The organism is Catenulispora subtropica, from assembly GCF_039531675.1.
Classification (GTDB): Bacteria; Actinomycetota; Actinomycetes; order Streptomycetales; family Catenulisporaceae; genus Catenulispora; species Catenulispora subtropica.
Window position 1 is genome coordinate 1 of the sequence record NZ_BAAAQM010000027.1, and the last position, 56,885, is coordinate 56,885.

The window sequence follows — 56,885 nt, forward strand, 5'->3', positions numbered from 1 at the left end:
AGGGCCGCCAGAGGCATCGCGCCCCCTTGGGCGCGAACGCGAAGCCACACCAACAGCAACCACCGCGCCCAACCGCACGCTGAACCGACCCCGAAAGACCGACCCTCCGCCGCACTAGCTCCTTTCCGCCGCCGCTGACGGCCCCAACTCCACCCGCGACCCCCGCACCACGACGTACACCATGGAGAACGCGACGATCGCCTCCGCCCACAGGAACACTGTGTAGTCCAGCAGGCATCCGATCGGCGGTGACCCCGGCGCCGTTCCTCGGTATCCCGCGAGGGCGAACAACGACGCCGCCATCCACCCCAACGCCGGCCACGGCAGCCCCGCCCGCATCCGTCCGATCACCAATGCGCCGGTCAGCACGGACAGGGCCAGCGCCCACATCACGACGTACATCATCCACACCATCGCGAACGTCCCCCGGGTCCGTCGCAGCTGCAGGTCGAAACCCGGGGCTGTCGTGTCGCCCGAGGGGATGGCGCGGGTGACGAAGCCCGGGTCGGAGTCGATCACCTGGAGGATCGTCGGGGCGGGCCTGCCGGCGACGGTGGCGGCGAAGTGCATCGAGGTGGCGTAGCGGTCGAACGGGTAGTCCGCGATCTCGCCGGTGTCGAAGTCGAAGAGCACGTCCTGGACGACCATGCGCTGGCCGGCGGGGAACGTCAGGACCGCCTTGTTCAGGGACGTCGTCTCCACGGTCAGGTCCTGGACCGGGGTGACGCCCGACTCGTCCGTGCCGTAGCGGCCGTGGGCGAAGACCGAGACCCGCACTTCCATGTCGTCGCTGACCGCGTTCACCCGGATGATCGCGGCCTGGACCTCCACGGCGTCCGTGGCGGTGAGCGCTCCGGTGTCGAACGCGCCGTGGCGGCCGCCGCGGTCCAGGCCGGACAGGAGCAGGCCGAGCAGGGTCGCGGCGGTCATGATCAGGAGCGCGGCGCCGAGCGCGATCCAGGTGCGCGGGTGGTCGGGCGGCCACCACCAGCGTGCCCTCGTCGACTGCCCCGTTTTCGCCACGGGACAAGTGAACCGTCAATGCCCGGACATCCCCGGGCGCAACGCCGACAGCGTCAGCTCTCGGCCGCGATCTGGTCCAGCGCGCTCTGCAGGTCGTCCGGGTACCGGCTCTCGAACTGGACCCACTCCCCCGTCCCCGGGTGCTCGAAGCCGAGGCTGACCGCGTGCAGCCACTGCCGGCCCAGGCCCAGGCGCTCGGCGAGCTTCGGGTCGGCCCCGTACTGCAGGTCCCCGACGCAGGGGTGGCGCAGGGCCGCCATGTGCACGCGGATCTGGTGCGTGCGGCCGGTCTCCAGCTTGATCGCGAGCAGGGTCGCGGCGCGGTACGCCTCCAGCGTCTCGTAGTGCGTGACGCTGTCCTTGCCATCCCGGACCACGGCGAACTTGTAGTCGTGGTGGGGGTGGCGGCCGATGGGGGCGTCGACGGTGCCGCGGAGCGGGTCGGGGTGGCCCTGGACCAGGGTGTGGTAGCGCTTGTCGACGGTGCGGTCGCGGAAGGCCTGCTTGAGGAGGGTGTAAGCGCGCTCGGACTTGGCCACGGCCATCAGGCCGCTGGTGCCGACGTCCAGGCGGTGGACGACGCCCTGGCGTTCGGAGGCGCCGGAGGTGGAGATGCGGTACCCGGCCGCGGCCAGGCCGCCGACCACCGTGGGGCCGAGCCAGCCGGGGCTGGGGTGGGCCGCGACGCCCACCGGCTTGTCGATCACCACGATGTCGTCGTCGTCGTGGACGATGCGCATGCCCTCGACGGCCTCGGCCCGCACCGCCACCGGGTCGACGACCGGCGGGAGCTCGATCTCCAGCCAGGATCCGCCGCGTACCCGGTCGGACTTGCCGGCCTCGGCGCCGTCCACCCGGACCAGGCCGGCCGCGGCCAGTTCGGCGGCGCGGGTGCGCGACAGACCGAACATGCGGGCCAGGGCGGCGTCGAGGCGCTCGCCCTCCAGGCCGTCCGGGATGGGGAGGCTGCGGAGATCAGACATGAACACCATTATCCGGCAGCCGGGAGGGGGCTCAGGTCACTCGGCCGGGTCGGAGTCCTCGGGCTCGGACTTCGCCTCGGACTCCGGCTTGGTCCCGTCCCCGTCCCCGTGCCGTGTGCCGTCCGGCTGCATGCCCAGGAACGACAGCAGCACCATCAGGCAGCCGCCGACGACGATCGCCGAGTCGGCGAGGTTGAACACCGGGAAGTCGTAGTGCACGACCGGGAACGTCGGGAACTGCAGGAAGTCCACGACGTGCCCGCGGAAGAGACCGGGCTCGCGGAAGATCCGGTCCGACAGGTTGCCCAGCGCACCGCCGAGCAGCAGCCCGAGCGCGCAGGCCCAGGGCAGGGAGCGCAGGTTGCGCGAGACCCGCAGGATCACGAACACCACGGCGGCCGCGATGATGGTGAACACCCAGGTCTGGCCCTCGCCGATGGAGAAGGCCGCGCCGGAGTTGCGGATGAGGACGAGGTTCAGGAAACCGCCGGGCAGGTGGATCGGGCCGCGGTCGGACAGGTGCTGGACCACCAGGATCTTGCTGATCACGTCGATCGCCAGCGCGAACGCGGCGACGGCGATCAGCACGGGGAGACGACGCGGCTTGCGGGGCGCGGGGGTGGAATCGGAGGGCTCCGAAGCCTGGTCCCGCTCCTGGTCCGCGCTCGTGGCCGAGTCTTCCGAGTCTTCGGTCGGCTCGGCGGCCTCAGGGGTCACGGCAGTCTCCGGGGCATCGGCTTGCGCCGGGGGCGCCCCGGACCCGTCCGGTCCTTCGGCCGATCGGGCCATCCGGCCACCGCCCGCGGCCGAACCCTCGGCCGTCTCCGCATCCGCACGCACATCTGAAGCCACGCGCACACCCTACCTTCGGTAGGAGGGGATGCGGCGGTCACAACCAGGACCGCCCGCCTTCAGTTGCCCCGTCAGCCGCACCTCGGTCACCCCTTCGGTCACAGGGGCACACCTCGGCCGGGCCAGCTCAACCGGCCCGGCCCGCCGCTCAGCGTCGCTCCTGCTTCTGCTTGCAGCTCATGCACAGCGTGGCCCGCGGGAAGGCCTGCAGCCGGTACTTGCCGACCGGCTCGCCGCACGACTCGCAGACGCCGTACGTGCCGGCGGCGAGGCGGGCGAGGGCGCGCTCGGTCTGCTGGAGCATGTCGCGCGCGTTGTTCGCTATCGACATCTCGTGCTCGCGCTCGAAGTTCTTGGTGCCCGCGTCGGCCTGGTCGTCGCCGGCGCCCTCGCCGGAGTCGCGCAGGAGGTCGGCGATGCCGGTCTCGGCGGTGCTGATCTCCCGGTGCAGCCGGGCGGCGTCGCCTTCGAGCTCGGCCTGGAGCTCGGTGACCTCCTCCTCGGACCACGGGTCCTCGCCCGCGCGGTACGGCGGCAGCCCGCCGACGCCGGCCGTGACCGGCTCCGTCACCTCAGCGACCGTCATGGGAGTCTCCTTCTCGGTCCCGGAAACAGAAGCGGCCGGCCCGCTCGCCGACCGCCTCGCCTCGCCGGCGCTGGACCGGCGGGTGGGCGGGGAGGCCGTGGCCCCCGTCGCGGCCCGAGTCGGCGTCGGCACCGCCTTGCCGGCCCCCACGCTCTTCTTCGCTACAGACTTCGCCGCGGTCTTCGCGGCGTGCGTGGCCCCCGTGGCCGTCTCTGATGCCTTCGTCCTACTCGTCGTCACGGCCGTCATCCTCGCTCTCTGACGTGGCGGCGCAGTTCACTCGAACCGAGCTTGGCTGCACATACAACCAACCGTCCGCCCCCTACTCACACGCGTCGTGTAGCGTGCCCGCGCTGGGCCCCCGCTAATCACGCTTCGTGAGGGGAGAAACGTCCCAAGCCGCCCACCAGTTCCCGTCGAACACACGCGCACCGAACATTCACTCATTCGGGCTAACGAGAACCGGAGACGGCCGGTTCGCCGGACGTCTTCGCAGGTCCGCCCGTCAGCCGAGCAGACCCGCCACCACCTCGCGAAGCGCCGCCGGAGTCTCGGTGGAAACCCCTATGACCTTGTCTCGCGAAGTGGCGCCCGTGATCAACACCACTGAGCGTCGCGGTATTCCCAAGGCGTCCGCGACCGCCCGGAGGGCCGCCTCGGTCGCCGCGCCCTCGACCGCCTTGGCGGTCACGGCCACGATCAGGGCCCCCTCGCCATGGCGTCCGCCGACCCGGTTCCGCGAGCTCCCGGGCTTGACGCGAATTGGAATCCGGACCTCTTCCATACCGCTTACAATGACACGAGTACCCGAGCAGGCAGCGACGGGACGAGTAGCGCGGAACGGCGAGCGACGAGCGATCCGGGGACGGTGTGAGCCCGGAGGCGGACCCCGCGTGAAAATCACCCCCGAGCCGCCGGAAGAAAGGACCGCGAGGTCCGAGTAGAACCGGCCGGATACGCAATGAAGTGGACATACCGGTGTCTACGGTGTGTCAAGGAGGGTGGTACCGCGGTACCGGCGCTTCATAGAGAGTGCCAGTGTCGTCCCTTCGTCGGTTTAGGAGAACTACGACGAAGGAAGAAGGCACCGCGCCATGGCCGACAGGCTATATCGCCCCGTAAGCGCCCAGCTCGATCTCCCGGCGATGGACGCCGAGATCATCGACTTCTGGCGCGGCGCCGACATCTTCGGCAAATCACTGTCCGCCACCGAGGGCGCCCCGCGCTGGACCTTCTACGAGGGCCCGCCGACCGCGAACGGCCGTCCCGGCACCCACCATGTCGAGGCCCGCGTCTTCAAGGACGTGTTCCCGCGGTTCAAGACCATGCAGGGCCACCGCGTGGACCGCAAGGCCGGCTGGGACTGCCACGGCCTGCCGGTGGAGCTGGCGGTGGAGGCCGAGCTCGGCTTCACCAACAAGCAGGACATCGAGGCGTACGGCATCGCCGAGTTCAACGCCAAGTGCCGCGAGTCGGTGCGCCGCCACGTGGACGCCTTCGAGAAGCTCACCGAGCGCATGGGCTACTGGGTGAACACCGACGAGGCGTACTGGACGATGAACCCGTCCTACGTCGAGTCGGTCTGGTGGTCGCTGAAGCAGATCTTCGACAAGGGCCTGCTGGTCCAGGACCACCGCGTGGCGCCGTACTGCCCGCGCTGCGGCACCGGGCTGTCGGACCACGAGCTGGCGCAGGGCTACGAGACGGTGGTCGACCCCTCGGTCTACGTCCGCTTCCCCCTGACCTCGGGCCCGCTGGCCGGGAACACCTCGCTGCTGGTCTGGACGACCACGCCCTGGACCCTGGTGTCGAACACCGCGGTCGCCGTGCACCCGGACGTCGCCTACGTCGTGGCCACCGACGGCACCGAGCGCGTCGTCGTCGCCGAGCCGCTGGTCGGCAAGGCTCTCGGCGAGGGCTGGGAGACCACCGGCGAGACGTTCCAGGGCTCCGCCATGGAGCGCTGGACGTATCAGCGCCCGTTCGAGCTGGTCGACATCCCGGACGCGCACTTCGTGGTGCTGGCCGACTACGTCACCACCGAGGACGGCACCGGCCTCGTGCACCAGGCCCCGGCCTTCGGTGCGGACGACCTGGCCACCTGCAAGAAGTACGACCTGCCGGTGGTGAACCCGGTCCGCGGCGACGGCACCTTCGAGGAGTCCGTCCCGATGGTCGGCGGCGCCTTCTTCAAGAAGGCCGACGAGGTCCTGGTCTCCGACCTGCGCGAGCGCGGGGTCCTGTTCAAGCACCTGGAGTACGAGCACAGCTACCCGCACTGCTGGCGGTGCCACACCGCGCTGCTCTACTACGCGCAGCCGGCCTGGTACATCCGCACCACCGCGGTCAAGGACGCGATGATGCGGGAGAACGACGCCACGAACTGGTTCCCGGACAACGTGAAGTACGGCCGCTTCGGCGACTGGCTGAACAACAACATCGACTGGTCGCTGTCCCGCAAGCGCTACTGGGGCACGCCGCTGCCGCTGTGGGTGTGCGAGGACGGCCACGTGACCGCCGTCGGCTCGCTGGCCGAGCTCGGCGAGCTGTCCGGGCGGGACGTGTCGAACCTGGACCCGCACCGGCCGTTCGTCGACGACGTCACAATGCCCTGCCCGCAGTGTGCTGAGTCTGGTCGGACCGCCACCCGGGTGCCCGAGGTCATCGACGGCTGGTACGACTCCGGCTCGATGCCGTTCGCGCAGCACGGCTACCCGTACGTCGAGGGCTCGAAGGAGACGTTCGAGAACGCCTACCCGGCGGACTTCATCGCCGAGGCCATCGACCAGACCCGCGGCTGGTTCTACTCCCTGCTGGCCGTCGGCACGCTGGTGTTCGACAAGTCGTCGTACCAGAACGTGCTCTGCCTGGGCCACATCCTGGCCGAGGACGGCCGCAAGATGTCCAAGCACCTGGGCAACATCCTGGAGCCGATCCCGCTGATGGACCAGCACGGCGCGGACGCGGTGCGCTGGTTCATGCTGGCCGGCGGCTCGCCGTGGTCGGCGCGCCGGGTCGGGCACGCCACCATCCAGGAGGTGGTGCGCAAGACGCTGCTGACGTACTGGAACACGGTGTCGTTCCAGGCGCTGTACGGCCGCACCGGCGGCTGGGCGCCGTCGGAGTCCGACCCGCGCCCGGCCGAGCGCCCGGCGCTGGACCGCTGGGTGCTGTCCGAGGTCAACGTCCTGGTCCGCGACGTCACCGCGGCCATGGAGGAGTTCGACACGCTCAAGGTCGGCAAGCTGCTGTCGGCGTTCGTGGACGACCTGTCCAACTGGTACGTCCGCCGGGCGCGCCGCCGCTTCTGGAACGCCGACCCGGCGGCCCTGGCCACGCTGCACGAGGCGCTGGAGACGGTGACGAAGCTGATGGCGCCGATGGTGCCGTTCATCAGCGAGCGGGTGTGGCAGGACCTGGTCCGCTCGGTGGACCCGGGCGCGCCGGAGTCGGTGCACCTGGCGGCCTGGCCGACGGTCGAGGCGGCGCTGGTGGACCCGGAGCTGGCCGAGCAGATGGCGCTCACCCGCCGCCTGGTCGAGCTGGGCCGGGCCACCCGCGCGGACTCCGGTGTGAAGACCCGGCAGCCGCTGTCCCGGGCGCTGGTCGGCGCGCCGGGCTGGGCCGCCCTGCCGGAGGAGCTGCGGGCGCAGCTGCTGGAGGAGCTGAACGTGGTGACCACGTCGCCGCTGGCCGACGCCGGCGGAGACCTGATCGACTACAGCGCCAAGGGAAACTTCCGAGCACTGGGCGCGCGGTTCGCGAAGCGCACGCCGCTGGTGGCGAACGCCATCGCGGCGGCGGACGCGGCGGCGCTGGCGGCCGCGCTGCGGGCGCGGGGCTCGGCGACGGTCCTGGTCGAGGGCGAGGAGGTGACGGTGTCCCCCGAGGAGGTCATCGTGACCGAGACGCCGCGCGAGGGCTGGGCGGTGGCCACCGCGGGCGGCGAGACCATCGCGCTGGACCTGCACGTGACGCCGGAGCTGCGGCGCGCCGGGCTGGCCCGGGACGTGGTGCGGTTCCTGCAGGAGACGCGGAAGGCGACCGGGCTGGACGTGGCGGACCGCATCACGCTGACGTGGGCCGTGGCGGACGGGTCGGAGGCCGGGGCCGAGACCGCCGAGGCGGTGCGGGAGCACGCGGCGATGATCGCCGACGAGGTGCTGGCGGTGGAGTTCGCCGAGGGTGCGGTGCCGGCGGCGGGCGATCCCGCGGACCTGAAGGAGCTGCGGGCGGCGATCGCGGGCGACGAGGATCTGGGGCTGACGTTCCGGATCGCGCGCGCCGGATGAGCTGATCCAGCGAGAAGGGGACAGCCCCGGTTCCTTGACGGAGCCGGGGCTGTCCGCCGCTCAGCTGACGATCGGGATGTCGCGTATCAAGATGATCCCGCCGATGTCCACGGCCTGGGTCCAGTACAGGTTGAAGGTGTCGCCCGACTTGGGCGCGTCGATCACCATGTCGCCGATCATCGGCTCGTCCTGCTCCAGGTATGGGGAGTTGCCGGGGCTCTTCAGCGTCCAGGCGTTGTCGAAGTCCTCGAAGTTCATGCTCTGGCCGGTGTCGTCGACGGCGGCGGCGCTGCCGAAGGTGCCGGTGAGCAGGGAGACCTTCTGACCGCTGCGGTTGGCGGCGGACAGGTTGGCGATGATCTTGTCCCCGTTGCGCTTGGCCAGGACCTTGATGGTGAGGGCGTGGTCGGCGGGTTGGCCCTTGGGCCACAGGACCGTCACCTTCTTGTCGGGGCCGACGGTCTCGTCGACGGCTTCGGCCTTGGCGAGGTCGCCGGTGGGCTGCCAGTGGCCTGAGGTGTTCGGCGAGCTCGCCGCAGGCGGGCTGCTGGCGGGGGCCGAGGATGATGACGTGCTCTCCGAGCTGTTGTCGGGGCTGCTCGGACTGGTCGGGCCGGTCGGGCTGGTCGGACCGGTCGGACCGGTCGGACCGGTCGGACCACCGGGGCTGCTCGGTGCCGTACTCCCGGTGGGGCTGGACGGGGCGGCTCCGACCGTCCCGGAGCTGTTCGAACATCCTTGCGCGGAGGCCAGTGCCGCCACTGCCGCGCATATAAGTGTCATATTCCGCATTCGCCGGCGAAAACCCGGCCCCCCGCTCGTTTCCATGCCGCAGATTGTGCCGTCAGAGTGCTTACTCGGCAAAGCGTTGTAACAGCCGGTCTGTCGTGTTGCCACGCTCAGCGACCATGTGACACGTTTAGCCAATGGATCGCTGTGCCGTCCTGGTGGACGCCGGATACGTGCTGGCCGCCGCCGCGAACGTGGTGAGCGGCGACCCCGGCCGCCCCGGCGTCGACGTCGACTACCCGGGCCTGGTGGCCGCCCTGACCGAGCGCGCCGCGGCCGAGACCGGGCTGCCGGTGCTGCGCGTCTACTGGTACGACGCCGCCCCGGCCACCGGGCCGACCCGGGAGCAGCGGGCGCTGCGGGTGCTGGACGGGGTGAAGCTGCGCCTGGGCAAGCTGGTGCGGCGCGACGACGGCAAGTTCGAGCAGAAGGGCGTCGACACCTTCCTGCACGCCGACCTCACCGGCCTGGCCCGCAAGCGCGCTGTCGCGGACGTGGTGCTGGTCAGCGGTGACGAGGACCTGCTGCACGCGGTCGAGGAGGCGCAGGAGTACGGCACCCGGATCCACCTGTGGGGCGCGGCTTCGGACTACAACCAGTCGCTGGAGCTGATCGCCGCGGTTGACAAGTCCATGCTGCTCAGCGAGGAGTGGCTGAAGCCCTACGTCTGGGTGAAGCCGCCGCCGCTGTCCTCCGGGGAGGCCGAATGCGGGCCGGCCAAGACCGGGACCGGCGAAGGCCACGGCGGCGACCAGGAGCACGAGCACGCGAAGCCGCACAAGGCGTTCCCGTCACCGCTGGACATGCCGCAGCGGCTGCTGCACCCGACCGAGACGCCGAAGACGCCGCTGGCCAACAGCCGGTTCCCGAAGCTGTGGCAGGTCACCTCCCCGACCCAGCGCTTCCTCGACGCCGAGGAGAACAAGAGCATGGGCCGGGCCGAGCCGATCGACGTCGGCCGCGCCTACGTGAAGCGCTGGATGGCGCGCGCCACCGAGGCCGAGCGGCGGCGGCTGACCGAGTGGACGGCGACCTGGACCTGGGTGCCGCACGACCTGGACCCGGACCTGCTGCGGTTCGCCAACGACCTGGGGATCGACACCTGGGAAGCGGAGCTGGAGCCGATCAAGCACGAGCTGCGGGCCGGGTTCCTGGACGGGTTGAAGAAGTGGCGGGAGCAGCATCCGGAGAAGGCCGCGGGGGTCGCGGCGCCGGCCGAGCCGGAAACGGCGCCGCCGGATGCGTCCCCGCATCCCGCGCAGAACCATGCCCAGAACCACGCCCAGAACCAAGCCCAGAACCAGGTTCACCACTCCACGGCGCACCAGGCTCCGCAGGTCCCCGACCAGCAGGCTCCGGCCACGCCGGCGTCACCGTCGCCGTCGCCCCAGCCGCCCCAGCCGCCGTCGCCCGCTACCGAGGCCGGTCCCCCAGAATCGCAGCCCGCTCCATCACCCGGCGCTGCGGGAAGTAGTCACTGACCGCGTAGTGCTGCACCGCCCGGTTGTCCCAGAACGCGATCGAGCCGGCCGCCCACTTGAAGCGCACCTGGTACTCCGGCACTGCCGCCTGCTTGAACAGATGTTTCAGCAACTCCTCGCTCTCGTCCTCGGGCAGCCCGACGATGTGCGTGGTGAAGATGCCGTTCACGAACAGCGTGCGGCGGCCGGTGCGCGGGTGCGTGCGCACGACCGGGTGCTCCACCGCCGGGTACTGCGCCTGCATCTCCTTCAGCTTCGCCGGGTCCATGCCGATGCCGAACGGGAGGGTGAAGTCGTGCACCGCGACGCGACCCTCGATGCGTTCCTTGACCGACGCCGGCAGGCAGTCGTAGGCGGCGGCCATGTCCGCGAAGCAGGTGTCGCCGCCGGCCGCGGGAACCTCGACGGCGCGCAGCACGGAGCCCAGGGCCGGCCGCTCGCGCCAGGTGACGTCGGCGTGCCATACGTTCTCGACGCCGACGTTGTCCGTGCCCTTCTCGAAGCGCACGATCTCGGGGACGTCGCCCTGCGGGAGGAACGGGTGGACTTCCAACTCCCCCCACAGCCGCGCGAAATCGCGGTGCTGGGCGCCGGTGATGTGCTGGTCGCGGAAAAACAGGACTTTGAATTCCAGCAATGCGCGGTCGAGGTCGGCGAACACTTCCGGGGTCACCGGTTCGCGAAGGTCGAGGCCCGCTATCTCGGCGCCGATGAGGTTGGTGCAGGGCGCCACGGTGAACCGCTCGTAGGGTCGCGGTTCCTCACCTTCGGGCAGGCGCCGCAGACGGCGGCGGGGTCCGGCGTTGAGGTCGCGCCCGGTGAGCAGTTCTTCGAGGGTGGCGTAGACGGCCATGGAACTCACTCCTTGGGGTCGGAGAGCAGCGCCGCCCCGGCGGCGATCAGCGTCTCGGTGCCGACGCCGGTGCCCGGGTGGCGCTCGCGGTCGGCGAGCGTGGTGATGACGAGCAGGGCCAGCAGGCGCAGGCGCTCGACGAAGACGCCCGGCGGCAGGCGCAGCCCGGCGGTGGCGTCCCGGAGCCCGGCTATCAGGGCCCGGATGCTGGAGGCCTCCGGGCGGTCCAGCGCGACGGTGCCGGGATCGTACTCGGGATAGCGCATCGCCTCGGCGAGGAAGCGCAGGTACCAGGACCGGCGCCCGGCCTTCTCGGCGTCGGCGAGGGTCTCGGCCAGCGGTTCGACCAGGGCCCGGACGTAGGTGCGGATGGTGTCGTCGGGGCGTGCCGCCAGCAGTTCCAGGCGGCGCGCGTTGACCGGCGTCATGCGGTGCTCGTAGACGGCGGCGACGAGCGCGGAGCGGGAGCCGAAGTGGTAGGCGACCGCCGAGGTGTTGCGCTGGCCGGACTCGGCGGCGATCTGGCGCAGGGACACCGCTTCGATGCCGTCTTCGGCGAAGCGGCGCTCGGCCGCCTCCAGGATCCTGATTCGCGCGCTCACGCGGCGGAGGTTAACGCGGTTGCGTTAAGGAGGGAAGGGGCTCAGGCGATCCCACGCCGCGTCACGCGGTTTCACGCCATGAGGGTGCGCAGCCACTCCAGGGACGCGGTGCCGAACGCCCGCTGGAACCCCCGGAGGGTGGGAAGCCCCTGCGGGGCCGGCTGGCTGCTGCGTTCCAGAAGCATGCCGGTGAGCCCGGCGGCGAAGGCGGTCACGGCTTCCGGGTCGGCGTCGGCCAGGAGCGGGTGTTCGGTGACGATGCGGGCGCGCTCGGGGCCGCTGTGCATCCAGACGCTAGGGACGAAGAAGCCCAGGTCGATCCAGGGGGCGCCGACGGCCGCCCAGGGCCAGTCCACGACGTAGACGCGGTCGGCGGTCATCAGGAGGTTGTCCGCGCGGACGTCCATGTTGACCAGGGTGGTGCCGTGCGACAGGTCCGCGGACTCCGTCTCCAGGCCGACCAGGGCGCCGAGGCGGTCCCGGGCCCAGGGGTCGAGCCAGGCGAGGTCGTCCCGGCCCTCCTCATACGCCGCCCGCAGCCGGCTCCAGCCGCAGAAGCTCCGCTTCAGCCGCTCCGCGGCCGGCGGCGCGTCGAGCGGCGGCGGGGTCAGGACGGCGGCGAGCTCGGCGAGGGCGGCGACGGCGCGGCGGAGCTCGTCGGGATCCCAGTCCGGGTCGGGGTTGCGGCCGTCGATCTCCTCGAAGACGAGGACCACCCAGCCGTCCTCGTCGAGGGCGCCGAGGAGCTTCGGGACCGGGGCGTGGGGCGGCATCCGGGCGGTGTAGCGGGCTTCGTCCCGGTGCATGTTCGGCGTGTCGGGGTTCATCTCGACGCTGACCGCCTTGACGAAGGCGCGGTGGCCGGTCGAGGTCCGGACCCGGACGGCGGGTCCGGGCGAGAAGCCGCCGGGCTGCGTCACCGCCTCCACCACCTCGCCGCCGCCGGCGAGCTCGGCGACCCGGGCGCGTAAGTGCGGCGGGATCGCGGTCCAGGGCGCGCGGACGCCCTGGGCTGCGGGGACGGGGCTGCTGCCGGTGCGGGCCATCTCCGCATCCTGCCGGGAGGATCACCGCGAAGGCAAAGCCGTTTCCCCTCCCCCGCTGCGAAAGAGCCGGTCACAGCCCCGAGGTTGGTCGGCGGACACGTCCGCGACCGTTACCCTCTTACTCGTGCTGACCGTCTCCACCGTCAACGTCAACGGCATCCGCGCCGCCGCCGCCAAGGGCTTCACCGAATGGCTCGCCACCACCCCCGCCGACGTGGTGTGCCTCCAGGAGGTCCGCGCCGAACCCGACCAGTTCCCGGCCCACCTCCGCGCCCCCGACGGCTGGCACACCCTGGTCGCCCCGGCCAGCACCAAGGGCCGCGCCGGCGTGGCGCTGTTCAGCCGCATCGCCCCCACCGCCACCCGCATCGGCTTCGACGCCCCCGAGTTCGCCGCCTCCGGCCGCTACGCCGAGATCGACTTCCCCAACCTCACCGTCGCCAGCCTCTACCTCCCCGCCGGCGAGGCGGGCACCGACCGCCAGGCCGAGAAGGAACGCTTCATGGCCGCCTTCCACACCCACCTGAGGACCCTCCACCAGCGCGCCGTCGACACCGGCCGCGAAGTCCTCGTCTGCGGCGACTGGAACATCGCCCACCGCGAAGCCGACATCAAGAACTGGAAGGGCAACCTGAAGAACTCCGGCTTCCTCCCCGAAGAACGCCGCTGGCTGACCAGCGTCCTGGGCGAGACCGGCTACGTGGACGTGGTCCGGTCGCTGCACCCTGACATCGCGGGACCGTACTCGTGGTGGTCGTGGCGCGGGAAGGCGTTCGACAACGACTCCGGCTGGCGGATCGACTACCACATGGCGACGCCGCGGCTCGCGGCGCGCGCCACGTCGGCGGTGACGGAGCGGGCGGAGACGTATGCGGAGCGGTGGTCGGATCATGCGCCGGTGACGTGCACGTTCGATTGGGAGCTGGCATCGGTGCCCGTCCCGCGTGGCTCACTCGACGACCGCGGCGTCACCTCGGGGTCGGGCACCGCGGCGGACTCCTGAAGGCACGTCGACCTCGCCCGAGGGGGACGTCGAACTCGTCGACGGAGCCCCCTCGGACCCGGCAGCCTACGAACGGTTCCCCGTGAGCTGTGATCCGGGCTGGGCGTCCGCGGCGATCACGGTCCACCCCTTCGCCGACGGGCCGTCCAACCGCAGGTCGAAGGTGAAGGTGACGGGGCGCCGCTTGTGCGCGTCGCCGAGGAGCACCTTCTCGGTGCGGCGGTCGACCTCGTAGTACACGCCCTCGGCGGCGACCACGACGCGGACGACGATCGGGTCGCGGGAGACCAGGGAGCGCACTTCGATCGAGGCGATGGCGGCGTTGCGCATGACGGTGCGGTTGGCGGTGCGGACGGCGGTGAAGTCGAGGCTGCCGTCGTTCATGGCCCACTCTTCGAGGAACTGCTCGACGGCGACTTCCAGGACCGCCTTGTCGAAGCGGCCGTCGACGAGGCTCAGGTCGCCCGCGGCGGCGTCGGCGTCGGTGCTCCACGAGATGGTGGTGAGCTCCAGGACGTCGCCGGCGCCCGCGACCGACACGTTCTCGGCCACCTCGAGCACGGCGTCCCGGGCGACCGCCTTCTGGTCCCAGAAGTCCGTCTCGATCGCGTCGGTCAGGTGGTGCGCGCCCTCGGCCGCCTGCTCGATCGACGCGACGATGAACGCGCCGGAGGCGTCCTTGCGCAGCGTCCAGTACTCGACCGGGCGGGTCGAGCCGTCCTTGCGGACCGCGTGCGAGCCGTTCGCGCGGCGGACGATGTCGTGCAGCGTCGCGGTGATCCGGAAGGTGACGGTGTCGTTGCCCTCCCCCGCGCGGTTCGCGAGGTTGACCAGTTCGACTGTCGGGCCGGCGACGATCTCCACGACGTTGACCTCGCCTCGCGACTCGTAGTCGCGCAGTTCCTCGTCCCACTTCACGTAGAGCACCGGGGACAGGATCCGCTTCAGGGTGGCGCGGTCGCGGGCGGTCCAGGCGCGCTGGGCGGTCGTGTAGAGCCAGACGGCGCGCTCCTTCAGCGGCTCCAGGGCGAAGGTGGCGTCCGTCTCGGCGAGCGCCTCGACCCGCGCCTCGACCTGGGTGGCGCGCTTGCGGGCCGCCTCGTCCGAGCGGTGGGCCGCCCGGTCCGACCCGGTGTTCAGACCGCTCCCCCCGCCGCCCTTCTTCCAGGCCCGGAAGGCCATCACCAGCGCCAGGATGATCACCGCCAGGATCAGCAGCCCGATGATGGATCCGGCGCCCCCGCCGCCGACGAATCCGACACCGTGGAAGCCGCCGATGCCGCCACCGTGACCACCGCTGTGGCCGCCGCTGTGGCCACCGCCGCCGTGGCCGTGGCTGCCGCCCCCGCCGCGGGCCTGCGCCACCGCCGGAGTGCTCAACAGTGCAGCAAACGCTGCGAGAACGAGTACCCGCCGCCCGATACGCACTTGGTCCCCCTTGAGGATCAGAAACACCTCAAACAAAGGTACGGCAAGAAGACCCGGCGCCATTGATTCGGGCGATCTTCCTGGAAGGAAAACCCCCATTCGCCTGTTCCACCGATCGTGAACGAGCACACGCGGATGACGGACGTCGTGGTGATCGGTGCCGGACAGGCGGGGCTGTCGAGCGCGTACTTCCTGGCCAGGGCCGGTTTCGAGCCCGACGAGGGCTATGTGGTCCTCGACGGCGACCGGGCTCCGGGCGGGGCCTGGCAGCACCGGTGGCCGTCGCTGCGCATGGAGACCGTCAACGGCATCTTCGACCTGCCCGGGATGGCCTTCGACCCGCCTTCCGCGCAGGAGCGGGCCTCGCTCGCCGTGCCCCGGTACTTCGCCGAGTACGAGAAGCACTTCCAGCTGGCCGTGCGCCGGCCGGTGACCGTCCGGGCGGTCCGCTCCGGTCCGGACGAGCGGCTCCTGGTCGAGAGCGACACGGGCACCTGGGCGGCGCGCGCCGTGATCAACGCGACCGGCACCTGGACGCGTCCGTTCTGGCCCTACTACCCCGGCCGCGAGACCTTCGCCGGACGCCAGCTGCACGCCGTCACGTATCCCGGCCCGGAGCAGTTCGCGGGCCGGCGCGTGGTCGTGGTCGGCGGCGGTATCACCGCCCTCCAGCTGCTCACCGAGCTGGCGCGGGCCGGCGCCGCCACGACGTGGGTGACGCGCAGGCCGCCGGTGTTCCGCGACCAGCCGTTCACGCGCGAGTACGGGCGCGAGGTGGTGGCGATGGTGGATCAGAGGGTGCGCGCGGGCCTGGTCCCGCAGAGCGTGGTCGGCGTCACCGGCCTGCCGGTGGACGAGACGGTGCGCGCCGCCCGCCGTGCCGGGACGCTCGACCGGCTGCCGATGTTCGACCGGATCACCCCGGGCGGCGTGGCGTGGGACGCCCCGGCCCCGGGCGCACCCCACGCGGTGGAAGCGGACGTGATCATCTGGTGCACCGGCTGGCGCGCCGCTCTCGACCATCTCGCGCCACTGCACCTGCGCGCCCCCGGCGGCGGCATCGTCATGGACGGCACCCAGGTCGTCCTCGAACCGCGCCTGCACCTGGTCGGCTACGGCCCCTCGGCCAGCACCGTCGGCGCCAACCGCGCGGGGCGCGAAGCCGTGCGCGCCATCGGTCGGCTGCTGGCGACGAACGTGCCCGCGTCGCTCGCGGCATAGGCGAGCGGGCATGCCGGCGCCGGAGCCCCGGCCCCACGACGGCGGCCTGATCGCCGGGACCGCTCCCGACGGCCCCGGCCACGCCTTCGGCTACGGCTACGGCTACGGCTACGGCTACGGCTACGGCTACGGCCTCACCCCGATCGGCTAGTGCTCGCAGAGCGAGAAGGCGCGTTCGTAGACGTCCTCGTTGTGCTCGTCGACGAAGTACTTCCGCTCCCGCATCAGCTGCTCGCGGTACTCCTCGGCCTGCTCCAGCGTCATGGTCGAAGTCGGCGACCACGGCTGCTGGGGCGGCACGTCGGAGGTCGAGACGATCGTCACCGTGGGGTCGACCAGGAAGAAGGCCAGGATCTTGCGGTGGCCCGGGCGGGTGGGGTCCGCCAGGCGGAACGGGTCGACGCGGTGCTGGAGGATGTTCGGGAAGGCCAGCGCGCGGCCGGCGCGGGTCTCGGCCGAGCCGAGGACCTGGTTCAGGGCGTCCTCGTTTTCCAGTCCGTAGACGCCTCGCACGCCCCTGTGGTCGCTCTGTTCGTAGCGCGGGTCGTCGATCGCCGCGCGGAAGTGCAGGCGGCTCTCGGTGATGTTCTCGCTGTCCCAGTAGTAGATGCCGGTCGAGACGATCCGCTCGTTCATCATCCCCTCGACGTGCCAGCTGCCGCCGGGGTACTCGGGCTTGTCCGGGGTCAGGTGGATGGTGGCGAGTTTGACGATGACCTGCAGGCGGCGGCCGCGCAGGTCCACGTGCGCGCCGTCGGCGGGCGGGGCCGGCGGGGTGAAGTCCTCGGGGTCCGGGAGGGTCGGTTCGCGCTCGCTCCACCAGGCGTCGCAGGCTTCGTCGTAGGCGAGCCAGGCCTCGTCGTTGTCGGCGTCGGCGTCGTAGTCGGCGGCTTCGTCGGGGCGGACCGGCTGGTCGTTGTACCAGGAGAAGGGGTCGGCCTCGATCCGCGCCGGGCGCGGATGGAGCAGATCGGTGAGCACCTTCTCGAACAGCGGGCGCATCCGCCCGAAGAGGACCGGCAGGACGGCCTCCAGCTCGCGATGGGCCACCGGGTGGACGTTGTTGACATAGGACCGGAACACGGCATCGCCGCTCTCGTCGACCTCGACATCAGTGGGCAGCCACTGGAACTTGTCCGACAGCGAGTAGCGCGCGTCCTCTCTCTCCAGGCTCGGCCAGTCGGAGCCCTCCGGGCGGCTCACGTCGCGCACCAGGCAGAACAGTGAAGGATGGACCAGGTCCAGGACCTGTCCGTCCGACCCCGGATGCCAGTCCCGCTCGGCCTCGGGGACGTCCTCCAGGACCCGGACCGCGTCGCGCAGCCGGGACCGCAGCGCCTCGTCGATGAGCGTGTCCGACTGCCACACGCCGTCGACTCCGGACACCTCGATGCCGGTCCGCTCGTCGCGGAGCTCGGCGTAGTACGCCAGTTCCGCCAGCACGTACCGGATCTGTGCCTCTGTCAGGCCCTGGTCGGCGGCTTCCCGCGTCCACTCGGCCACGATGGCGGCGTCGTTCATCTTGGCGTGCCACCGGGGCTTCTCCCGGATCAGGGAGCTGAATCGCGTCATCGCCAGTTCCCCCAACGTGCGGACCGGCGCGGCCGACACTCTGTACCCGACCCGGAAGGGCAGCGGAAAGGCAGCAGTCTCAGACATGCCAGCCGAGGGTAGTCCCCTCGTCCCACAACGCGTGGCGGGTCCCGCTGAAAGGCCGGGACCCGCCTCATGCTCGCCGAATACCTGCCGACTACCCGCCGGCTACGCGCCGGCTCTCGACGGTCAGTCGTCCTCGCGGCTCCAGATGCCCTCGATCGCCGGGGCGTAGAAGTCGTTCTTCGTCAGGCTCGGCAGGCCGAGCGCCGCCTCGACGGTCCGCAGCATGCTGTAGAGCGTGTAGCGGCCGTCGCTGGTCGAGCCGGGCTTCACCGTGCCCTGCGAGCCCAGGACCAGGGTGGGGATGTTCTCCAGCTTCTGCTGGCCGTCGGCGGCGTCCTCGTCCCAGGTGATGATCATCAGGGAGCGCTGGGTCTTCCAGGCCGGGGAGTCGAAGACCGGCTGCAGGGTGTTCTTCAGCCAGGTGTCGCCGGCCTTGACGCCGCAGCCTTCCATGTCGTCGCAGTCGTCGGCGCTGAGCCAGGAGAAGGTCGGCGTGGTGGAGGCCGCCTTCAGGTCGGTGGTCATCTGGGTGAGCGGCAGCAGGTGCGCCGCACAGTTGACCGGGTTGTTCTTGACGTCGTTGAAGAAGTAGAACGGCAGGTCGTCGATGGTGTAGGCACCGTGGGCGCCGGTGTCGCAGGGCTGCGCGGCGTTCTCCATGTAGCCGCGCCAGCTGCCGCCGGCGTTGTCGACGAGGTCGCCGATGTGCTGGGCGTTGACGGTGCTGCCGAACGGGTCGTTGCCGGTGACGCCGAACAGGCTGCCGCCGGCCAGGGCGACGTAGTTCGGGTCGGACGGATGCGTCACGCCGAGCGCCCCGGTGAGGTTCGCGCCCTTGGCGAGCAGGCTGTTGATGAACGGGGCCCGCGCGGTGTCGCCGATGACGCCCTTGTAGTCCTGGTTCTCCATCATCACCACGAAGACGTGGTCGTAGCCGGGGACCTCGGCGACCGGCGGCTTGACCGGGGCCGGGGCCTTGACCGGTGCCGAGATGCGCAGCGAGAGGTCGTCGGCGAAGCCCAGGCCGTGGCCGGTGCGGTCGTGGGGCTGGTTGCCGGTGACGGTCAGCACGGTGCGGATGGAGCGGGTCCCGGCCGGGACCGTGCCGAGCGCCTGCTCGGGGATCAGGCCGGTGGCGTTGTTCCGCATCGCCGGGGTGACCGGCGCGAGGGTCGCGGTGCCCAGGGCCTTGCCGTGCGCGTCGAGGAAGGTGCTGACCACGCCCGCGGTGTCCGCGACGGTGCCGGAGCCGCCGAGCCAGGCGGTCAGGTTGTAGGTGACGGTGCCGGTGTCGATCTGCTTCGCCGCGGTCTTGACGTCGGCGACCTGGGTCCCGGTGCTGACGCCGCCGCCCCCGCCGGCGAAGAAGTTCTGGCCGCGGTTCACCGGCCCGGGCGAGGTCAGCTTGGCGAAACCGGTGACGCCCTCGCCGCCGGTGGCGCCGTAGGCGACGGAGTTCAGCAGGCCGTCGGCCTTCCAGCCCGGGACGGTGTTGGTGTCGACGCCGTCCAGCGTGCCCTCGCCCTGCTCGGCGCCGCCGTTGACGATGAGGTTCGGCCCGGTGCCGGTGTCCGGCTGCGGCGGGACGACGATCGGCGGGACCCCGGTCACGGTCAGGGTGACGGGCCCGGCGAGGACGGTGTAGCCGTCGTTGAAGAAGAGGTAGACCTTCCAGTCCCCGGCGGCCAGGGCATGGGTGTCGAAGGTCGCCGTGCCCGAGGCGTCGGGCACGTACTGCCAGCTCGTCGAGCCCTGTGTTCCGGGCGTGTCGGTCGGCTTGTAGATGCCGATCCAGTTCTTGGTGTTCAGGCTGGCGGCCGGGACGCTGTAGGAGAACGAGACCTTGTCGCCCTGCTGGACGGGGTTGCTGGTGGTCTGGGTGAGCGTCGACGTGTCGGCGGCAGCGGCGGCGGCGGCGACCGTGGCGGCGTCGGCGGCCGGCAGGGAGAGCGCGGCATCGGCGCCCGCGCCGAGCACGGCGACGGCCGCGGCGACGACGACGCCGGAGCGAAGGGTTCTGCGGGAGGGGCCCTTGGGCTGCGAAGACATACCCGGAACGGTGTCCGGCCGCCGTGACGGACCGCCGTCACGGCGGCAGCAGATGTGTGACATGGCAGTGAATAGTTGTATGGACAACTTGGAAACCGACGCGACACTCGGCCCACCGATGAGTTTCGGCGGGCCGAGCCGTCTGATGGGGTGACAACCCGCTCACGTGGAGGAAGACATGCGCAAGGTGGTCCTGTCCCAGTTCCTGTCCCTGGACGGCGTCGCCGAGGAGGCGGACAAGTTCCTCTCGGGCTGGGACGACGTGGTGGACGCCTACGGCGAGAACACCATCGCCACCCAGGACGCGGTCATCATGGGCCGTCGCAGCTACGACGAGTTCGTCGATTTCTGGCCGAACAGCGAGATCGAGCCGTTCGCGACCTTCATCAACACGACCCCCAAGTACGTCGCGACTTCCACCCCTCTGGACCGGTCGTGGAACAACGCGACGGTGATCGAGGGCGGCCTGGTCGAGTTCGTGCGGGATCTCAAGAACTCCTCCGGCGGCGACATCGGCGTCCATTTCGGCATCTCGGTCGCCCAAGCGCTGCTCGCGGCGGGCGTCATCGACGAGTTGCGGCTCGTCGTCTGCCCCGTGGTCGCCGGCCGTGGGCGACGGCTCCTGGACGGGTTGCCGACGTTCCGCCTCGAAGCGGTCAAGAGCGTCCTGTCGCCCGCGGGTTACCTGCTGGCCGACTACCGCGTGACGCGGTAGTCGGCTCCGGTCGGGCCGTCGTAGCCGGTCTTGGCAGTGCACAGATAGTCGCCGACGCAGTTCCAGTTCGCGTTGGAGCCCGAGGTGGCGTCGAACAGGCCGGTGGCGTGGGCGTAGCTGTACTGGGCCCTCGGCAGGGCCGCGGAGTCACCCGCCAGAGCGATCATCGCGGCGATGATCGGCGACGACGCGCTGGTCCCGCCGGCGGTGCCCCAGGATCCCCGGACGTGGGCGTCGTGCTGCTTTACTGACGGAACCCGTTCGTGGCGCGCGACCGAGGGCGCGTCGAAGACCTGCGACCCGACCGCGGCCGACCAGTACCGCAGGACCCTGTGCCAGCTTCAGCCAGTAGCGGACAGCGCCAGCAACCGGTCCACGGTCTCCAGCGCTCCGGGCTGTGCACCGCCGGAAACACCCACGAGTTCCCGCGCCGCCCGGAACGCCACGGCGAGCGCCCCCGGCGACCGGGTCGCCTCGGCGAGCTCGATCGCCGTCCGCAGGTGCGGCAGCGCCGCGTCGGCGTCGCCCTCGCCGAGACAGGCGAGGGCGAGGTGGCCGAGCACGACGGCGAGCACCTTGCCGGGCTCATGGCCGGCGGCCGCGGCGGTGAGGGCGGCGCGCGCCTCGGCGTACCGGCCGAGGGCCAGGTGGGCGGCCCCGGACAGGCGCCGGTAGGTCCGGGGCGGGCAGGCGTCCGGCGCCGGATCGTCGGCGTCGATCAGCGCCATCGCGGCGCGGGCCGCGGCCAGTGCGCGGTCGACCTCGCCGACGTGGCCGAGCATCGCGTACCCCTCGGCGGCGTGCAGGCGGGCCAGGGCGAACAGCGCGTGGCTGACCGGCGCGGCCACGACGGAGGCCTGCACGCACCGGCGGATCCCGGCGCGCGGGTCGCCGCCGTAGAGCCCGAGGAACGCCGAGCGCAGGATCGCGGAGGCCTGCAGGACCGAGTCGCCGGCCTGCGCCGCGCGGCGGGCGGCCCGGTCGAAGAGCTCTTCGGCGGCCGACGGATCGCGGCGGCCCGCGGCGTCCCACAGGAGGCGTCCGACGAGCAGGGCGGTCTCGGCTTCGGTGATGTCCAGGTCACGGCGCCAGCGCCACGGCGTGGCCGGGACGGAGGGGGCGACGGCGGTGACGGGGGCGGCGGAGGCGAACCCCGAGCGGTCCGCGACGGCGGACGGCGATGTCGGCGACACAGCGGGTCCCTCGGCGACACCACGGAAGGCGTGTGCAGCCGACAGCGACGAGCCGGATCCGTCAGCCACACCGCGGAACACTTGTGCGCGGTCGGTCGGCACAAGCTTCCCCGATACCGGACGGCCTGTTTGATCAGTCATCTGTGAAACCGCGCCACCGCCGATCCTCAGCGAACCCTCAACGAGCCCCGCGCCGCCGGCCGCCTGCCGGCCCCGCCCCGCCCGGTCCGCGGCCTCCGCACTCCGCAACGCCTCGACCCGCGCCAGCAACCCCGCCGCGCGCACCACCAACCCGGTCGTGGGCCGGGCCTCGTACTCGCCGACCAGCCCGGCGATCTCCTCGCGTACGCCGGTGATGGCCGCCAGCCTGGCGTCGTCCGGCTCCCCCGGACCCGCCGCGCCGGCCGTTCCGCCCGGCCGGGAACCTCCCGGCGACAGCAGCCGTTCCACATCGTGGAGTCCGATCCCGAGCGCGCGTGCGATCCGGGGCCGTTTCCCGGGCAGCGGGGTGGTCGTCCCGCTCTCCCAGCGCACGACCGTGGAGACCTCCACGCCCGCCAGCGCCGCGAACGCCTCCTGGGTGAGACCGGCCGCTTCGCGGGCGCGGGCGAGCCCCACCCGGCGCGGACCGGTCTGCCTGGATTTGGCCATGGATGCCCTACTCTTCCGGGAGTCACCGGACTGCAATCATCAGTATGCGGACAGTCAGATCTCAGGCAGCATACTGATGAGTCAGAGGCCTTGTCGCATGGTTCGTGCATAGTCGGCGCCTTGTCCGTGCGCTTCCCGAACGGCCCGGTTTTCCGCTTGGGTAATCCGCGTTCGGTTCGGGCCCTGACAACAGACTCCACAGAGGCGGTGGCTGCCGTGTGCTCACACAGCGCAACCCGCCTACCCTTCCCGGCGCACGCCCCGGCGGCCGCGGTGACCGGGTGGGCACTCCCGTTACGGGGATGGCTGGAATGATGCCCCGCAGTGAAGCGCCCCGCCCGTGGTGAAGCGGAAAGGACCGGGTGAGGGCCGGCCCAAGCTGGTGTGGGATCCCGCCGGCGACGACCGGCGGCTGGCGACCACCACCCAGGAGCTGCGCACCGGCCGCTACGCGCTGGCCGGGGAGTTGCTGGCCGCCCGCGGCGTGAGCGAGGACGTCCGCGACTACCGCTACCTGATCCTGGCGCAGGTCGCCGCGTCCAGCGGTGTGGACACCGCGTGGCTGGCCGAGGAGCCGGGCAGCCCGGAGGCGGCGCTGCTGCGCATGCGCGCGAACGTGATCAGGGCCCTGCAGGCGCACCGCACGCGGCATCCCAAGGCCGCCGACCTGATCGAGCTGGCCCGGGCGCAGTGCCTGGAGGCCGCCGAGCGGTTCCCGGGCGACCCCCTGCCCTGGGTCGCGCTCCTCCACCTGGCGCCGGCCGCGCCGGAGAAGGTGCCGGGCCCGCGGGAGCTGGCGGTCGACGGGCCGTGGCAGACGATGGGCCAGGTGTGGCAGCGCGATCCGTGGAACCGGGAGGCGCACCACCGGCTGCTGGCCGCGGTCGGCCCGAAGAGCGGCGGCTCGGTGCCGGCGGTGACCGGGGTGGCGCTGTGGATCACCAGCCGGGCACCGGCCGAGTCCGCGCTGTGCGTCCTGCAACTGCTGGCGTTCATCGAGACGTTCCGCGAGCAGGTGGAGCGCAACGAGACGAACAAGATCCTGCTGACGTACCGGAACTGGTCGACGGCGTACGCGCAGCAGGAGACGGAACGCTGCTACACCCGGTGGTTCGCCCCGACCGGTGGGAAGGGCGTCCTGCTGCCGGATCTGCACCTCCTGGCCCACGCGCTGTGGGCCGGGTCGCACTGGGAGCCGGCGAGCGTGGTCTTCGACGCGATCGGCCCCTACGCGCTGACCACGCCCTGGGCGCTGCACGGGGACCCGGAGCAGGTCCTGGTCGCGGCCCGGGAGCGCAGCATGTCCGGACCCTGATTCAGCCCGCGCACGTCCCACGCGGTCCGCTCCGCGCATCTTCTTCCCCCCTTCCCCTGAGAGGAACGGCAGATGGCGACCTCCGCCCCATCGACGAACCGCCGAGGCGGCCCGTCGGCGATGCCCGACGACGACCAGACGCTCCGCGAACTCGGCTATCCGCGCCAGCTGGCGCGGCGGGTCAACGCGTTCGGGAACTTCGCCATCTCGGCGACCATCATCAACTTCATCTCCGGCGTCATGACCGCGCTGAGCTTCGCCATGATCTCCGGCGGGCCGCGGATCATGGTGTTCGGCTGGCTCGGCGTCGGCCTGCTGGTGCTGTTCGTCGGCGCGGCCATGGCCGAGATCACCTCCGGCTTCCCGACGTCGGCGGCGCTGTACTACTGGTCGGCCAAGCTGGCCAAGCGCCACAACGCCGGCTGGAGCTGGTTCACCGGCTGGCTGAACTTCATCGGCCAGATCGGCGGCACCGCGGCCACCGACTTCGCGCTGGCGAACTTCGCGGTGGCGCTGGCGACGCTCCAGTGGCCGAGCTTCAACCCGGACGCCAAGGAGATCCTGGCGATCTACGGCGGCATCCTCCTGGTGCACGCGTTGCTGAACACGTACACCGTCGGCCTGGTCGCCCTGCTGAACAAGATCAGCGTCGCGTGGCTGCTCGTCGGCGGTCTGGTGATCACCTTCTATTTGATCGTGTTCCCGTCCCACCACAACTCGACCAGCTTCGCGTTCACCCACTTCGTCAACGGCACCGGCTTCAAGTCGGGTCTGTACGCGGGCCTGATCGGACTGTTGTTCACCAGCTGGACGTTCACCGGCTTCGACGCCTCGGCGCACATGTCCGAGGAGACCACCCGCGCGGCGGTCTCGGCGCCCAAGGGCATCGTCCGCTCGATCCTGTTCTCCTGGATCGCGGGCCTGGTCCTGATCCTGGCCCTGACCTACTCGATGACCGACTACGACAACGAGGCCAAGGCGGGCGTCCCGGCCGCGCAGATCTTCGTCGACGCCCTGGGCCTGACCACCGCCAAGATCTTCCTGCTGGTGATCTGCGGCGCGATCTTCTTCTGCGGCCTGGCCAACATGACGTCGAACTCCCGCCAGATCTTCGCCTTCTCGCGCGACGGCGCGATCCCCGGCGGACAGCTGTGGCGCTCGGTCAGCAAGCGCACCCACACCCCGGTGAAGTCGGTCTGGTTCTCCGCGGTCGGCGCGTTCCTGCTGGGTGTCCCGTCGCTGTGGAACTCGGTCGCGTTCCAGGCGATCGTCTCGGTCAACGTCATCGGGCTGTTCGGCTCCTACGGCGTGCCGATCTTCCTGCGCCTGCGCCGCGGGGAGGACTTCGTCCCCGGTCCGTGGAACCTGGGTCGCTGGAGCCGGCCGGTGGCGACCGTCGCCGTCGTATGGATCACGCTGAGCAGCATCCTGTTCCTGCTGCCCCAGTCGAGCCCGATCACGCACAAGTCGTTCAACTACGCGCCGGTCGCGCTGGCGGTGGTGCTGCTCATCGCCACCGTGTGGTGGTTCGTGACGGCCCGCCGCACCTACCGCGGTCCGATCAGCTACGGCACGCCCGAGGAACTGGCCGCCATGGAGCAGGATCTGTGAGGCGACGACCTTCTGAGCGGCCATCCTCTCCACGGCCGCTCAGAAGGTCGTCGACGTTCAGAAGGGCGTCGACGTTCAGAAGGGCGCCGACCACCGCGTTCCAGTGGATCGACGACGCCTGGTGGAGGAGCGGCTCTGGTACGGGGTGGAGGAGCGGCTCTGGTGGGTTTCCATGGCTCGATGGTCTGGCGGCCCGGCACGGCGAACCACACGGTGGAACCCACGGATAGCCCACGGAATGGCGCGCGGCTCAGGCGCCGCAGAACCCCACCGGAGCATCGGCCCCGCAGAACGTGTACGCCTGGTTGTCGCTCAGTTTGATCTGGACGGTGTCGTTGTCGGCGGCGAACGTGAGGTGCACCGTCCCCAGCGGGATGGCACCGTCGCCGGTCGTGTGGTCGGACTGCGTGATCTCGCCGTCCGCGGTGCCGTCGGCGGCGCGGGTGAGGCGGCCGCTGCCGTGCGCGTTGTCGAAGCTCCCCCCGTAGATGCGCTGGAAGACGGTGAAGGTGCCGTCCGGTTTGATGCTCAGGCCGGCGCTGTGGGCGGACCAGTCGCCGGTGAGAGGGCCGAGGTCCAGCGGTGAGGCGCTGGTCTGCGGGGTCCTGCTCGGGACTGCCAGGACGGGCGCGGGCGTCTTCGGCTTCTGTTTGGTGGTCAGCACGATGGCTGTGGTACCGCCGGCCACGACGACGGCGGCTGTGGTGAGCGTCGCGATGGCCTTGCCCACTCCCAGCTTGGCCTTCAGATGCCGCCACAAGTGCCGGCGCGCCATATGCGGATAAGGGCTCTGCGGTGCGCTGGGATAGCCCGGCGCAGGCGGGGCACCGAGTCCGGGCGGGCCGGAGGGAACGCTCGGAGTCCCCGGCGGCAGGTTCGGCGCGGGCGGCGGTCCCATCGTCGGCGGCGGCACCGCGGGCGGCGACACAGGCAGAGGCACGGGCAGTGGCGCCGCCGGCCCGAGCAGGCCCGGCACCAGCGACAGCAGCACCCCGGTCGCGGCCAGCCCGGACAGCGCCCCGACGAGCACCTGCCGCCCGATCCGCTCCCAGTCCGGTCCGTACGCCTGAACCGCGGCCCGTTCCAACTCCGCGGCGAACACCAGCGCCTGTGCGGGACGCCGGCTCGGGTCCTTCGCCAGACCGCGCGCGATCAGCTCCTGGACCTGTGCGGGCGCCATCTCCACCGGCACGCGTTCCGCGCGGTGTGCCCGAGCCCAGCTGTCCAAGTCCCGCGACTCCACCGAGATCGGTCGCCGCCCGGTCACGCACTCGAAGAACACTGCGGTCGCGGCGTACACGTCGGCCGCGGCCGACGGCGACGCCCCCGTGAACTGCTCCGGCGCCATGTACGGCGGCGTCCCGACCACCCCGGCGGCCAGGTCCCCGGCCCGCACCGCGATCCCGAAGTCGGCCAGCACCGACATACCCTCCGGGCGCACCAGAACGTTCTCCGGCTTGTAGTCCCGGTGCACCACACCCACGTCGTGCGCGGCGCCCAAACCCAGCAACGAACCCTTCAATATCCCCAACGCGGCCTCCGGCGGCATGGGCGTCTCCCCCGCCGACACCAGCAGCCTGCGCAACGAAGCGCCGGGGACGTACTCCATCACGATCGCCGCACCGGTCACCGGTGCTCCGGTCTCCACGTACTCGTACAACCGGACCGTGTACGGCGACTGAAGCCCGGCGAGCGTCCGCGCCTCCCGCTGGAACTCGGCACGGAACCCTGGATCGCCGACCAACCGATCCGCCAGATACTTCACCGCCACCGGCGCGCCGTCCGCCAACCGCCGCGCGAGCACCACCCGCCCGAAGCCACCGCGGCCGAGTTCCTCGACGTCGGCGTATCCCGGCACCTGCCAGTCAGGCCCCTGATCCATACGTGTCCACCCCTTGCCCGAACCCGATTGCCCAGAACGGTATCGGGTTCCCTTCGGGTGTCACATATGCCAAAGCTGGCTGGAGGCGTCACCGCACTGGTTGAGCACGAGATCGACGAGATTGGCCGGCGTGCCGTCGGTGTCCAGGCACAAGCCGCTGGGCACGTTCGTGATGCGGCCGGTGCCGCTGTCGTAGGACCACTGCTGACCGCTGAAGTAGCCGCAGGGACGGAGCAGGACCGGCACCCCCTTGGCGGGCGCCCCGCCGGTGTCGATGCACAAGCCGCTCGATGGATTCACGAGGCTGTGGGCGGTCGCGTCGTAGGTCCATTCCTGGCCGGTGAAGTTGCCGCAGGTGCGAACCTGGACGGCGATCCCCGAGGCCATCGGCCCGTTGGTGTCGACGCACAGGCCGCTGCCGGGATTGGTGATCGGACGGGGTGGCGGCGGCGGGTTCGGAGCGGGCGGGTTCGCCGCGGAGGTCGAGGCTTCGGCCGTGGTCGGTGCCGTGGTCGGTGCGGTGGTCGGTGCCGTGGTCGATGCCGACGTCGTCAGGCGGGCGGCCGTCGGCTGCGAGATCTGCTGCAGGGGCGACGCGGAGCTGCTCAGCGCGACCGACGGCACCTTGCCGCCGTCCCGCACCACGGCCGTGACGGCCACGACCCCCGCCACGACGAGCGCGACGCCGCAGACCGACGCGACCACCGCCACGACGGTCCGGCGCGCCCCACCCGGCGCGGGCGGCACGGGCGGCACGAGCGGCACCACAGTCGGAGCGAGGCGGTCATACAGAGTCGGCACGCCGCCGAGACCGTGCCGCGGCGGGACGTCGTCCAGCACCGCCACGACCGGCTCGGGAGGCGGCGTCGCGCCGGTCAGCAGGGCCCGCGCGCGAGCGACGTCGGGGCGGTCGCCAGGGTGTTTGCGCGTCAGCGCCTCGATCAGGGTTCGGAGGTTCTCGTCGGTGGTGCGCCGGAACGGCGGCAGCGGCTGGATCAGGACCGCGTTGAGGGTGCCGGTCGTGGTGTTCCGGTGGAACGGCGAGGTGCCCTCCACCGCCTGGAACAGCGTCGCCCCCAACGAGAACAGGTCGGAGGCCAGGCCGCCGGGATGGCCCTCGACCCGCTCCGGCGCCGTGTACTCCATCGTGCCCACGAACAGGCCGGTGCTCGTGAGGCCGGTGTCGTCGGTGCGTTTGGCGATGCCGAAGTCGGTCAGGAGGACGCGCCCGTCGTCGGCCAGCATGATGTTGCCGGGCTTGACGTCGCGGTGGACGACCCCGGCCGCGTCCGCGGCGGCCAGCGCGGACAGCATCGCCTCCGCGATCCGGGCCGCCTGCCGCGGCGCCAGCGGTCCCTCCTCCTGGAGGACGTCGCGCAACGACCGGCCGCGGACCAGCTGCATCACGATCCAGGGCACGCCGTCCTCGATCACGACGTCGTACACCGGCACCACGTTCGGATGGTCCGCGAGGGCCGCAGCGGTCCGCCCCTCCCGTAGGGCGCGCGCCACCAGGGGCTCGCGTTCCGCCGGCGAGGCGTTCGGGACGCCCACCTCCTTGAGCGCCACCCGCCGGTCGAGCTGCTCGTCCCGTCCCTCCCAGACGCGGCCCATCCCTCCCGAACCGAGCTCGGCGATCAACCGGTACCTGCCCGCGATCACCCGCTCGGACGTGCCTTCCCCCACCAACGCGGCATCCCCCTGCTGTCGACGGCCTGTCGGAGTGTCCTCGAGCACGAAGATAGCGACCCACCCGTGCGTGCGCAGTAAAGGCGCCCCGGCGCCCGCGGCTGAGCGCCGGCCCGAGGGCGAACAAGCCGGTCGTCGCGAGCAGCATCACCGAGAACTTGAAGCCTGCATGAACCCGCTTCCGGGTAATACACGGCCATGCGAACCCTGGATTGGGAAAACGGCGCGATCATCGCGATCGACCAGTGCGTACTGCCTCATCAGGAGACGGTGTTGCACATCGACACCGTGGAAGACCTGATCGCCGCCATCCAGCGGCTCGCGATCCGCGGCGCGCCGGCGCTGGGCATCGCGGGCGCGTTCGGAGTGGCGCTCGCGACGCGGGAGCGGATGCGGAACGGGGTGCTCGACGAAGCCGGGGTGCGCAAGGACGCCGAGCGGATCGCCTCGGCGCGGCCGACAGCCGTCAACCTCCGCTGGGGCGTCGAGCAGACGCTCACCGTGCTGGCCGGCGGGCCCGAAGCCGTCGTGGCCGAGGCCCGGCGGCTCATGGACGAGGACGACCGGCGGACGCACCAGGCCGCCGCGAACGCCGCCGACCTGATCACCGAGTTGTGTCCGCCGAGGCCGTTGCGTCTGCTCACGCACTGCAACGCCGGAGCGCTGGCCACCGCGGGCCCGCGGGGAACGGCCCTTGGCGCGGTGTTCGAGCTCGCCGAGCGCGGCCACGTCGAGTTCGTGATCGTGGACGAGACGCGTCCGCTGCTCCAGGGGGCCCGGCTGACGAGTTGGGAACTGGCGCGGGCGGGCATCCCGCACCGGCTGTGCGTGGACTCGGCGGCGGCGTCGTTGATGCGGCGCGGACTGGTCGACTGCGTGGTGGTGGGCGCCGACCGGATCACGGCGAACGGCGACGTCGCCAACAAGATCGGCACCTACGGCCTGGCGGTCGGCGCCGCGCACCACGGCATCCCGATCGTGGTGGTGGCCCCGGAGTCGACGGTGGACGCGGACCTGACCGACGGGGCGCTGATCGAGGTCGAGGAACGGGACGCGGACGAGGTGCGGCGGGTGCTCGGCATGCCGGTCGCGCCGGAGACGACGGAGACGTTCAACCCGGCGTTCGACGTGACCCCGGCCGAGCTCATCACCGCCGTGGTCACCGAAGCGAGGATCATGGGGCCGCGGACCGTGCCGGCGGGACGTGCCGGATGAGGAACCGGTGGGAGGACGGCGCGGCGCCGGACGAAGCGGACCCGCTGGGGCAGTGCGTGTACGCCAGCCGGCTGTTGGGAGCGGACGCCGGGCTGGTCCTGCACGGTGGCGGGAACACCTCGGTCAAGGCGGTGAGCCGCGACGTCGTGGCCGGCGAGGTCTCCACGCTGCTGGTCAAGGGAAGCGGCTGGGATCTGGCGTCCATCGAGGGCCCGGGGTTCACCCCGCTGCGGCTGGAGCGGCTGCGGGAGGTTCTCGGCGTCGACGCGTTGTCCGACGCCGCGATGATGAACGAACTGCGGTGCGCCCGGCTGGACGCGTCGGCACCGGATCCGTCGGTCGAGACGTTGCTGCACGCGCTGATCCCGGAGACGTTCGTGCTGCACACGCACGCGGACGCGGTGCTGACGCTCACGAACCTCGACGACGGCGAGACGCGGGTTCGCGAGGCGCTCGGCGGGGACCTCGTCATCGTTCCGTACGTGATGCCGGGGTTCGACCTCGCCAAGCGCTGTCGCGAACTGTTCGACGGCCTCCGGGGCCCCCTGCCTCCGGCGATGGTTCTGATGTCCCACGGCGTGTTCACGTATGGACCGTCCGCGCGTGTCGCCTACGACCGGATGATCGAGGTCGTCGATCGCGCCGAGCGTTACCTGGCCGCCCACACGCGGCTGACCACGACCGAGGCCGGAACCCCACCCGGTGTGCTCGCCCTTGCTTCACTCCGCCGGTCTGTCTCACGGGTCGCGGGCGCGCCGATGATCGCCACTCGCTCGACGGACCCGGCCAGCACGGCGTTCTGCCGCCGGTCGGACCTGACGACGGTCTCGCAGCAGGGCCCTGCTACTCCGGACCACGTCATCCGCACCAAGCGGCTGCCCATGGTCGGCCGCGACGTGGAGGGCTACGCCAAGGAGTACACCGCCTACTATGAAGACCTCTGCGACGCCGGACAGACCACGATGCTCGACCCCGCGCCGCGGATCGCCCTCGATCCCGTCCTCGGCATGATCGCGTTCGGCCGAAGCGCCGCGGACGCCGCGATGGCCGCCGACGTCTACCGACACACGATCGACATCATCGACCGCGCCGAACAGCTCGGCGGCTACCGGGCGCTGCCCGCCGCCGACGTCTTCGCCGTCGAGTACTGGGAGCTCGAACAGGCGAAACTCCGCCGGGCCGGGGCCCCTCCGGAGTTCGCCGGGGAAGTGGCGCTGGTGACCGGCGCCGCCTCGGGCATCGGCAGAGCGTGCGCGAAGGCGCTCCTGGCGCGCGGCGCGGCCGTCGTCGGGCTGGACGTCGACGAGCGGGTGGCGGCCGTCGCGAAGCCGCCGGACTACCTCGGCATCGTCGCGGACGTCACCGACCCCGCCGCCCTGAGAACGGCGATCGCCCAGGGCGTGGACCGCTTCGGCGGCGTCGACATCCTCGTCGCCTCGGCCGGCGTCTTCGGCCCCAGCCGCGCGATGAACGCCTTCGACCCGGACCACTGGCGCCGCACCATGGCCGTGAACACCGACGCCTTCGCGCACCTGCTGGCCGAACTCCACGGTCTCCTCCAACGCGCGCCGCGCCACGGCCGCGTGGTGCTCATCGGCTCCAAGAACGCCGCCGCCCCCGGCCGCGGCGCCGCCGCGTACTCCGCCTCGAAGGCCGCCGCCACCCAACTCGCCCGCATCGCCGCCCTCGAATGGGCCGACGACGGCATCCGCGTCAACATCGTCCATCCCGACGCCGTGTTCGACACCGGCCTGTGGACCCCCGAGATCATCCGGGCCCGTGCCGAGCACTACAGCCTCACCCCTGAGCAGTACCGCCAGCGCAATCTCCTGCACACCGAGGTGACCAGCGACCTCGTCGGCGCCCTCGTCGCAGACGTCTGCGGCCCGTCGTTCCGGGCGACGACCGGCGCGCAGATCCCGGTGGACGGCGGAAGCGACCGGATCATCTGAGCCGGGAGACGAGCGGAAGGACGTAGAGCACGCCCAGCACCAAAGCGTCGGCGAAGGCCGTATCACGGACGAGGAAGCCCACACCGGAAGAGAGGATCCCGACGTAGATCACGTGCAGCGTTGCGGACAGTACGACGTGCGGGTTCGGCTCGGTGCGGGTGACCAGAAGGGCCCCTGCCATCGTCACCGTGGCCGCGGCGAGAGTGAGACCGAGGATGACCGTGACCTTGGCGGCCACGAACATCGTGCGCCGCGGCACGGCCGCGAGGCTGGTATGGATCAGGCCGCTGCGATATTCACCAGTGATGAGCTGCACTCCGCAAAGCGCCAGCGGTGCCTGAGCCAACTGGAGCCCGCTGAGAGCCGACTTCGTGGAGTCTTGGCCCGCGCCGATCCCGGCGCGGGCAAGGGCGCACACGACGACGCTCAAGCCGATGCCGGAGGCGACCGCGGCGACGAGGTGCCACGCCGTCGAGGCGACGGTCCGGGCCTTCGTCCACTCGCCGCAGAGTGCTTCGATGTAGTCCCGCCTCACGCGTCCCTCCGGCCGAGGAGCCACGCGGCCAGGGCCAGGGTGGCGACGCCGTAGGTGCAGAGGACTGCGAAGCCGGCCCACGGCGCGAGCGGGTAGTAGCCGTTGACCGGGGTGTACCCGATGGCCACTTGGCGATAGACCGGCAGCGTCTGCTGGATCGCGAGCGCAGCGGTGGGGGTGACGCGCAGCAGCCATTCGGACGCGCCGGTGGGCAGTGCCTGGAAGAGGATGTAGGGCAGGACGATGGCGACGACCGCGACGGTGATGGCCGCGCCGCTGCGGCGGAAGACGACGCCGAGGGCCAGGGCGACGACCGCGGCGACGGCGATGAGGCCAGCGGTGCCGACGACGACCCGGGCCTGGGCCGCGACGGTCGCGGGATACAGCAGGTCGTGGTTGGCGAGCAGGACACGCTTCCCGAGCACGAGCGAGAGCGCGGCCGCCGAGACCATGAGCAGGAACGTCGACCCGCCGATGACGACGGCCTTGGCCGCGAGGACGCGACCGCGGCGCGGTGTGGCGGCGAGCGTCGTACGGATCAGGCCCCTGCGGTACTCGGACGTCGCGGACAGGGTGCCGACGGCGATCACCAGGATCAGCGCGACGAAGCCGCCGGCCAGCGTGTGGTCGATCGTGACGCCCGTGCCCTCGACGCCGCCGACCGCGGGGGCGATGTCGCCGGAACCGCTGATCTGGAGGCTTCCGTCGCCCAGGCGCTGGGAACCGCCGGTCAGCACCGGGTAGGAGTCGTCGGGCGGGCCGACGGTGCGGCCCGTCCAGTTGGCTGCCGGCCAGGCGCCGTCCGCGGTGAGGTCGGAGAAGGCGGCGGTCGCGAGCGTGGGCAGAACCGCCCCCGAGGTCACGAACGGGTGCTCGGTCAGATCAGCGTTCTGCGGTGACGTGACGAACATCCCCGCGCGAACGACGCCCGCCGCCCCGGACAGGCGGGCGGCCCCGATCCGCGTCCACGCCGAACCGTCGGCGGACGCGTAACCGGTGACGGTGTCTCCGGCTCGGACCAGGCGGAGCCAGCGTGCAGCAGGAGCCCCCGGTGGATCCTGCGGCCCGGACACGTCGTGGGTGTAGTCGTACTGGAACCGCACACCGTGGCCCGCGGCGACCATGACCGCGGCGTAGGAAGAACCAGGCTCGGTGCTCGCCGTGATGAGGAGCCCCGCTTTCGCCCATGGTTGCGCACCGGCGAGAGACGAGACGCGCACAGTCAACGTCCCGTCCCCCGCCAGCGGCCGATCGACGAACTCGTAGCTGTCCACCACGGCCTGGCCGCCGGGACCGACCACGAGCGAGGGACAGCCCGTCGGCCCGGAACAGTGACGGCGCTCGCCGGCGGCGGAGAACACCGAGAACACGACCATGGCGACCGCCGCGGCGATCAGGGCGATCAGCCGGCCCCGAACGCTGCGCAGTTTGATCCACTCTGCCCTGACCACGCTCACGCCGCACCGCCTGCCCGGAACTCGACCTGGTCGCGGGTCAGGCGGAGGTACGCGGCTTCGAGGGTGCCGTGGCGCGCGAGCAGGTCCTCCAGCGGCGCGTCCGCGATCACCTTGCCGCGGCCCGCGACGACGACGTGGTCGGCCATCTCCTGCACTTCGCCCATCAGATGGCTGGACACGAGGACGACCCTCCCCTCGGCCGCCAGCGACCGCAGCAGCGACCGGGCCCAGATGATGCCGTCCGGATCCATACCGTTGAACGGCTCGTCGAGCAGCAGCACCGGCGGATCGCCCAAGAGCGCGGCCGCGATCCCCAGCCGCTGACGCATCCCGAGCGAGTAGCCGCCGGCCTTGCGGCGCGCCGCGGCCGCCAGGCCGACCAGTTCGAGCACCTCCTCCACCCGTCGTGTCGCGATCCCCTGCGTCCTGGCGAGCCACAGCAGGTGGTTCCGGGCGCTGCGGCCGGGCTCCAGTGCACCGGCGTCCAGCAGCGAGCCGACGTGGCACAGCGGACGATGCAATGTCCGGTAGGCACGTCCGGACACCAGCGCCCAGCCCGCGTCCGGGGTGTCCAGGCCCAGGACCACCCGCAGCGTGGTGGACTTCCCGGCCCCGTTCGGCCCGACGAAGCCGGTCACCACACCGGATCGGACCGTGAAGGACATCCCGTCGAGGGCGGGTGTCGCCCCGAAGCGTTTGCGCAGCCCGGCCACGCTGACCTCATTCATGCCACCGGTTCTACGCACCGGCCGGTTCCGTCCCGGTAGCGTCGACTGCGACCCGGCTGCGACCTCCGGTCTGGCAGGCTGGGGCCATGGTGACCGGAAGCAGCCGACCATGAGGGTCCTGATCGTCGAGGACTTCGAGGTGCTCGCCCGTTCGCTGGGCACCGGCCTGCGGCGCGAGGGCATGGCGGTCGACGTCGTGCTCGACGGGGCGGCCGCCCTCGACCGTCTCGCCGCCACCCGTTACGACGTCGTGATCCTCGACCGGGACCTGCCCGGCGTGTCCGGGGACGAGATCTGCCGGGGACTGGCCGCCGGCCGCAGCCGCACCAGGGTACTGATGCTCACGGCCTCCGGCACCGTCGCCGACCGCGTCGCCGGGCTCGGCCTCGGTGCCGACGACTACCTGCCCAAGCCGTTCGCGTTCGCCGAGCTGGTGGCGCGGGTCCGGGCCCTGGCGCGCCGGTCCGGCCCGCCTCTTCCCCCCGTCTTGACGTACGGGGACGTGAGCCTCGATCCGGCGCGCCAGGTCGCCTTCCGCGACGGCCGGCGCCTGGACCTGAGCGCCAAGGAGTTCGCGCTCCTCGCCTGCCTGCTCGCCGAGCCCGGCATCGTGATCTCCGCCGAGGAACTGCTCGAACGCGTCTGGGACGAAGCCGCCGACCCCTTCACCACGGCGGTCAAGCACACCGTGCACCGGCTGCGCGCCAAGCTCGGCGAGCCGCCCTTGATCGAGACGGTCCGCGACGCCGGCTACCGCGTCGGATCATCATGACCTCCGCCCGGCGGAACACCCGGCGATCGTTGCAGATCCGCCTCGCACTCGCCTACGCGGCCGGGATCTACGTCGCCGGGATCATCGTGCTCTTACTCGTCGACCTCCCGCTCGCCGGCGTGCGGTCGACCGTCCCCGTCGACCGTCCCGCGCCGGCCACGATCGCCGCGACCGGCGACGGCATCAGCCCGGAGCGGCTTCTCGTCGGATCCGTCCTGGCCCTCGTCGTCCTCGTCCCGGTCGCCCTGGCCCTCGGCTGGTTCGTCGCCGGCCGGTTCCTGTCCCCGCTCAGAGCCATCACCGGCACGGCGCGGGCGATCTCCGCCGGCACCCTGGACCGACGCCTGGATCTCGGCGAACCCACAGACGAACTGACCGCGCTCGGCCACACACTCGACGCCTTGTTCGCCCGCCTGGAAACGGCCTTCGACGCCCAACGCCACTTCGTCGCCAACGCCTCGCACGAACTCCGGACGCCTCTGGCCGGTCAGCGCACGCTCCTCGAAGTCGCCCTCGCCGATCCCGAAGCCGATGCCGGGACCCTGCGAGCGGTCTGCGAGGAGGCCTTGGCCCTCGGCGAGCACCAGGAGCGGCTGATCCACGCACTGCTCGCCCTCGCCATGAGCGAGCGCGGGATCGCCAGGTGGGAGGCATGCGATCTCGCCCTGATCACCCGCCGGATCCTCGAGTCCCGCTGCGAAGCGCTGGCGGGCAAGGGCATCACGCTGACCGAGCAGCTGGCGCCGGCGGCGACGGTGGGAGACCCCGAACTGATCGAACGCCTCGTCGCCAACGTGGTCGACAACGCCATACGCCACAACCACCAGGGCGGGCACGTCCGGATCGAGACCGGCGCGTCCGGGTCGTGGGCGGGCATCACGGTGACGAACAGCGGACCGCTCGTCCCCGAAGACCAGCTCCAGCGGCTGCTCCAACCCTTCCAACGGCTCTCCCCCGACCGGGAGGACGGCTACGGAGTCGGCCTTGCCATCGTCAACGCGGTCGCCCAAGCCCATCGCGCGGCGCTGGACATCAGTACGCGCCCAGAAGGCGGCCTCACCGTGACGCTGCGTTTACCGGGGAAACCCTTGTCTTCCATGAACGAAGGCCAAACGCCCGTAAAGAATCTTGTCAACCTTCTGGGCCGTCGATAACTTCGTCGCCACCTGCTTCCGCGGAGCGGGACCACCCCCTTCCCACCAGGAGGCAGTACTTTGCGATCCATCCTGCGCCCGACCGGACGACGTGCCGTCCTCTCCCTGGCCGGTGCCGCTGTGCTCGGCGTATCCGGGGTCGCCGTGGCCGCGAACGCCGGTGCCGCTCCGACGGCGGGACACGCCGCGTGGTCCCGGGTCTGCGACGCTCCCGCCGCCGGCGATGCCGCGTGCCACGCGCTGCGGGTCACTGGGGTGTCGGAGAAGGTGAAGGCGTTCGGGGTGACTCCGAACGCGACGCCGTCCGGCTTCGGCCCGGCGGACCTGCTGTCCGCGTACAACCTGCCCGCGAACGGCGGCGCCGGCCAGACGATCGCGATCGTGGACGCGTACAACGACCCGAACGCCGAAGCCGACATGAACACCTACCGGGCCCAGTACGGCCTGCCGGCGTGCACCTCGGCCTCCGGCTGCTTCAAGCAGGTCAACCAGACCGGCGGCAGCAAGCTCCCGCGCTCCAGCACCAGCTGGGCCGGGGAGATATCCCTGGACCTGGACATGGTCTCGGCCATCGCCCCCAACGCCCACATCATCCTGGTCGAGGCGTCCACCGCGTCCATGACCAACCTGGGCACCGCGGTCAACACCGCGGTCAGCATGGGCGCGAAGTTCGTCTCCAACAGCTACGGCGGCGGCGAGTCCTCCGCGGACACCGGCTATGACACCTCGTACTTCAACCACCCGGGTGTCGCCATCACCGTCTCCTCCGGTGACAGCGCCTACGGTGTGCAGTACCCGGCGGCTTCGCCGTACGTCACCTCGGTCGGCGGGACCGCGCTGAAGCGCGACTCCAGCACCCGCGGCTGGAGCGAGTCGGTCTGGTACACCAAGGCCGGCGAGGGCGCGGGCTCGGGCTGCTCCGCCTACGAGCCCAAGCCGAGCTGGCAGAAGGACACCGGCTGCGCCAAGCGCACCGTCGCCGACGTCTCGGCCGTGGCCGACCCGGCCACCGGCGTGGCGGTGTACCAGACCTACGGCGGCACCGGCTGGGCCGTCTACGGCGGCACCTCGGCGGCGTCGCCGATCATCGCCTCGGTCTACGCCCTGGCCGGCACTCCGAGCGCGGCCGTCCCGGCGGCCGACGCCTACGCGCACACCTCCGCGCTGAACGACGTCACCACCGGCAACAACGGCACCTGCTCGCCGTCCTACCTCTGCACCGGCGGCACCGGCTACGACGGCCCGACCGGGCTCGGCACACCGAACGGCTTGGCCGCGTTCACCGGCTGAGCTCACCGGGCCCCTGGACAGCCGTGGTGGCGGGCCACACACCGCCGCCACGGCTTTTCGCCGCGCTGCTGTCGTCCCACAGCTCAGGTCCGTGACCAGCGCGGCGATTCCTTTCGGCGGCCACTTCGGTCTACCCCGGCATGAACATTCCGACCATCATGCGAGCCCTGCAGCAGACCTCGTTGAAAGGCCCAGGCGACATGCGCTTCATCAGCGATGCGCCAGTGCCGGTCCCAGGCCCCGGGGAGGTGTTGATCCAGGTCGATGCCGCGGGCGTGAACTTCGCCGACGTCTCGAAGGCCCACGGGACGTTTCGCGGCGGGCCGCAGCCGCCCTACGTGGCGGGGTTCGAAGCCGCGGGAGAGATCGTGGCCGTCGGGGAGGGTGTGGAGGGGCCTGGCATAGGCACGCGTGTCGTTGGTGTGGGGACGGGGGCTTTCGCCGAATACATGGCGTTGCCCGCGGTAGCGGCGCTGCCGGTGCCGGAGGGGTGGACCTCCGGGCAGGCCCTGGGGTCGGCGGTCACCTGGCCGACCGCGTTGGCGGCGCTGACGACGTCGGGGCGGATCGCAGCCGGGGAGACCGTGCTGGTGCATGCCGCGGCGGGGGCGACCGGCCAGGCGGCGGTGGTCCTCGCCAAGCACTATGGGGCCACGGTGATCGGCACGGCTTCGTCGGGCAAGCACGCGGCCGTGCGGACGTTCGGTGCCGACCACGTCCTGGACTCGAACTCGAGGTACCTCGCTGCCGAGGTATCGAGTCTGACCGGCGGCGTGGGCGCGGACCTCGTCCTGGAGACGAACGGCGGCGCGACGTTCTGCGCCAGTCTGGCCGCCGCCAAGCGGGTCACGGGGCGCGTCGTCGTCCTCGGCCTGGCCGGCGGAGAGGCCACGGTCACCAACTGGGACCTGGTCTACCAGCACCAGGTTCACCTCATCGGCCTGAACATCGGCGTGTTGATCCACTCCGCGCCGCATCTGTTCGGCAAGCTGATGGGCGAGATGGCTGCCCTCATCGCCGCCGGCGTCCTCGTTCCCTCCGAACCGACCGCCTACGAGCTCACCGACGGCCCGCGAGCCCTCGCCGACCTGGAGGCCCGCAGAACCATCGGCAAACTGGCCCTGCGCCCTTGAAGTCCCTGAAGCCGGCACTGAGGAGCACGGAGCAGCGCATGGAGTTCGCAGCCGAAACCGCGCGGTACCGCCGGGAGTTGCTGGCGCACTGCTACCGGATGGTCGGTTCCGCCCACGACGCCGAGGACCTCGTCCAGGAGACCTACCTCCGCGCCTGGCGGGCCTTCGACCGGTACGACGGCCGTGCCTCGATCCGTACCTGGCTCTACAGGATCGCCACCAACGTCTGCCTGACGGCCCTGGAACCGCGGCGGATCCGTGTGCTGCCCTCCGGTCTGGGCGACCCCGACGACGGATCCGGTGCTCCGGCGAACCGTGCCGCGCCGTCCGGCACCGCGTGGCTGGAACCCCTGCCGGACGGCTGGATCGCGCCCTCCGCGGGCGATCCGGCCGCGGTGGTCGTCGCCCGCGAATCGCTGCGGCTGGCCCTCATCGCCAGCCTGCAGCACCTCCCGGCCCGCCAGCGCGCGATCCTCATCCTGCGCGAGGTCCTGGCGTTCTCGGCGGCCGAGACCGCGCAGATCCTGGACACCACCGTCGCCGCGGTCAAGAGCGGCCTCCAAAGGGCCCGCGCCCGGCTCGAAGAGCTCGGCCCCGACCCCGAGGACCTGCTGGAACCGACCGACGAGCGGGCCCGGGCCCTGCTCGACGCGTACCTCACAGCCTTCGAACACGCCGACGCGAGCCTGCTGGAGCGGGTCCTCCGGGCTGACGCCACCCTGGAGGCGACCCCGTTCCTCGACTGGCAGGCGGGCCGCGAGAACTGCCTGCGCCTGCTCGACGCCCACGTGCTGGGCAGGCCGGGCGACTGGCGACTGCTCGCCACCACCGCCAACGGACAGCCCGCCGCCGCGATCTACCGGCGGGACGCGGACGGCGCCCTGCTCGCGTACGGCGTCGTCGTCCTCGCCGCGACGGCCGACGGCGTCGCCGGTGTCGTGGCGTTCCACGACCCGGCGCTCGTCACGCTGTTCGGCTTCGCCGACGTCCTCGGCCCGGCCCGGTAGCCGGGAGATCACCGAGTAGAGGGCTATTCCCGACTCCGGCGCCGCCCCGGCACCCTGAAGACTCGACGTCGGACTGTGGGTCTCGCGCGACGAACAGCTTGGGGGTCGGGTGTTCTGGTTCGGGTTGGTGTTGTGGGTGCTCGCGGGCGGGGAGCTCGGGGCGATCACCGACGGCGCCCTCCAGTTCGGGGACGACGGCGCGGCCGGAGTGGCCGAGTTCGTCGTCGGCGTCAACCTGCTTCCCTGGACCGGACTGGCCGGTGGCGGCGCACTGTACGCCGGCCGCCGCAGACGGCTCGGGCTCGGCGCCGCTCCCGGACCGACCGTGGCGGCCGCCGCCCGGATCGAGTCCTCCCGCGCCGTGGGCGAGGGGCCGGACTTCCCGGTGCGACTCGACCTCACCGTGGCTCCTCAGGACGGTCCGGCCTTCCGCGTTCTGGCGAACTCCTCGGTCAACCTGATGGAACTGGACCGCGTCCGGACCGGGCGCACCGTCGTCGTCGACTACGAACCGGAGCGGCCCTGGCGGGTCACGGTCCGGTCCGACCCGGGCGCGGAGTGGGTCGAGCGGATCGCGCTCGCCGCGATCGACACCGCGCCGGAGGAGTCGCGGCGGACGCAGCCGCGGGTCCCGGCGACGAGGCGGGGGAAGTGGTTCGCCCTCGCGGCGGCGGCGGTCGGTTACGCACTGTGGTGGGTGCTGTTCTAACACCGCCGCTCGGCCCTTCCCGCACCTCCCAGTAAGCTGTCGATCAATCATCGATTCCTGACAGCGGGGGGATTCGTGCCGGAGCGGATGATCGGCGGACGCTACCAGTTGCTCGACCTCATCGCCGCGGGCGGCTTCGGCGAGGTGTGGCGGGCCCGGGACGAGCGGCTGGGCGTACCGGTCGCCGTCAAGCGCATCAAGATCAGCCCGGATGTCTCCGCGGCCCAGCGCGCGGCGCTCATCGAGCGGGCCGAGCGGGAGGCGCGCAGCGCCGCGGCGCTGCGCGACGAGCCGAACGTGGTCGCGGTGCACGACGTGGTCACCGAGGACGGCCTGCCGTGGGTCGTGATGCGGCTGGTCGACGGCGGTTCGCTGGCGCAGGAACTCCAGCGGGGCCCGCAGCTGGACGTCCGGCGGGCGCTGGAGGTCGCGAGCGGCGTGCTCGCCGCCCTCGGCGCCGCACACCGGCTCGGGATCGTGCACCGGGACGTCAAACCGGCGAACATCATGCTGACCGTGCGCGGCCAGGTGCTGCTGGCCGACTTCGGCATCGCCAAGCACCGCGACGACACCTCGCTCACCGTGACCGGCACCGTCGTCGGCTCGCTGGAGTACATGGCACCGGAGCGGTTCGGCGCCGACCCGAACGCGGACCTGCCGGCCGGCGACCTGTTCTCCCTCGGGGCGACGCTGTTCGAAGCCGTCGAGGGCGTCTCGCCGTTCCGGCGCCCGTCCGTCACCGCGACCATGGCGGCGGTGGCCTTCGAGCCGCACCCGCCGCTGCGCAACGCGGGGCCGCTGACGGTGCTGATCGACCAGCTGCTGGCGAAGGATCCGTCGGCGCGCCCGAGCGCGGACGCGGCCGCGGAATCGCTGCGCGCGCTGGCCGCCGTGCCGACGACGGTCGTGGCGGACCTGACCCCGCCGACGCAGACCGCGGGCGGCGCGCTCCCCGTCTCCCCTCCCCCGCACCCGGCGGTGGAAGGGTTCTTCGACGTCGTCATCGAATCCGTCCCCAAGAAGGTCAAGATCCGGACCATCAAGGCCGTCCGGGAGCTGACCACGCTGGGGCTGAAGCAGGCGGTCGATCTCGTCGATCACCCGCCGCGGGTCGTGCTGGCGGGGGTCAGCGCGGAGCGCGCGTCCCGGGCGAAGACCGCTTTGGAACAAGCGGGAGCCGGCGTGGCTCTCCGCGCCGCCCGCCGTTAACCAACCGTTGGCAACTGCAAATCCGCGTCCCGGTCAGGGAGTCACCGTGCGCTCGTAGTGCGCGCGGGCGTCGGCGGTCCGCATGGTGCCGTAGACCCTGAGCACTTCTGCGAGTCCGGGGTGGCCGGCGTCGAGCAGGCGCGCCGCCTCCTCCAGCTCGCCGGCGGTCGCCACCGCCCGCAGCACCGACTGCACCGCGACGGCGGGGTCGGCGCGGGGGACCGCAGGGGCCTGATCGGCGCGGATCGCCCGGGTCGACGTCGAGGCGCTCCCGGCGGCCGGCGACTCGGCGGCCAGGCGGGCCAGCTCGGCCGCGCGGTCCTGCGGCGGGCGCGCGAGGAAGGCCGGGTCGGCGGCCAGTTCGTCGAGCACGGCGAGCCGGGCCAGCACCGCGGGGTTGCTGATCTTGGCGCGGGCGCCGGTCATCAGCTGCGACACCATCGGCGCCGACAGGCCGAGGACGTCGGCCAGCTGCGCCTGGCTCAGGGTCAGGCGCGCCAGGAGGCGGCGGAAGCGCTCCCCCAGCGGTTCGCCGTACCACTCCGTCTGCAGGGCGCGGTTGCGCTGCACGACCGATGCGTTGTCCATGTGCGGTCCACCGGTTCTTGACGGCCCGTCGGATCGAGCGTACGTTTGCACTTGCAATTCATGGGGCGGGTTCTACCTGCGGGCTATTTTCGCATGCACACGACCGATTGCAAACGTTAGGGGGACGTCGATGAGCAGCTTCAAGGCTCTGCTGACCGCGACGCTACTGGGGGCCCTGGTGACGGCGGCGGTACCGGCCGCGCCCGCGCGGGCGGCGGACGGGCAGCTGGCGCCGGTGATGATGGTGTTGGACGCGTCGGGATCGATGAAGGACCCGCTGCCGTCCGGCGGCAAGAAGATCGACGTGGCCCGCACGGCCGTGCACGACCTCGTCGGCAGGCTCCCGGCCGGGACGCAGCTCGGGCTGGAGACCTACGGCACCCACGACCTGCCGAAGGACGCCGGCTGCCGGGACGTCACGGTCCTGCGGCCGCCGAGCGCCGTGGACGCCGGGGCGGTGGACGCCGCGGTGGACTCGATCGCCCCGGCCGGCTGGACGCCGATCGGGCTGGCGCTCCAGACCGCGGCGAAGCAGCTGCCGTCGACCGGGCCGCGCTCGATCGTGATCGTCACCGACGGCGCCGACACCTGCGCCCCGCCGGACCCCTGCCAGGTGGCGCGGGACCTGGAGGCACAGGGGGCCGACCTGCGGGCGTACACGATCGGACTCGACGTGGACGACGCGACGAGGAGCCAGCTGACGTGCATCGCGCAGGCGACCGGGGGGACGTACACGGACGCGCCGGACGCCGGTTCGCTGAACCTGGCCCTGAACCGGGTGACGCAGTCGGCGATCCGCAACTACCAGCCGACGGGAACGCCGATCACGGGCGGCGACTCGCCCGAGAGCGCCCCGGCCGTGAGCCCGGGTCAGTACCTTGACACACTGCGGCTGGACGGCAAGCTGAAGTACTACGCGATCGACGTCCCGGCCGGGAACACGCTGTACGTCTCCCGCACGCCGGCGTTCCCCGGCTACAGCCTCAGCACCTTCCTGGGCTCGACCGTCAAGATCATCGACCCGCGGGGTGAGGACTGCGCAGCCGACTTCGGCGGCGGCGGAGCGAGCCGCGACAGCGTGAACCCGAAGAGCCTGATCTGGCGGGGTGTCGCGGGAGACCTGCCGGATCTCGCCCCGCAGGGGTGTACCCAGCCCGGCCGGTACGTGGTGGGAATGGCGATGGCGAACCCGATCAACGGCAGCTCGGCCGGCGCCCCGGTCCCGGACGAGATCCAGTTCGGCCTGGAGCCGACGGCCACCGACCCGGGACCGGCCGCGGCGACCCGGAAGGTCGGATTCACGGAGCCGTCAGGCGGCGTGGTGCCCGTGACCGGAGGCGGCTCGTTCGGTACGGCGGCGACGCTGCCGACGAGCGGCCACTACGGCGACGTGTTGCAGTACGGCGAAGAGGTCTTCTACCGAGTCCACCTGAGTTGGGGACAGGGTCTGGCCTGGCGGGTGGACTACGGCCAAGCGGACAAGCGGCGGACGGTCAACATCGAGGCCAAGACCTTCACCCCGGTGCGCCAGCAGGTCGACTGGGACACGAGTGCGTATACGGGAGACGGGTCGCAGCTTCCTTCGGCGGGCGGTCAGCACCCTGACGGCGCGTTCGCGACCTACCCGGTCGAGTACCGGAACCGCACGGCGAGCGACGGCACACTGCGCGGCGAGTCGCTCGACGGGTGGTACTACCTGACGGTGAAGCTGGGCTACGGCATCGGCGGGGCGGACCAGCCGGGCGGCGGGAACGTGCCGGTGACCCTGGACGTCGCGGTGGTCGGCAGCCCGCAGGCCGGTCCTCGGTACGAGGGGCAGGCGGCCGGCTCGGCGACACCGGCTCAAGCCCCGACCCCGGTCGAGGTGTTCGGGGGGATGGGGGCGCCGGCCGACTCCGCGGCCACCCCGCCTTCGTCGGCCTCCTCGGCGACGGCGACGACCAAGCTGCCGGTGAACGTGGCGCTGACGGGGACGGCCTCCAAGAAGTCCGGCGGCGGAACGCCCTGGGCGGTGTTCGTGCTGGCACCGGTGGCGGTCGCGGGCTCGGTCGCCACAGTGGTCTTCATCCGCAAGGCCCGGCGCTCGGTCTAGCGCAGCACCGCCACGATGGCGCCGACCGCGCTCGCGGCCGTGACGGCGGCGGCGAACGCGGCGGCCAGCCACCAGCGTCGCCGGGAGACCGGCGACGCCGTGGTGGCGAGCGGCGGTGTGCCGCCGGGCGGCGAAGCGCTGTCGGGAGACGGCATACCGGTGACCGGCGACGTGCCGGTGACCGACAGGCCGCCAGTGAACGGCGTAGCACTGCCGAGCGCCGACGTACCGGTGACCGACGGGCCGCCAGTGAGCGACCTCGCGTCGCCAGGCGACGCTGCGCCGCTCGGCAGTGCTGCGCCGCTCGGCAGTGCTGCGCCGCTCGGCAGCGCTGCGCCGATGACCGGCGGCGTGCCAGTGAGCGGCACAGATCCGGTCGCCACGCGAACCGTCGTCGCTGCGGCACTGTCCACCGGCCGTACCAGGGTGACCGTCTCGGCTTCGGCCAGCGGGCCGCGCGGCCCCCACCCGGGCGGCAGCTCTCCGATCTGTTCGAAGACCTCGACCGGTTCGCCGGCGTCCGGCATCAAGGCCGGTGTCTCCAACGGCCAGTCCGCCAGCAGCCGGTCCAGCCACGCCAGCGCCTCGGCCGCCGAGCTCGGGCGCCGCGTCGGTTCCGGTGCGCTCAGGGCCGCCAGCAGCGGTGCCAGCGGGCCGGCCCCGGGGCCGAGCATCTCCGTCCCGACCAGGCCGGCCGCGTACAGGTCCTGGGCGATGCCCTGGTCGCCGCGTTTCAGCGACTCGGGGGCCAGATACGCACGCGTGCCGACCACCATGAACGTCCCCGTGACCCGCGGGCGGTCGGGGGTCAGGACCAGGCCGAAGTCGGCGAGGCGCGCGTGGGGGGCGCCGGTGCCCGTCGGCTCCAGCAGCACGTTCGCCGGCTTCACGTCGCGGTGGACCAGCCCCGCGGCGTGCACGTGGTCCAGGGCGACCAGCAAGTGCCGCAGGATCTCGGCGCCGTAGCGGGGTGGGAGGGTGCCGTGGTCGCACAGCAGGACCGCCAGGGAGCCGCCGCGGATCAGCGGCATGGCCAGCAGGACCTGCTCGTCGTCGGCGGCCCAGGCGTACGGGGTCACGACGTGCGGGTGGTCCAGGCGCACCCCCTGCTCGAACACCGCGCGGACCAGCGTCGCGGCCTCCGGGTGGCGGATCACCTTGGCGGCGCAGTAGGCGCCGGTCCGGCGGTCGAAGGCGCGCCAGACCTCGCCCGCACCGCCGGAGCCGATGCGGTCGAGCAGGACGTAACGGCCCGCGACGACCTCGAACACCCCGGCCCCCTCACCTCCAGGACGATCGCCGCCGCTCAGGCCGGGTCAGGGGCCTGATCGACGACGTCCTGGAGATACCGTACTGCGAGCTCCTCGGCGCGGTGACGCCGGGCGATCGGTACGGCGGCGTCGGCGGTCCACCGCCGATACAGGTCGACGCACGCCAGGATGGCCCGCGCCGCGTCCGCGCGGTCGTGCCCGCACAGCGTCGCGCGCAGGTCGACGGCCTCCTGCGGAGCCACGGCCTCCAGATGCCGCAACCCCCGCGGGACCGCCCCGGCCCGAAGCGCCGCCAGCGGGCCCAGCACGACCTCACGCACGTACCCCAGGAAGCCGATGACTTCGAACAGCTCCCCCCGGCCGAGCTTGGTCGCCGCATAGTGCACCCAGATCCAGTACCGGTCCTCGACCCACTGCGGATCGAAGTCCCGGGGAGCCGGCGGGCACGCCGCGAGCGCCTCGGCCAGCCGTCCGTCACGGTCCCACAGCAGCTCGGGGTCGGCACCGCGCTCGGCGAAGTCGGAGACGCGCACGAACTTGAAGTCGACGTGCAGCAGCGGCGGCCCGACCAGGGTGATGACCAGGCGCGGTTCGCCGACGTGTTCGCCGGTGAATCCGGCCACCAGCTCGGTCCACGCGCCGATCAGCGCGAACCGCTCGGCCAGGACCGCGTCGAAGGCCTCGTCGTCGACGGCGACCACGAGGTCGACGTCGGAGTAGACGTCCGGGTTCCCCCCGGCGAGCGAACCGGCGAGGCCCACTCCCGCGACCCGCTCGTCCTGGCGGATCTTCGGGAGCACCTCGTCGAGGAACCGGCGGTGCGGAGACGGAGTTTGCATGGCTTCCCTTCCGGTCGGAGCAAAGTTTTGCAACGTACCACCGCAAGCGCTCCGACCGGAGGGGAATAAGAGCCGTGTCTCAGCCCGAGACGCTCGGCGCCCCGGTCTCGATGTGCCCGGTGGCGCGACGGCTCCACGCGGCGTCACTGCTCACCGTGACGGTGAAGTCGTACCACCCGTTGTTGTACGCGACGGCGTTGAAGTAGTCGCTGACCGTCGCGCCCGCTGCCACCTGGTACGTCCACGGCCCGTCGGTGCGGTAGTTCGTCGACGTGATCGTGAAGGTGACGGCGCTGGTCCCGGTGTTGGTCATCTTGAACCACACCGCCTGCTTGCCGGTGTTCGGCGCCGGGGCGTAGTACGTGCTCGCCTCGGCGGTCGCACCGGAGCCGTTCGCGTTGCCGGCGAAGCGGCGCAGGAACCGGTTGGGGCCGACGACGGTCAGGTCGTACTGCCCGTTGCCGTAGTTGGTCCCGATGTTGAAGAAGTCCTTGGCGCTGCCGTCGGTGCCGTTGACGGACGGCCCGACGGTGTACTGCCACGGGCCGCCGCTGCGGTAGGCGTTGGCGTACGCCGAGAAGTGCGCGGCGGCGGTGGCCTGCGGGCCCTGGTTCGCCATCTGCAGCCAGATGAGGATCTGGCCGTTGGCGTCGTACTCGATGTGGTCGACCCAGGCGTTCGGCTGGTAGGGCAGGGCGCGCGCCGGCCTGGTGCCGCTTTCCTGAGTGGGCATCGAGTTGGAGGCCGGGCTCGGGTTGATCTGCGCGTTGCAGAACGCCTGGCCGATCGTCGTGCTGGTGGAGGGGAGCGCGGGCAGGCCGGTCACCGGGTTGGCGAAGTCGAACGCGCCGGTGAGGTCGCCGCAGACCTGGCGGCGCCAGTCGCTGATGTTCGGGCACGTCGCCGGGGTGCCCAGGGCCGCGGTCCAGGTCTCCAGGAAGCGGATCACGGAGGTGTGGTCGTAGACGCGGGAGTCGACCCAGCCGCCGCGGGTCCAGGGCGAGACGACGATCATCGGGACGCGGAAGCCGAGGCCGATCTGCGCGCCCTGGGTGGACTCGGCGGCGGTGCCGGACGGGGCGACCGGGGGCGGGACGTGGTCGAAGAAGCCGTCGTTCTCGTCGTAGTTGAGGAACAGCGCGGTGGCGTTGAACGTGGCCGGGTCGGCGGCCAGGGCCTGGAGGACGAGGTTCACGAAGTGCGCGCCGTCGTTCGGCGGGGCGTCCGGGTGCTCGGAGAACGCCTGGTTGGCGACCACCCAGGAGACCTGGGGCAGGGTGCCGCCGAGGACGTCGGCCTTGATCGCCGCGGCGATGTCGTCGGGCGTGGAGCCGCTGGCCGCCGGGACCGAGGACATGCCGCGCTGGTAGAGGGGGCTGGACGTGGCCGCGCCGGAGAACTGCTTGAAGTAGGCCAGGCCGTTGTCCCCGAAGTTGTCGTTCGCGTTCTGGTACACGCGCCACGACACGCCGGCGTTCTGCAGCGCCTCGGCGTAGGTCTGCCAGGTCAGGCCGGACTCCGAGCCGCCGTCGTAGGCCGGGCCGCCGGCGGTGCCGGCCGGGTCGATCATGCCGGACCACAGGTAGGTGCGGTTCGGGCCGGTCGCCGACAGGATCGAGCAGTGGTAGGCGTCGCAGACGGTGTAGGCGTCGGCGAGGGCGTAGTGGAACGGGATGTCCGACCGGTTCAGATAGCCCATGGTCCGGTTGGAGCCCTTGGCGGAGATCCAGTTGTCCATCTTGCCGCCGTTCCACGCCGAGTGCTGCGTGCCCCAGCTGTGGTCGAGCGAGCCGTCGCACTGCGCCAGCTCCTCCTTGGTGGTGCCCCACCACCAGGTGTTGTTGTTCGAGAGCTGCCACGGGAACTGGCGGCCGGAGCCGTCGGGCTGGTTGAACACCGAGTAGCCGCCGGCTATCTGCACCGTCGCGCGGTCGGCGAAGCCGCGCACCCCTTTCAGGCTCCCGAAGTAGTGGTCGAAGCTGCGGTTCTCCTGCATCAGCACCACGACGTGCTTGACGTCGCGGATCGTCCCGGTGCCGGCGGCCGCGGCCTGCGGGACCGAGCCGGGCAGCCCTTCCAGGCCGACGGCCGCGCCGAGGGCGGCGGCGGAGCCGAGGAAGGTGCGGCGAGAGACAGGCGCCACTGGGTGACCTCCTTGTAGTGGGGTGCGCTGGGGGGGGTGGTGCGGTGCTGCTCGGTGCTGCTCGGTCGTGCGGCTGCGCTGTGGGGTGCGCGGGCTTGCGGGCCCTGGGGAATATCCAGCCGCCGGATGTCCGGCGCCCTTGTACCAGGTAGCAGAAACGTGAAGCATTGTGAACGGTTGGTCCTGCTTTCCCGGGCCGGATTGGTCCTGTCCGGGCTGCCGCCGATGCGGTAGAGGTAGCCGCATGTACTTCCAGCACACCGAAGCGATCTGGTCCGAGCACCCCGGCCTGGTCGCCATGGCGATCACCGCGGCCGGCATCACCCCCACCGCCGATGTCGACGCGCCGGTGGCGCAGTTCGTCGCGGCCGCCCGGGCCCGGCTGGCCGGCGGCACCGAGTCCGACCTCGCCGAGATCAAGGCGTGGCGCCAGACCTTCACGAAGATGGGCCTGAAGCCCACGCAGTACCGCTGCGCCTCCGAGGCGCTGCTCCGCCGGCTGCGCAAGGAGGGCGGCCTGCCGCGCATCCACCCGCTGATCGACCTCTGCAACGCCGTGTCGGTCGCTTACGCGATCCCGGTAGGCGTGTTCGACCTCGACGAGGTCGACGGGTACCTCGAGGTCCGGCACGCCGCCGGCGACGAGGACTACCTGACGTTCGCCGACACCGGCGAGCACCCCGAGCCGGGCGAGGTGATCTTCGCCGACGCCGCGCGCCGCGCGCACGCCCGGCGCTGGTCGAACCGGCAGAGCGGCCGCTCGGCGGTCCGGCCGGGCACCTCACGCGTGCTGATCGTCGCCGAGGCGCTGCACGGATCGGCGGCCGAGGACGTGCCGGCGCTCATGAAGACGTTGGGCGACGCGGTGGCCGAGGCCTGGGACGTGGCGCCGCGGTCAGCGGTGCTGAGCGCGGAGGATCGGCGGTTCACGCTGTAGCGGACGGTCGCGGCGGCATCCCCGGCCCGATCTTCGCCTGGATCCGCGCCGGGTCGTCCACCGGGCCGCAGTGCGCGCACACCGTCTGCTGCGTCACGCCGGAACCGCACTCCGAGTGGACGTACAGGATCGGCGGCTCCCCTTCGGTCGCGTACCGGTCGCCCCACTCGGACAGCGCCACCAGGGAGTGGGCGAGGGCACGACCCTTCTCAGTGAGCAGATATTCATACTGCTCCGGCTGCTCGGAGTACTTGTGGCGGCGCATGACGCCCGCTTCGACGAAGCCGTCGAGGCGGGTCTTGAGGACGTTGGTCGCGATGCCGAGGCCGCGCTGGAAGTCGCTGTAGCGGGTCGCGCCGGCGAACAGGGCGTCGCGGACGATCAGCAGGCTCCAGCGCTCGCCGACGATCTCCAGAGCGCGGGCGATGGAGCAGATCTGGGCGTCGTAGGTCTTCCCGAGCATGGAGTCGATTCTAACTGGCCACTTGCATGATGAAAGCTGCCAGCTCTAGGGTGACTTGCATGACGCAAGCTACCCCGAGCCGACAGCATTACACGACCACGTTCACCGTCGACCGGAGCCCGCGCGAGGTGTTCGCGGCGGTCACCGATCCGCGCGCCTGGTGGTCGGAGGAGATCAAGGGCGTCACCGACCAGGTCGGCGCCGAGTTCCTGCACCGCTATCAGGACGTCCACCGCTGCACCCTGCGGGTCACGGAGCTCGTACCGGACCGCAGGGTCGTCTGGCGGGTGCTGGACAACTACTTCAACTTCACAGCGGACCAGAGCGAGTGGCCGGGCACGGAGATCGTCTTCGACATCTCCGAGACGGCCGACGGCGCCGAGGTGCGGTTCACCCACGTGGGACTGGCGTCGCAGCACGAGTGTTACGACGTGTGCTCCAACGCCTGGGGCGGCTACATCGACGGCAGCCTGCGGAGCCTGATCACCACCGGGAAGGGCCAGCCCAACCCGAAGGAGGACGGCGAAGCGCCGGCCCATCAGGACGCCGCGTCGGCGGCACGCGCCAAGCGCTCCTGACCGACCGGCCGGACGTGACCAGGCACGTCGCTCCGCCCGGCCAGGAGATCCGCACCGGGCAACAGGAAGCGACGGCAAGAAGCGGGCGGCCCCGCGGATCACGCGGGGCCGCCCGGTCGACACCGAGCAAGTCTGAGGCGGACATCATCCCTTCTTCGCGTAGTCGGCGAAGCCCTGCCAGTCGATCATGACGCACGGCTCGTCCCCGACCACCCAGGCGTCGTGCCCGGGCTCGATCGTCATGTACTCACCGGGGGCGATGTCGGCCTGCTCGCCGTCGTCCATGACGATGTGCATGTGGCCGGACACGCAGTACCCGGTGTGCGCGGCCTGACAGCTTTCGGTGCCGGCGATCGGCTTGACGTGCTCGGACCACTTCCACCCGGGCTCGAACACGGCCCGGCCGACGCCTCCGTGGTCCATGTCGACCAGATCCACGTGACCCTTGTGGTCCTCGAACGGACGGGTTTCCTCGGGGGTGTCGAGGCTCATGTGCATGAGGCCTGTCATAGGTCCTCCCAACTCTGGCTGCTGAGCGAGCTGTCAGTGAGCGGCCGGTACCTTCTCGTCCTCCAGGACGGACCGGAGCTGCTCACGGAATTCAGGGGTGTCGGTCTCACCGTGGACCGCGACCGCGTGCTGCGTCGCGGCCTGCACGACTTCGTCTTCCTCGCCGGCGATCGTCAGCGTGCATCCGACCTCGCTGGGCCACTTCCGGCAGTCGGCCACCTTGCGTGTCATCGTGGGCCCCCTTTCACGGAGCCGTTCCCCGCCCCAGCGGCGCGCCGGGGCGGACCACGCGGCCTATCTTTGCGGGGCCTGGCTGGTCGGGCGACCTGGGCTACTGCATTCAGGTGACAAGGAGCCGCGGACGGGCGTAGCGCAGGTCACGCGCTGCCGGCAAGCTGATCCACCAACTGCCCCAGCGCCGTGACGTCGCCGGCGACCGCCTTGCCGATGGCCGCATGGATCTCGATGCCGGGACGGCCGTCCGCCAGGAGGACCCCCGGACCGAGTACCGGGTCGTAGCGGTACTCGCGCCGGACCGCGAGGCCGGCCAGGAACGCTTCGAGCATCTCACCCGGCGTCGGCGCGGACGTCCTGGTGTCGGCCAGCACCCGCTCCATCACGCGCGAGTCCGGCGCACTGTCCTCGAGCTGGGCGACGGTGACCTCGTCCCAGACCCCGGCGAGCTCCGGGCCACGGCCGTCCGCGACGACGCCGACCACGTCGGCCGGCGTGGCGTCGCGGCCCAGCAGCCGGCCCGCCGCGTCGATGACCGCCTGCCCGGACGCGCCGTAGTCGATGCTGAGGTGATCCTCCGGATCGGCTTCGACGCCTGATATCAGGGCCTTGGCCGTCTCGGCGGTGAGACCGGCGATGACCGGCAGGCCTTCACCGGGGATCACCGGGTTCACCGCCTGTCTGGCGCGGTCCAGGACGTCGGCCTGCGGCGTGAGTCCGGGGTGGAACACGGTGCGCACGCCGGGCTGCGACGAAGGTGTGGAGGCGGCAGCCCAGGTCGGCACGGGCAGCGCGGCGACGCGGAGCCAGTTCGTGAAGAGGTCCTCAGGCGGCGCCAGCCCTTCGACCAGGTACCGCGGGGCGTACTCCACGAAGTGCCCGGTGACGGCCCGCGAACGCACCAGCGCGATCAGAGCCTGCTCCCGGGAACCCGCCACCGCCGCGGCGGCCCGGTCGGCACGGCGCTCGATGTCCTCGCGGAACCCCGCGGTCGCCGCGAGAAGACGCCGATAGCGCCGACCGAACCCGTCCCCGCCGAGGAAGTCCAGAAGGCTCTGGACGTCCTGGCAGATCCGGGCGAGCGCGTCGGCGAGCTCGGGGTGTGGCTCTTTCAGAACCGCCAGGGAATGGGCGACCACAGCCTTCAGCTCGACGGCCGGCAAGCCGAGGACGAACGGCGCGCCGATGTGCAGTGTCCGGCCGTCTGACGAGTCACCGGTGACGGCGATCTCACCATACGTACTCAGCCTGAGATGTTCCGGCGCGGGGACCCGGACCACGCGAGCCGCCTCAGCCACGAGATCTCGAAGCGGCGCGTACTCCGCCGCGTCCACCGTGACACCGGCGGCGGTGCCGTCGGCATAGCCCACGCTCTTCAGAAGCCGTTTGAGCCGAACCCGCCCGAGACCCCCCGCCGCTCGGCGTTGCTCAGCCACCGGCCCCTCCCTCACTGATCGCCAGCTCGCCCACCACTCCGCTCGCCATTCCGCTCGCCATTCTCCTTCAGCATCTGCTGCAAGTCGGCCACATTCATGGCCGGCCCGCTCAGCGACGCCTTCGCCCCGTCCGCCTCCAGGCCCGCGATCAGCAGATCGGCATGACGATGCGCGAGCTCGTTCTGCGCCTTCTCGCTGAACGGCCCCGGCAACGGCTGCGACAGCCGCACCAGCAGCAGACCGATGTCGGCGAAGGCGGCGTCCCGGCGCAGCCGCCCGCTCTCGCGGGCGTCGGTCAGCAGCGCCTCGAGGAGGTCCGCGGACCTGGTGCGGGCGGCCAGGAGTTCGGGTTCGTCGAGGTCGAGCGCGTCGAGCAGGGCCGGGATCACCGCGGAGGTGCGGATCTCCAGCACGGCGTGGATGTAGGCGGCGAGCGCGTCGAAGGGGTCGGGATGGGCGCGCCGGGCCTGTTCGACGGCCTCGATCGTGGAAGTCAGGGCATGGAGCACCACGGTGTGCATCAGGGTGCCGCGATCCACGAAGTGCCGGTAGAGCGTGGCGATCCCGACGTCGGCGCGCCGGGCGATCTCCTCCAGCGAGGCGCTCGGGCCCCGTTCGACGAAGACGTCTCGGGCCGCGTTCAGGAGCCGCTCCTGATTCCGGCGGGCGTCGGCGCGCATCGGCACCCCTTTCGGTCGGGACCAGCCTAGCAGTAGACGGAGGGAAGCCCTTCGTTTATATTCGGAGGGAAGCCCTACGCTTATCGGAGGTGTCGACCGTGCCCGACACGACAGTCACCACGACCACCGCGGGACCGGCCGCCGCCCCGCCCGCTCCCCCGCCCACCCGCCACCGCCTGGCGCTGGCCGTGATCGTCTCCGCCCAGCTCATGACCGCCCTGGACGCGACGATCGTGAACATCGCGCTCCCGTCGGCGCAGCACGACCTGGGCTTCGACGACGGCCAGCGCCAGTGGGCGGTCACCGCCTACACCGTCTGCTTCGCCGGCCTGCTGCTGTTCGGCGGGCGGGTCGCGGACGTCGTCGGACGCCGCCGCGCCTTCCGGCTCGGCCTGACCGGCTTCGCCCTGGCCTCGCTGCTGGCCGGCCTCGCTCCGACGCTCGGCGTCCTCGCCGCCGGGCGCGCGCTGCAGGGCGCCTTCGCCGCGCTGATCACGCCGAGCGTGCTGTCGCTGCTGGCGGTCACGTTCACCGAGCCGCGCGAGCGGGCCCGCGCCTTCGCCGTCTACGGCGCCGTGGCCAGCAGCGGCGCGGCGGCCGGACTGCTGCTCGGCGGTGTCATCACCCAGTACTCCGACTGGCGCTGGTGCCTGTTCGTGAACGTGGCCCTGGCCGGTGTGCTGCTCGCGGCGGGCCGCCGGGCGCTGCCCGACCCGCCGCCGGCCGGCGGCTCCGGTCTGGACGCCGGCTCCGCGCTCCTGGCCACCGGCGGCCTCGCGGCCGTGGTGCTGGGCTGCGGCCAGGCCGCCCGGCACGGCTGGTCCTCGGCGATCGTCGCCGGGTCCCTGGCCGGCGGTGTGATCCTGCTGGCCGCCTTCGCCCTGCGCCAGACCCGCGTCCGCGACCCGCTGCTGCCGCTGCGCATCCTGGCCGACCGCGACCGCGTCGGCGCCTGCCTCGCGGTCGGCACCGCGGTCGTCGGGGCGTTCGGGATGTTCCTGATGCTGACGTACCACCTGCAGGTGGTCCTGCACTACTCCCCCGCCCGCGCCGGCGCCGCCGTGCTGCCGATGGCCCTGGCCAACGCCGTCAGCGGCTACCAGCTGGGCAACCGCCTGATGCCGCGGGTCCCGGCGCGCGTCCTGATCGCCGCCGGACTCCTCGTCGCCGCCTCCGGGCTCCTGCTGATCACCCGGCTCACGCCGGACAGCGGCTACCTGACGCCGATCCTGCCGGCCGAACTTTTGGTCGGCGCCGGCATGGGCACACTGTTCCCACCGGCGTTCCAGCTCGCGATCCGGGGCGCGACCCAGCGCGACGCGGGCGTCACCTCCGCGGTCGTCAACGCCGCGACCCAGGTCGGCGGCTCCGTCGGCACCGCGGTCCTGAACTCGCTCGCGGTGAGCGCCACGGCCGCCTTCCTCACGGCGCACGCGCCCGGGCCGTCAGCGCACCAGGCCGCGCTCGTCCACGGGTACGCGACCGCGATCGCCTGGGCCGCCGGCCTGCTCACGGCCGCGGCCGCGGCCACGTTCTTCCTCATCCGCGCGCCGAAGAACAACGAGAAGAAGTAGGAGAGACAGATGTCCGTCCAGCTGAACCACACCATCGTCCGGGCTCGCGACAAGCGTGTATCAGCGGCCTTCCTCGCCTCGATCCTCGGGCTGCGCCCCGGAGCGGATTTCGGGCACTTCGTCCCGGTCGCCCTCGCCAACGACGTCACCCTCGACTACATGACCGTCGCCGAGCCGCAGCCCCAGCACTACGCGTTCCTCGTCAGCGACGACGAGTTCGACGCGGCCTTCGACCGCATCAAGGATGCCGGTCTCGCCTACTACGCCGAGCCGGGAGGCGGCGGACCCGGCGAGATCAACCATCGCTGGGGCGGCCGCGGGGTCTACTTCGACGATCCCGACGGCCACGCGATGGAGATCCTCACGCGCGTTCCGTAGAACCGGCGACGTCCGCGCCGACCTGCAGGGCCATGCGATCCACCACGGCTCGTGACAGGATCGGCGCGTGCAGATCGCGATGCTGGGGCCGCTGGAGGTCCGCACGGACGACGGCGCCCCGGCCGATGTGCCCGGCGCGCGCCTGCGCGGACTGCTGATCGCCCTGGCGTTGCGCCCCGGGCACGTGGTGCCGAAGGCGGCGCTCGTCGACTGGATCTGGGGGGAGAACCCGCCCTCCGACGCCGCCAACGCGTTGCAACGCCTGGTCTCCCGGCTGCGCAAGGCGCTGCCCGGCGTGGTGATCGAGGGACAGACCGACGGCTACCGCCTCGTGGTGGATCCGGACGAGGTCGACGCGGTGCGCTTCGAGCGTCTCGTCGCCGCCGGACAGGCCGGTGCCGCCGACGTCTCCGCGCGGGTTCGGCTGCTGCGCGAGGCCCTGGGGCTGTGGCGCGGCGCGGCCATGCAGAACGTGGGCCTGCTGGACAGCGAGGCGTTCGACGCCGCGGTCGTGCGGCTCGACGGGCTGCGGCTGACCGCCTCCGAGGAGCGCTTCGACGCCGAACTCGCCCTCGGGCGCGGCGCGGAGCTGATCACCGAGCTGTCCGATCTGGTGGCCGCGCACCCGGTCCGGGAGCGGCTGACCGCCGCGCTGATGCGCGCGCTGGTCGCGGCCGGCCGGGACAGCGAGGCGCTGCTGGCGTACCAGAAGACGAGGGAGGCCCTGGCCGACGCGCTGGGGGCCGACCCTTCGCCGGAGCTCTCCGCCCTGCACGTCTCCCTGCTGCGCGGTGAGCTCGGCCGCCGCGAACAACCCCGCAGGTCCAACCTGCGCGCCGAGCTGACCAGCTTCGTCGGCCGGGACGCCGACGTGGCCGCGGTCCGCGCGCTGGTCGCCGAGCACCGGCTGACCACCGTGACCGGTCCGGGCGGCGCCGGCAAGACCCGGCTGGCCGAGGAGACCGCCGGCACGATGCTGGCCGACCTGCCGGACGGCGCGTGGCTGGTGGAGCTGGCCGCCATCGGCGCCGACGGCGACGTGGCGCAGGCCGCCCTGTCCGGGCTGGGCCTGCGCGAC

The 56,885-nt window shown here is 71.7% G+C and carries 52 protein-coding genes (1 of these 52 running past the window's edge); 24 read left to right on the forward strand and 28 right to left on the reverse strand.

The annotated features are described in order from the left end of the window. Positions 1-114 precede the first annotated feature (114 nt). The 4 genes from ABD466_RS22970 to ABD466_RS22985 form a co-directional block, all read right to left on the reverse strand. Positions 115-1,023 carry a DUF4436 family protein gene (locus ABD466_RS22970; RefSeq protein WP_344659202.1) on the reverse strand — a complete coding sequence of 303 codons (909 nt, stop codon included), beginning with the start codon at positions 1,021-1,023 and terminating at the stop codon, positions 115-117. Positions 1,024-1,076: 53 nt separating this feature from the next. Then, positions 1,077-2,015: an RluA family pseudouridine synthase gene (locus tag ABD466_RS22975; RefSeq protein WP_344659203.1), complete on the reverse strand. Its 939-nt coding sequence runs from the start codon at positions 2,013-2,015 to the stop codon at positions 1,077-1,079. 27 nt (positions 2,016-2,042) lie between these two features. After that, the gene (lspA, locus tag ABD466_RS22980) at positions 2,043-2,795 is read right to left on the reverse strand and encodes a signal peptidase II (RefSeq protein WP_425558713.1); all 753 of its coding nucleotides are present in this window, start codon (positions 2,793-2,795) and stop codon (positions 2,043-2,045) included. A 211-nt stretch (positions 2,796-3,006) separates the two neighbouring features. Further along, positions 3,007-3,444 (reverse strand): TraR/DksA family transcriptional regulator, encoded by a 438-nt coding sequence (locus ABD466_RS22985; RefSeq protein WP_344659205.1) that lies wholly within the window; start codon positions 3,442-3,444, stop codon positions 3,007-3,009. Here ABD466_RS22985 and ABD466_RS22990 point away from each other — a divergent pair. After that, positions 3,443-3,706 (forward strand): hypothetical protein, encoded by a 264-nt coding sequence (locus ABD466_RS22990; protein WP_344659206.1) that lies wholly within the window; start codon positions 3,443-3,445, stop codon positions 3,704-3,706. The genes ABD466_RS22985 and ABD466_RS22990 overlap by 2 nt on opposite strands. A 243-nt stretch (positions 3,707-3,949) precedes the next feature. Here ABD466_RS22990 and ABD466_RS22995 read toward each other — a convergent pair whose 3' ends face one another. Beyond that, positions 3,950-4,228, reverse strand: a complete 279-nt coding sequence (locus tag ABD466_RS22995) for a DUF167 domain-containing protein (RefSeq protein ID WP_344659207.1) — start codon at positions 4,226-4,228, stop codon at positions 3,950-3,952. A gap of 310 nt (positions 4,229-4,538) precedes the next feature. On the opposite strand from ABD466_RS22995, the gene ileS reads away from it, so the two are divergent. Then, the gene (ileS, locus tag ABD466_RS23000) at positions 4,539-7,736 is read left to right on the forward strand and encodes an isoleucine--tRNA ligase (RefSeq protein ID WP_344659208.1); all 3,198 of its coding nucleotides are present in this window, start codon (positions 4,539-4,541) and stop codon (positions 7,734-7,736) included. A 60-nt stretch (positions 7,737-7,796) separates the two neighbouring features. Here the strand turns inward: ileS and ABD466_RS23005 are convergent, their stop codons facing one another. Then, positions 7,797-8,519 carry a hypothetical protein gene (locus tag ABD466_RS23005; protein ID WP_344659209.1) on the reverse strand — a complete coding sequence of 241 codons (723 nt, stop codon included), beginning with the start codon at positions 8,517-8,519 and terminating at the stop codon, positions 7,797-7,799. Between the two features lie 143 nt (positions 8,520-8,662). On the opposite strand from ABD466_RS23005, the gene ABD466_RS23010 reads away from it, so the two are divergent. Next, positions 8,663-10,006, forward strand: a complete 1,344-nt coding sequence (locus tag ABD466_RS23010; protein WP_344659210.1) for an NYN domain-containing protein — start codon at positions 8,663-8,665, stop codon at positions 10,004-10,006. On the opposite strand, the gene ABD466_RS23015 is transcribed toward ABD466_RS23010, so the two are convergent. From ABD466_RS23015 to ABD466_RS23025, 3 genes are all read right to left on the reverse strand, one after another. Next, positions 9,939-10,859, reverse strand: a complete 921-nt coding sequence (locus tag ABD466_RS23015; protein ID WP_344659211.1) for a TauD/TfdA dioxygenase family protein — start codon at positions 10,857-10,859, stop codon at positions 9,939-9,941. The two genes, ABD466_RS23010 and ABD466_RS23015, sit on opposite strands and share 68 nt — an antisense overlap. Before the next feature lie 5 nt (positions 10,860-10,864). After that, positions 10,865-11,461, reverse strand: a complete 597-nt coding sequence (locus ABD466_RS23020; protein WP_344659212.1) for a TetR/AcrR family transcriptional regulator — start codon at positions 11,459-11,461, stop codon at positions 10,865-10,867. 71 nt (positions 11,462-11,532) lie between these two features. Next, positions 11,533-12,507, reverse strand: coding sequence for a phosphotransferase family protein (locus tag ABD466_RS23025; protein WP_344659213.1), 975 nt, complete (start codon positions 12,505-12,507; stop codon positions 11,533-11,535). A 124-nt stretch (positions 12,508-12,631) separates the two neighbouring features. On the opposite strand from ABD466_RS23025, the gene ABD466_RS23030 reads away from it, so the two are divergent. Further along, positions 12,632-13,510, forward strand: a complete 879-nt coding sequence (locus ABD466_RS23030; RefSeq protein ID WP_344659214.1) for an exodeoxyribonuclease III — start codon at positions 12,632-12,634, stop codon at positions 13,508-13,510. Between the two features lie 66 nt (positions 13,511-13,576). Here ABD466_RS23030 and ABD466_RS23035 read toward each other — a convergent pair whose 3' ends face one another. Next, a complete protein-coding gene (locus ABD466_RS23035) occupies positions 13,577-14,890 on the reverse strand; it encodes a TIM44-like domain-containing protein (protein ID WP_344659215.1) in 1,314 nt (437 codons plus the stop codon). A 183-nt stretch (positions 14,891-15,073) separates the two neighbouring features. Between ABD466_RS23035 and ABD466_RS23040 the strand changes: the two genes are divergently transcribed. Further along, on the forward strand, positions 15,074-16,159 hold the full coding sequence (locus tag ABD466_RS23040; protein WP_344659216.1) for an NAD(P)-binding domain-containing protein: 1,086 nt from the start codon (positions 15,074-15,076) through the stop codon (positions 16,157-16,159). A gap of 10 nt (positions 16,160-16,169) precedes the next feature. Further along, positions 16,170-16,310 (forward strand): hypothetical protein, encoded by a 141-nt coding sequence (locus tag ABD466_RS23045; protein WP_344659217.1) that lies wholly within the window; start codon positions 16,170-16,172, stop codon positions 16,308-16,310. Here ABD466_RS23045 and ABD466_RS23050 read toward each other — a convergent pair. Together ABD466_RS23050 and ABD466_RS23055 are read right to left on the reverse strand one after the other, a co-directional pair. After that, on the reverse strand, positions 16,307-17,818 hold the full coding sequence (locus ABD466_RS23050; protein WP_344659218.1) for a DUF4246 domain-containing protein: 1,512 nt from the start codon (positions 17,816-17,818) through the stop codon (positions 16,307-16,309). The genes ABD466_RS23045 and ABD466_RS23050 overlap by 4 nt on opposite strands. 123 nt (positions 17,819-17,941) lie before the next feature. Continuing rightward, positions 17,942-19,867, reverse strand: coding sequence for an alkaline phosphatase family protein (locus ABD466_RS23055; protein WP_344659219.1), 1,926 nt, complete (start codon positions 19,865-19,867; stop codon positions 17,942-17,944). 178 nt (positions 19,868-20,045) lie between these two features. Here ABD466_RS23055 and ABD466_RS23060 point away from each other — a divergent pair, with 178 nt between their 5' ends. Next, entirely contained in the window at positions 20,046-20,582 is a 537-nt protein-coding gene (locus tag ABD466_RS23060; RefSeq protein ID WP_344659220.1) for a dihydrofolate reductase family protein, read from the forward strand. Here the strand turns inward: ABD466_RS23060 and ABD466_RS23065 are convergent. Beyond that, a complete protein-coding gene (locus tag ABD466_RS23065) occupies positions 20,564-20,749 on the reverse strand; it encodes a hypothetical protein (protein ID WP_344659221.1) in 186 nt (61 codons plus the stop codon). The genes ABD466_RS23060 and ABD466_RS23065 overlap by 19 nt on opposite strands. 174 nt (positions 20,750-20,923) lie before the next feature. After that, on the reverse strand, positions 20,924-22,426 hold the full coding sequence (locus tag ABD466_RS23070) for a helix-turn-helix domain-containing protein (RefSeq protein WP_344659222.1): 1,503 nt from the start codon (positions 22,424-22,426) through the stop codon (positions 20,924-20,926). A gap of 340 nt (positions 22,427-22,766) precedes the next feature. On the opposite strand from ABD466_RS23070, the gene ABD466_RS23075 reads away from it, so the two are divergent. After that, positions 22,767-23,741, forward strand: a complete 975-nt coding sequence (locus tag ABD466_RS23075; protein ID WP_344659223.1) for a hypothetical protein — start codon at positions 22,767-22,769, stop codon at positions 23,739-23,741. A gap of 72 nt (positions 23,742-23,813) precedes the next feature. Further along, entirely contained in the window at positions 23,814-25,352 is a 1,539-nt protein-coding gene (locus tag ABD466_RS23080) for an amino acid permease (RefSeq protein WP_344659224.1), read from the forward strand. Positions 25,353-25,602: 250 nt separating this feature from the next. On the opposite strand, the gene ABD466_RS23085 is transcribed toward ABD466_RS23080, so the two are convergent. Beyond that, entirely contained in the window at positions 25,603-27,234 is a 1,632-nt protein-coding gene (locus ABD466_RS23085; RefSeq protein WP_344659225.1) for a serine/threonine-protein kinase, read from the reverse strand. 60 nt (positions 27,235-27,294) lie between these two features. Then, positions 27,295-28,920: a serine/threonine protein kinase gene (locus ABD466_RS23090; protein ID WP_344659226.1), complete on the reverse strand. Its 1,626-nt coding sequence runs from the start codon at positions 28,918-28,920 to the stop codon at positions 27,295-27,297. Positions 28,921-29,121: 201 nt separating this feature from the next. Between ABD466_RS23090 and mtnA the strand changes: the two genes are divergently transcribed. Both mtnA and ABD466_RS23100 read left to right on the forward strand, forming a co-directional pair. Continuing rightward, the gene (gene mtnA / locus ABD466_RS23095; RefSeq protein ID WP_344659227.1) at positions 29,122-30,138 is read left to right on the forward strand and encodes an S-methyl-5-thioribose-1-phosphate isomerase; all 1,017 of its coding nucleotides are present in this window, start codon (positions 29,122-29,124) and stop codon (positions 30,136-30,138) included. After that, a complete protein-coding gene (locus tag ABD466_RS23100) occupies positions 30,135-32,090 on the forward strand; it encodes a bifunctional aldolase/short-chain dehydrogenase (protein ID WP_344659228.1) in 1,956 nt (651 codons plus the stop codon). The genes mtnA and ABD466_RS23100 overlap by 4 nt, the downstream gene beginning before the upstream one ends. On the opposite strand, the gene ABD466_RS23105 is transcribed toward ABD466_RS23100, so the two are convergent. Genes ABD466_RS23105 through ABD466_RS23115 form a run of 3 tightly spaced genes read right to left on the reverse strand, consistent with a single transcriptional unit; the run spans position 32,083 to position 34,810 of the window. Beyond that, positions 32,083-32,625, reverse strand: coding sequence for a hypothetical protein (locus tag ABD466_RS23105; protein WP_344659229.1), 543 nt, complete (start codon positions 32,623-32,625; stop codon positions 32,083-32,085). The genes ABD466_RS23100 and ABD466_RS23105 overlap by 8 nt on opposite strands. Then, positions 32,622-34,082 (reverse strand): DUF1349 domain-containing protein, encoded by a 1,461-nt coding sequence (locus tag ABD466_RS23110; RefSeq protein WP_344659230.1) that lies wholly within the window; start codon positions 34,080-34,082, stop codon positions 32,622-32,624. The genes ABD466_RS23105 and ABD466_RS23110 overlap by 4 nt, the downstream gene beginning before the upstream one ends. After that, the gene (locus ABD466_RS23115) at positions 34,079-34,810 is read right to left on the reverse strand and encodes an ABC transporter ATP-binding protein (RefSeq protein ID WP_344659231.1); all 732 of its coding nucleotides are present in this window, start codon (positions 34,808-34,810) and stop codon (positions 34,079-34,081) included. Before ABD466_RS23115 ends, ABD466_RS23110 begins: the two co-directional genes overlap by 4 nt. 109 nt (positions 34,811-34,919) lie before the next feature. Between ABD466_RS23115 and ABD466_RS23120 the strand changes: the two genes are divergently transcribed. The 7 genes from ABD466_RS23120 (at position 34,920) to ABD466_RS23150 (ending at position 42,084) form a co-directional block, all read left to right on the forward strand. After that, entirely contained in the window at positions 34,920-35,582 is a 663-nt protein-coding gene (locus ABD466_RS23120; protein ID WP_344659232.1) for a response regulator transcription factor, read from the forward strand. Beyond that, positions 35,579-36,736, forward strand: a complete 1,158-nt coding sequence (locus ABD466_RS23125) for a sensor histidine kinase (protein WP_344659233.1) — start codon at positions 35,579-35,581, stop codon at positions 36,734-36,736. The genes ABD466_RS23120 and ABD466_RS23125 overlap by 4 nt, the downstream gene beginning before the upstream one ends. A gap of 60 nt (positions 36,737-36,796) precedes the next feature. Beyond that, complete coding sequence (locus tag ABD466_RS23130) at positions 36,797-38,026, forward strand: S53 family peptidase (RefSeq protein ID WP_344659234.1); 1,230 nt, start codon at positions 36,797-36,799, stop codon at positions 38,024-38,026. Positions 38,027-38,166: 140 nt separating this feature from the next. Then, positions 38,167-39,159 carry a zinc-binding dehydrogenase gene (locus ABD466_RS23135; protein WP_344659235.1) on the forward strand — a complete coding sequence of 331 codons (993 nt, stop codon included), beginning with the start codon at positions 38,167-38,169 and terminating at the stop codon, positions 39,157-39,159. A gap of 5 nt (positions 39,160-39,164) precedes the next feature. After that, entirely contained in the window at positions 39,165-40,166 is a 1,002-nt protein-coding gene (locus tag ABD466_RS23140) for a sigma-70 family RNA polymerase sigma factor (protein WP_425558714.1), read from the forward strand. A 109-nt stretch (positions 40,167-40,275) separates the two neighbouring features. Continuing rightward, on the forward strand, positions 40,276-40,875 hold the full coding sequence (locus ABD466_RS23145) for a hypothetical protein (protein ID WP_344659236.1): 600 nt from the start codon (positions 40,276-40,278) through the stop codon (positions 40,873-40,875). Between the two features lie 75 nt (positions 40,876-40,950). Beyond that, positions 40,951-42,084 (forward strand): ribosomal protein L7/L12, encoded by a 1,134-nt coding sequence (locus tag ABD466_RS23150; RefSeq protein ID WP_344659237.1) that lies wholly within the window; start codon positions 40,951-40,953, stop codon positions 42,082-42,084. 33 nt (positions 42,085-42,117) lie between these two features. On the opposite strand, the gene ABD466_RS23155 is transcribed toward ABD466_RS23150, so the two are convergent. Continuing rightward, complete coding sequence (locus tag ABD466_RS23155; protein WP_344659238.1) at positions 42,118-42,672, reverse strand: helix-turn-helix domain-containing protein; 555 nt, start codon at positions 42,670-42,672, stop codon at positions 42,118-42,120. Between the two features lie 130 nt (positions 42,673-42,802). Between ABD466_RS23155 and ABD466_RS23160 the strand changes: the two genes are divergently transcribed. Then, positions 42,803-44,764, forward strand: coding sequence for a vWA domain-containing protein (locus ABD466_RS23160; protein ID WP_344659239.1), 1,962 nt, complete (start codon positions 42,803-42,805; stop codon positions 44,762-44,764). Here the strand turns inward: ABD466_RS23160 and ABD466_RS23165 are convergent. From ABD466_RS23165 to ABD466_RS23175, 3 genes are all read right to left on the reverse strand, one after another. Next, positions 44,761-46,035 carry a serine/threonine-protein kinase gene (locus tag ABD466_RS23165; protein ID WP_344659240.1) on the reverse strand — a complete coding sequence of 425 codons (1,275 nt, stop codon included), beginning with the start codon at positions 46,033-46,035 and terminating at the stop codon, positions 44,761-44,763. The two genes, ABD466_RS23160 and ABD466_RS23165, sit on opposite strands and share 4 nt — an antisense overlap. A 35-nt stretch (positions 46,036-46,070) precedes the next feature. Further along, on the reverse strand, positions 46,071-46,874 hold the full coding sequence (locus ABD466_RS23170) for a nucleotidyltransferase domain-containing protein (protein WP_344659241.1): 804 nt from the start codon (positions 46,872-46,874) through the stop codon (positions 46,071-46,073). A 79-nt stretch (positions 46,875-46,953) separates the two neighbouring features. Next, positions 46,954-49,017, reverse strand: a complete 2,064-nt coding sequence (locus ABD466_RS23175) for a phosphocholine-specific phospholipase C (RefSeq protein WP_344659242.1) — start codon at positions 49,015-49,017, stop codon at positions 46,954-46,956. Between the two features lie 244 nt (positions 49,018-49,261). Between ABD466_RS23175 and ABD466_RS23180 the strand changes: the two genes are divergently transcribed. Further along, positions 49,262-49,954 (forward strand): B3/B4 domain-containing protein, encoded by a 693-nt coding sequence (locus tag ABD466_RS23180; protein ID WP_344659243.1) that lies wholly within the window; start codon positions 49,262-49,264, stop codon positions 49,952-49,954. Here the strand turns inward: ABD466_RS23180 and ABD466_RS23185 are convergent. Then, positions 49,944-50,417 carry a winged helix-turn-helix transcriptional regulator gene (locus tag ABD466_RS23185; protein WP_344659244.1) on the reverse strand — a complete coding sequence of 158 codons (474 nt, stop codon included), beginning with the start codon at positions 50,415-50,417 and terminating at the stop codon, positions 49,944-49,946. The two genes, ABD466_RS23180 and ABD466_RS23185, sit on opposite strands and share 11 nt — an antisense overlap. Before the next feature lie 59 nt (positions 50,418-50,476). Between ABD466_RS23185 and ABD466_RS23190 the strand changes: the two genes are divergently transcribed. Beyond that, entirely contained in the window at positions 50,477-50,995 is a 519-nt protein-coding gene (locus ABD466_RS23190) for an SRPBCC family protein (RefSeq protein ID WP_344659245.1), read from the forward strand. Between the two features lie 144 nt (positions 50,996-51,139). Here the strand turns inward: ABD466_RS23190 and ABD466_RS23195 are convergent, their stop codons facing one another. From ABD466_RS23195 to ABD466_RS23210, 4 genes are all read right to left on the reverse strand, one after another. Continuing rightward, on the reverse strand, positions 51,140-51,505 hold the full coding sequence (locus ABD466_RS23195; RefSeq protein WP_344659246.1) for a cupin domain-containing protein: 366 nt from the start codon (positions 51,503-51,505) through the stop codon (positions 51,140-51,142). A 33-nt stretch (positions 51,506-51,538) separates the two neighbouring features. Continuing rightward, positions 51,539-51,736 (reverse strand): DUF1059 domain-containing protein, encoded by a 198-nt coding sequence (locus ABD466_RS23200; protein ID WP_344659247.1) that lies wholly within the window; start codon positions 51,734-51,736, stop codon positions 51,539-51,541. 146 nt (positions 51,737-51,882) lie between these two features. Further along, positions 51,883-53,175 (reverse strand): M48 family metalloprotease, encoded by a 1,293-nt coding sequence (locus ABD466_RS23205; protein WP_344659248.1) that lies wholly within the window; start codon positions 53,173-53,175, stop codon positions 51,883-51,885. Between the two features lie 11 nt (positions 53,176-53,186). After that, positions 53,187-53,855, reverse strand: coding sequence for a TetR/AcrR family transcriptional regulator (locus ABD466_RS23210; protein WP_344659249.1), 669 nt, complete (start codon positions 53,853-53,855; stop codon positions 53,187-53,189). Positions 53,856-53,953: 98 nt separating this feature from the next. Between ABD466_RS23210 and ABD466_RS23215 the strand changes: the two genes are divergently transcribed. The 3 genes from ABD466_RS23215 to ABD466_RS23225 all read left to right on the forward strand — a co-directional run. After that, entirely contained in the window at positions 53,954-55,429 is a 1,476-nt protein-coding gene (locus ABD466_RS23215) for an MFS transporter (protein WP_344659250.1), read from the forward strand. Between the two features lie 9 nt (positions 55,430-55,438). Then, positions 55,439-55,807, forward strand: coding sequence for a VOC family protein (locus ABD466_RS23220; protein ID WP_344659251.1), 369 nt, complete (start codon positions 55,439-55,441; stop codon positions 55,805-55,807). Between the two features lie 67 nt (positions 55,808-55,874). Next, positions 55,875-56,885, forward strand: partial view of an ATP-binding protein gene (locus ABD466_RS23225; RefSeq protein ID WP_344659252.1) — the 5' portion only. Its footprint extends 2,130 nt past the window's final position; only the first 1,011 of its 3,141 coding nucleotides appear in the window; it begins with the start codon at positions 55,875-55,877; the stop codon falls past the right edge of the window.

Coding starts and splice junctions, on each gene's coding strand:
- ABD466_RS22975 (WP_344659203.1), bottom strand. CDS start 2,015: ATGGTGTTCATGTCTGATCTCCGCAGCCTCCCCATCCCGGACGGCCTG.
- lspA (WP_425558713.1), bottom strand. CDS start 2,795: ATGGCCCGATCGGCCGAAGGACCGGACGGGTCCGGGGCGCCCCCGGCG.
- ABD466_RS22990 (WP_344659206.1), top strand. CDS start 3,443: ATGGGAGTCTCCTTCTCGGTCCCGGAAACAGAAGCGGCCGGCCCGCTC.
- ABD466_RS22985 (WP_344659205.1), bottom strand. CDS start 3,444: ATGACGGTCGCTGAGGTGACGGAGCCGGTCACGGCCGGCGTCGGCGGG.
- ABD466_RS22995 (WP_344659207.1), bottom strand. CDS start 4,228: ATGGAAGAGGTCCGGATTCCAATTCGCGTCAAGCCCGGGAGCTCGCGG.
- ileS (WP_344659208.1), top strand. CDS start 4,539: ATGGCCGACAGGCTATATCGCCCCGTAAGCGCCCAGCTCGATCTCCCG.
- ABD466_RS23005 (WP_344659209.1), bottom strand. CDS start 8,519: ATGACACTTATATGCGCGGCAGTGGCGGCACTGGCCTCCGCGCAAGGA.
- ABD466_RS23010 (WP_344659210.1), top strand. CDS start 8,663: ATGGATCGCTGTGCCGTCCTGGTGGACGCCGGATACGTGCTGGCCGCC.
- ABD466_RS23015 (WP_344659211.1), bottom strand. CDS start 10,859: ATGGCCGTCTACGCCACCCTCGAAGAACTGCTCACCGGGCGCGACCTC.
- ABD466_RS23025 (WP_344659213.1), bottom strand. CDS start 12,507: ATGGCCCGCACCGGCAGCAGCCCCGTCCCCGCAGCCCAGGGCGTCCGC.
- ABD466_RS23040 (WP_344659216.1), top strand. CDS start 15,074: ATGACGGACGTCGTGGTGATCGGTGCCGGACAGGCGGGGCTGTCGAGC.
- ABD466_RS23045 (WP_344659217.1), top strand. CDS start 16,170: ATGCCGGCGCCGGAGCCCCGGCCCCACGACGGCGGCCTGATCGCCGGG.
- ABD466_RS23050 (WP_344659218.1), bottom strand. CDS start 17,818: ATGTCTGAGACTGCTGCCTTTCCGCTGCCCTTCCGGGTCGGGTACAGA.
- ABD466_RS23055 (WP_344659219.1), bottom strand. CDS start 19,867: ATGTCTTCGCAGCCCAAGGGCCCCTCCCGCAGAACCCTTCGCTCCGGC.
- ABD466_RS23060 (WP_344659220.1), top strand. CDS start 20,046: ATGCGCAAGGTGGTCCTGTCCCAGTTCCTGTCCCTGGACGGCGTCGCC.
- ABD466_RS23065 (WP_344659221.1), bottom strand. CDS start 20,749: ATGATCGCTCTGGCGGGTGACTCCGCGGCCCTGCCGAGGGCCCAGTAC.
- ABD466_RS23070 (WP_344659222.1), bottom strand. CDS start 22,426: ATGGCCAAATCCAGGCAGACCGGTCCGCGCCGGGTGGGGCTCGCCCGC.
- ABD466_RS23080 (WP_344659224.1), top strand. CDS start 23,814: ATGGCGACCTCCGCCCCATCGACGAACCGCCGAGGCGGCCCGTCGGCG.
- ABD466_RS23085 (WP_344659225.1), bottom strand. CDS start 27,234: ATGGATCAGGGGCCTGACTGGCAGGTGCCGGGATACGCCGACGTCGAG.
- mtnA (WP_344659227.1), top strand. CDS start 29,122: ATGCGAACCCTGGATTGGGAAAACGGCGCGATCATCGCGATCGACCAG.
- ABD466_RS23100 (WP_344659228.1), top strand. CDS start 30,135: ATGAGGAACCGGTGGGAGGACGGCGCGGCGCCGGACGAAGCGGACCCG.
- ABD466_RS23115 (WP_344659231.1), bottom strand. CDS start 34,810: ATGAATGAGGTCAGCGTGGCCGGGCTGCGCAAACGCTTCGGGGCGACA.
- ABD466_RS23120 (WP_344659232.1), top strand. CDS start 34,920: ATGAGGGTCCTGATCGTCGAGGACTTCGAGGTGCTCGCCCGTTCGCTG.
- ABD466_RS23125 (WP_344659233.1), top strand. CDS start 35,579: ATGACCTCCGCCCGGCGGAACACCCGGCGATCGTTGCAGATCCGCCTC.
- ABD466_RS23135 (WP_344659235.1), top strand. CDS start 38,167: ATGAACATTCCGACCATCATGCGAGCCCTGCAGCAGACCTCGTTGAAA.
- ABD466_RS23155 (WP_344659238.1), bottom strand. CDS start 42,672: ATGGACAACGCATCGGTCGTGCAGCGCAACCGCGCCCTGCAGACGGAG.
- ABD466_RS23160 (WP_344659239.1), top strand. CDS start 42,803: ATGAGCAGCTTCAAGGCTCTGCTGACCGCGACGCTACTGGGGGCCCTG.
- ABD466_RS23170 (WP_344659241.1), bottom strand. CDS start 46,874: ATGCAAACTCCGTCTCCGCACCGCCGGTTCCTCGACGAGGTGCTCCCG.
- ABD466_RS23180 (WP_344659243.1), top strand. CDS start 49,262: ATGTACTTCCAGCACACCGAAGCGATCTGGTCCGAGCACCCCGGCCTG.
- ABD466_RS23185 (WP_344659244.1), bottom strand. CDS start 50,417: ATGCTCGGGAAGACCTACGACGCCCAGATCTGCTCCATCGCCCGCGCT.
- ABD466_RS23190 (WP_344659245.1), top strand. CDS start 50,477: ATGACGCAAGCTACCCCGAGCCGACAGCATTACACGACCACGTTCACC.
- ABD466_RS23195 (WP_344659246.1), bottom strand. CDS start 51,505: ATGACAGGCCTCATGCACATGAGCCTCGACACCCCCGAGGAAACCCGT.
- ABD466_RS23200 (WP_344659247.1), bottom strand. CDS start 51,736: ATGACACGCAAGGTGGCCGACTGCCGGAAGTGGCCCAGCGAGGTCGGA.
- ABD466_RS23210 (WP_344659249.1), bottom strand. CDS start 53,855: ATGCGCGCCGACGCCCGCCGGAATCAGGAGCGGCTCCTGAACGCGGCC.
- ABD466_RS23220 (WP_344659251.1), top strand. CDS start 55,439: ATGTCCGTCCAGCTGAACCACACCATCGTCCGGGCTCGCGACAAGCGT.